Here is a 57671-nt window from a genome sequence, read left to right as displayed (position 1 = left end):
AGCGCGGGCGGGAACTGTTCGCCGAGGTCGCGCTGGACGACGAACAGCAGGACGGCGCCCGCTCGTTCGGCCTGCATCCCGCCCTGCTGGACGCCGCGCTGCACGCCCTGGGCCTCGGCACGCTCCCGGACGTGGCCGGCACCGCGGCCCTGCCGTTCTCCTGGCACGGCGTGTCCCTGTTCGCGGCCGGTGCCGCCGCCGCCCGCGTCCGGCTCGCCCCGAACGCACCCGGCACCGTCGCCATCGACGTGACCGACCCGACGGGACGGCCGGTCCTCGCGGTCGACGCGCTGGCCCTGCGCCCGGCCGGCCGGATCACCGCGGGCGCCGGCACCCGCGAGCCGCTGCTCCACCTCACCTGGACACCGCCGCGGACACCGGCCGTACCGGCGCCGTACGGTGCCACGGCCGCCCTCGCCGACGCGCTGGACTCCGCCGAACCGCCGCCCGGCATACTGCTGCTGCCCCTGACCGGCACCCCGCGCGACGCCCGGCCGGACCGGGCTGCGGGGGAGTGCGCCGCCGACGCCTTGGAACAGGTGCGGGCCTGGCTCGCCGACGACCGGTTCGCCGCCACGCGCCTGGTCGCCGTGACGAGCGGGGCCGTGGCCGCCGGACCCGAGGAGGACGTCACCGACCTGGCGGGCGCCGCCGCCCTGGGGCTGCTGAGGTCGGCGCAGTCGGAGCACCCGGGACGGATCGTCCTAGTGGACACCGACGCCCCCGAGGATCTGACCCGGGACCTGCCCGCCGTGCTCGGCACGGACGAGCCGGCCCTCGCCTTGCGGGCCGGCCAGCCGCTCCTGCCCCGGCTCGTGCCGGCCGGCGCCCCGCCCGGCCGGCCCCCGGCGTTCGACCCGGACGGCACCGTCCTGATCACCGGCGGCACCGGCGCCCTCGGCGGCCTCCTGGCCCGGCACCTCGTCGCCGAGCACGGAGTGCGCCACCTGCTGCTGACCAGCCGCAGCGGCCCGGCCGCCGACGGTGCCCCGGAACTCGCCGACGCGCTGCGCGCGCTGGGCGCGCGGGTCACCGTCACCGCGTGCGACGCCGCCGACCGGGAGTCCCTGGCCGGGCTGCTGGCCTCGATACCGCAGGACCGGCCGCTGACCGCCGTCGTCCACGCGGCCGGCGTCCTCGACGACGGTACCGTGCAGACGCTGACCCCGGACCGGGTCCGCCGCGTCATGGCCCCGAAGGCCGGTGCCGCCTGGCACCTGCACGACCTGACCAAGGACGCCGGCCTGACCGCCTTCGTCCTGTTCTCCTCGGCGGCCGGCCTGCTCGGCGCCCCCGGACAGGCCAACTACGCCGCGGCCAACGGCTTCCTCGACGCCCTGGCCCTGCACCGCCGCTCGCTCGGACTGCCCGCCCTGTCCCTGGCCTGGGGCCTGTGGGAAGGCACCACGGGCATGGTCGGCGGACTCGACGGCCCGGCGCGGCACCGGCTGGCCGGGCTCGGCATGCGGCCGATCCCCGCGGCGGACGGCCTGGCCCTGTTCGACGCCGCCCTCGCCGGGACCGAGCCGCTGGTGGCACCGCTCCACCTGGACCCGCGCCGGCTCGACGCCGGCACCGCGCCCGCGCTGCTGCGCGCCCTGGTGCGGCCCGCGCCGCAGCGGAGCGCCGCCGCGGCCCCCGCGCGCCCGGACGGCACCGGCCTCGCCCAGCGCCTGGCCGCCCTGCCCGAGGCCGAGTGGCTGCGCGAGCTGACCGAACTGGTACGGGCCGAGGCCGCGGCGATCCTGGGCCACGACAGTCCGCGCGAGGTGCCCGAGGACCGCACGTTCGCGGAGGCCGGCTTCGACTCGCTCGCCGCGATCGGACTGCGCAACCGGCTCGGCACCCACACCGGGCTGCGGCTGCCGACGACCCTGGTCTTCGACCACCCGACCCCCGCCCACCTCGCCGGGCACCTGCGCGGACTGCTGCTCGGCAGCACGGCGGCCACCGCCGCGCCCGCGCGCGGCCCGGCGGCGCCCGCCGACGAGCCGATCGCCATCATCGGCATGGCCTGCCGCTACCCCGGCGGCGTGACCTCCCCGGAAGACCTGTGGGACCTCGTGCTGTCCGGCCGCGACGCCGTCCGTGAGATGCCCCGCGACCGGGGCTGGGACATCGACGGCCGCTACGACCCCGGACCGGGACCCGGCCGGCGCGGCACCTTCGCCACCCGCCACGGCGGATTCCTGGACGGCGCCGCCGACTTCGACCCCGGCTTCTTCGGCATCAGCCCGCGCGAGGCCCTCGCCATGGACCCGCAGCAGCGGCTGCTGCTGGAAGTGTCGTGGGAAGCGTTCGAACGGGCGGGCCTGGACCCGCAGTCGGCGCGCGGCAGCGACACGGGCGTCTTCGCCGGTGTCATGTACCACGACTACGGATCGTGGGCCGCGGACACCCCCGACGACGTGGAGGGTTATCTCGGCTCGGGCACCGCGGGCAGTGTCGCCTCCGGCCGGATCGCCTACGCGCTCGGGCTGGAGGGCCCGGCCGTCACCGTGGACACCGCCTGCTCGTCCTCGCTGGTGGCCCTGCACCTCGCCGCCCAGGCGCTGCGCGTCGGCGAGTGCTCCCTCGCCCTCGCCGGAGGCGCCACCGTCATGGCGACGCCGGGGCCGTTCATCGAGTTCAGCCGTCAGCGGGGCCTCGCCCCGGACGGCCGGTGCAAGTCGTTCGCGGCCGGCGCGGACGGCACCGGCTGGGGCGAGGGCGTCGCCGTCCTCCTCGTGGAACGGCTCTCGGACGCCCGCCGCAACGGGCACCGCGTCCTCGCGGTGCTGCGCGGCAGCGCGGTCAACCAGGACGGGGCCAGCAACGGGCTGACCGCGCCCAGCGGACCGGCGCAGCAGCGGGTCATCCGGCAGGCGCTGGCCGCCGCCGGACTGACGGCCCGCCAGGTGGACGGCGTCGAGGCCCACGGCACCGGCACGGTGCTGGGCGACCCCATCGAGGCGCAGGCCCTGCTGGAGACGTACGGCGGTGAGCACGGCCCGGACCGGCCCCTGTGGCTCGGCTCGCTCAAGTCGAACATCGGCCACACCCAGGCCGCGGCCGGCGTCGGCGGCGTGATCAAGATGGTGCAGGCGATCCGCCACGGCACACTGCCGCGCACCCTGCACGTCGACCGGCCCACGCCCCACGTCGACTGGTCGGCCGGCGGGATGCGGCTGCTGACCGACGCCGTCGCCTGGCCCGCCACCGGAGAGCCGCGCCGGGCGGGGATCTCGTCCTTCGGGATCAGCGGCACCAACGCCCACGCCATCATCGAACAGGCCCCCGACGACCTGGCCGCTCCCGCCCCGGACGCCGGGCCGGCGGACCCCGCCCGGCAGCCCGCGGACGACGGCGCGCCCTGGCTGCTGTCCGCCGCGGACCCGGCGGCCCTGCGCGACCAGGCGCGGCGCCTGCTGACGCGGCTGCGCGCCCGGCCGGACACCCCCGCCGCCGACCTCGCCTTCAGCCTCGCCACCACGCGCTCCGCGCTCCGCCACCGCGCCGCCGTCGTCGCGGTCGGCGGTGAGGACCGTACGGCCGCCCTGGAACGTCTCGCCGGCACCGGGCTGCCCGGGCCCGGCGCCCTGACCGGGCGCGCCGCCGACGGCACGGTCGCCTTCCTCTTCAGCGGCCAGGGCAGCCAGCGGCCCGGCACGGGACGCGAACTGGCCGCCGCCGACCCCGTCTTCGCCAAGGCCCTGGACGAGGTCTGCGGGTATCTCGACCCGTTCCTCGACCGGCCCCTGCGCGAGGTCCTGTTCGCCGAGCCGGGCACCGCGGACGCCGCGCTGCTGGACCGGACCGACTACACCCAGCCGGCCCTGTTCGCCCTGGAGACCGCGCTGGCGTACCGGCTCCGCTCCTGGGGCGTACGCCCCGACGTGGTCGCCGGGCACTCCCTCGGCGAGCTGACCGCCGCGCACATCGCGGGCGTCCTCGGCCTCCAGGACGCGGCCACGCTGGTCGCGGCGCGCGGCCGGCTGATGCAGGCCCTGCCGGTCCACGGCGCGATGGCGGCCGTCCAGGCCCCGGAAGAGGAGGTCGTGGCGCTGCTGACGGACCGGGTCACGCTCGCCGCCGTCAACGGCGCCGGCTCCGTGGTGGTGTCCGGCGACGCCGACGCGGTGGACGCGCTGACCGCCCGGCTCGCCGCGGCCGGCCGCCGGACCCGGCGGCTGCGCGTCAGCCACGCCTTCCACTCCGCCCACATGGACGGCATGCTCGACGAATTCCGGCGGATCACGCGGGAGGTGTCCTTCCGGGAGCCGGCACTGCCGGTCGTCTCCGCGACCACCGGCCGGCCCGCCCCGGCCGCCGAGCTGTGCGCGCCGGAGTACTGGGTGCGCCAGTTGCGGGAGCCGGTGCGGTTCCGGGACGCCGTGGCGCGGCTGGAGGCCGACGGCGCGGCCGTCTTCGTCGAGATCGGCCCCGGCACCACGCTCACCGCGGCGGCCCGGGACAGCCTCGCCGACCGCGCCCGCCCCGTGGTGCCCCTGCTGCGCCCCGGCCTCCCCGAGACCCGCGCGCTGACCACCGCGCTCGCCGAGGCGCACGTCCACGGCGTGGACGTGGACTGGGCCGCGTACTTCGCGGACACCGGCGCGCACCGCGTCGACCTGCCGACCTACCCCTTCCAGCGCCGCCGGTACTGGCTGGCGGCCGGCCCCCGGCGGACGGCGAGGGAGCACCCGGTGCTGGGCCCGGCCGTGTCCGCGCCGGACATCCAGGGCTCCGTGTTCGCGGGCGACCTGGACACGCGGGCCCGGCCCTGGCTGGCCGGGCACCGCGTCGCCGGTACGGCCGTCCTGCCCGGCGCGGCCCTCGCGGAGCTGGCCCTGCGCGCGGGCGCCGAACTGGGCTGCCCGACCGTCGAGGACCTGGTCCTCCAGGCCCCGCTGCCCGTCCCCGACGACACGGTCCTGCCCCTGCGGCTGTCCGTGCAGGAACCGGACGCCGACGGACGGCGGTCCTTCGGCGTCTACGCGCGGGCCGGGGACACCTGGAACCGGCACGCCGTCGGCACCCTGTCCGCCGCCCGCCAGGACCCGCCGGCCACCACCGGGCCGTGGCCGCCCGCGGGGGCCGTGGCCGTCGACCTCACCGGCGTCTACGACCGGATGGCCGAGGCGGGCCTGTCGTACGGCGAGACGTTCCGGGGCCTGCGGGCCGTGTGGCGCGACGGCGACGCGCTCCTCGCCGAGGTCGCCCTCCCGGACGGCACGGACCCGGACGCCTTCGGCGTGCACCCCGCCCTGCTGGACGCGGCCCTGCACCCCCTGGCCCTCGGCGAGGACGACCGGCCCGCACCGCCCGTCCTGCCGTTCTCCTGGCGCGGCGTACGGCTCCACGGCACCGGGGCGCGGACCCTGCGGGTACGCCTCACACCGGCCGGCGACCCCGGCACCGTGAGCCTGGAACTGACCGACCCCGACGGCGCCCCGGTCGCCTCCGTCGCGGCCCTGGCCCTGCGCCCGGTGTCCGCGCCACCCGACACCGCCCGGCCGCTGCTGCGCGTCGAGTGGACACCCGCGGACCACCCGGCGCCCGCCGCCGACCCCGGCACCCGCTCGTGGGCCGTCCTCGGCCCCACCCCGATCGGCTCCCTGCCCCGCGCCGACACCCTGGCACTGCTCCCGGACGGCACCGACACCGTCCTCGCACCGTTCCTCACACCGCACGACCCGCTCGACCCCCGGCCCGCCCACCGGGCGCTGGAGCTGATCCGGACCTGGCTGTCCGACGCCCGGTGGACGCGGTCCCGGCTCGTGGCCGTCACCCGCCGCGCGGTGGCGGCCGCACCGGACGACGACGTGCCCGACCTCGCCCACGCCCCGCTGTGGGGACTGCTGCGCTCCGCGGCCTCCGAACACCCCGGCCGGTTCGCCGTGGTGGACGTGGACGGCGAGCAGGCGTCCTGGGACGCCCTGCCGGCCGCCGTGGCCTCGGGCCTGGCCCAGGTGGCGCTGCGCGGCGGCACACCGCGCACGCTCCGGCTCGTTCCCTCGGCGCTCACTCCCGGCGCGTCCGTCTTCGGACCCGACGGCACGGTCCTGGTCACCGGCGCCGCGGGCGCGCTGGGCGGGGCGACGGCCCGCCATCTGGTCGCCGCGCACGGGGTACGGCACGTCCTGCTCGTCGGCCGGCGCGCCGACGACCCCCGGCTGGCCGCGCTGGCCACCGAGATCGAACGGCTCGGCGGCGCGGCCACGGCCGCCGGCTGCGACGTCGGCGACCGCGACGCCCTGGCCGCGGTGCTGGCCGGCGTCCCGGCGGACCGTCCGCTCACCGCGGTCGTCCACTGCGCCGGCGTCCTGGACGACACGGTCGTGGCCTCCCTGACCCCGCACCGGCTGGAGCGCGTGCTGCGCGCCAAGGCGGCCTCGGCCTGGCACCTGCACGACCTGACCAAGGACGCCGGCCTGACCGCCTTCGTGCTGTTCTCCTCCGCCGCCGGTCTGCTCGGCGCCCCCGGACAGGCCAACTACGCCGCCGCCAACACCTTCCTGGACGCCCTGGCCCAGCACCGCAGGGCACACGGCCTGGCCGCGCTGAGCCTGGCCTGGGGACCGTGGGACCAAGGCGGCGACGGCATGGCGGGCGCCCCGGAACTGCGCCGCACGGCCCGCGCCGGCATCGAGGCGCTGACACCCGGGCGAGGGCTCGCGCTGTTCGACGCCGCCGTCGGCGCCGTCGCGCCCGACCCGGTCCTGGCCCCGCTCGCCACCGACCAGGAGCGGCTGCGCGCCCTGGCCGGCGACCCGGCACTGCCCGAACCGCTGCGGCTCCTGGCCCGGCACCCCGCCCGGCCGGCACGGCCCGCACACCCGGCTGCGGTAGGGCACCCCGCCGCCGAACCGCCCCCGGCACACCTGGCCGCGCTGCGCGGGGCCGAACTGGAGGCCGCGCTGCGCTCCGCCGTCCGGACCGCGGCGGCGGCCGTCCTCGGCTTCACCTCGCCCGGCGACGTGGACGACGACCGGTCCCTGCCCGAGCTGGGCATGGACTCGCTCATCGCGGTGGAACTGCGCAACCGGCTGGAGCGGGCCACCGGCCTGCGCCTGGCGGCGACCGTGGTCTTCGACCACCCCACCGTCCCCGTCCTCGTCCGCCACCTGCGGACCGAACTCGCGGCCGGCACCGCCGCGGCGGCCGTGCCGCCCGAGGACGACGGCGTCGGGGCGCTGTTCCGGCGGGCCCGCGCCGCCGGCCGCACCCTGGACGGCATCGAGTTGCTCCGCACGGCCTCGCGGCTCCTGCCGTCCTTCAGCGGCGCCGCCGAACTGGGCGAGCGGCCCGAGCCCGTCCGGCTGGCGGGCGGCGACGGCACGGCACCCGCGCTGGTCTGCTTCCCCGCGGTGGTCGCCCTGTCCGGCCCGCACCAGTTCGCCCGGCTCGCGGGCGCGCTGCGCGGCCGGCGGGAGGTGGTCGCCGTGCCGCAGCCCGGATTCCTGCCCGGCGAACCCCTCCCCGCCGACTGGCGGGCCGTGGTCGAGGCACAGACCGCGACGGTACGGCGGTACGCGGCCGGCGCGCCCGTCGCGCTGCTCGGCTACTCGTCGGGCGGCTGGATCGCCCACGCGGTGGCCGCGTCCCTCGCCGCGGCGGGGGAGGCCCCGCAGGCCCTGGTCCTGCTCGACACCTATCTCCAGAGCGAGACGAGCGACACCCTGGCCACCGCCTTCACCGACGGACTGTTCGACCGGCACCAGGCCGCGGCGCCCGTCGACTCCCGTTCACTGACCGCGATGGGCGCCTACTTCCGCGTGTTCGAGGAATGGACCCCCACCCGGACCGGTGTGCCCACCCTCTTCGTGCGGGCCGCCGACGCGCTGCCCGGCACCGAGGCCGGACCGCATCCGGCCTGGGCCGCGGACGCCACCGCGCACGAGACCCCCGGCGACCACTTCTCCCTTCTTGAGGAGCACGCCGGTGCCACCGCACAAGCCGTCCACGCCTGGCTCACGGGCCGGACGGACCGACACCCGACGTACAGGAGCGCATGACATGACCGAGGTAACCCCCGAACTGGTCGAGAAGGCGTACGTCGCTCTCGTCGCCCTGGACCGGGAGGAGGCCGCCCAGTACTGGTCGGAGGACGTCCGTTTCTCGGTCCCCGGCCGCCACGCGCAGGCGGGCTGGCACGTGGGCCTCGACGCCCTCCTCGCCTTCCGGCGCGCGCTCGCGGAAACGGCGGGCGGCAACTTCGAGGTCGAGCTGGTCACCTCCATGATCAGCGGGAACGAGAACATGGACGTGGTGAAGGTCCACGCCGTCCGCCCCGGCGCCCCGGCGGGCAGCACCTCGCCCTTCGACGTCCTGGACGCCCACGGCGTGCAGGTGTTCCGCTGGGAGGACGGCCGGATCGTCGAGGGCCGCGCCGGCTTCTTCGGCGACGGCGCGACCAACTACGACCAGTGGTGGTCCCCGCTGGGAGCCGACGGCGAACGCCGCTACGGCTGAGCAACCCCCGGGTCACCCCCCGCCCCGGCCCGAGCGGCACGCCGGCTCCCGGCCGGACCGCTCCCGGGCCGGGGCGGCGGGCGACCCGGCGACGCTGCCCGCACCGCGCACACCCCTACCGAAAGGAATGCCCCATGGCGGCACTTGGCGTGCCCCGCACGGAGTTGCCCGACGCGAGCGACGAGACCATCGAGGACGCCGTCCGGTACGCCGACCCGATGGTGCTGCGGGGCCTGCTCTACCAGCTGACCGCGGACGAGGAGGTCGCCGCGACCCGGGTGAAGACCGTGCGGGCCGGCGCCCTCGACATGTGCGTGCCGTCCCGGGACGAGGACACCGCGCTGCTCCAGGACAAGGCGGCCCGGTTCCTGAAGGACTACCGCGCCGCGGGGGCCGCCGGCCTCGGGCCCGGCCCGGCCGGCCGGCTGCCCGTCAGCCTGGCGCTGGCCGCCGGCCAGGACATACCCGCAGAGGACCTGGGACTCTGGCTGGAGGACCTCGCCCTGGACCCGTGGGCCCGCGCCCTGCGGTGGCAGGCCCCGCCGCCCCGCGAGCGGCTGGACGGCTTCCACGTCACGGTCGTCGGCGCCGGCCTGGGCGGCCTCAACGCCGCCGTCCAGCTCAAGCGGGCCGGCATCCCGTACACGGTGATCGAGAAGAACTCCGGCGCCGGCGGCACCTGGTGGGAGAACCGGTACCCGGGCTGCCGCGTCGACTCCCCGAGCCGCGCCTACACACACCTGTACGGCGCCGGCTTCAGCCTTCCGTACCCGTTCTGCCCGGCGGAGAAGAACGCCGAGTACCTGGACTGGGTCGCCGACGAGTTCGGTGTCCGCGCCGACATCGTGTTCGACACCGAAGTGCGCGCCATGGACTGGGACGAGGACTCCGGGACCTGGGCGGTCCACGTCAATGGCCCGCGGGGCGCGTACACGGTCCGCTCGAACGCGGTCATCTCCGCCGTGGGTTTCCTGAACCGCCCGCACGTTCCGCCGATCGAGGGGGCCGAGGAGTTCGCCGGCCCGTCCTGGCACACGGCCCGGTGGCCGGACGGGGCCGACCTGAAGGGCCGGCGGGTGGCGGTCGTCGGAACGGGCTGCACCGGCTACCAGCTCATCCCCGAACTCGCCCTGGAAGCCGGGCACGTCACCGTCTTCCAGCGCACACCGCAATGGCTGTTCCCGGTGCCCGGCTACCGTTCGCCCTTCCCCGAGCAGGTCACCTGGCTCGACCGGAACCTGCCGTACCACACCAACTTCACCCGCTTCAGGGCGACCTACGCGACCAACGGCCTGGCCACGGCGACCGAGATCGACCCCGGCTTCCACGACCCGCACTCCCTGAGCGCCGCCAACAAGGCGGCCCGGGACGCCGCCCTGGCCTTCCTCGCACACAAACTCGACGACCCGGAACTCGTGCGGAAGATGACCCCGCCGCACCCGGTGCTCTCGGCGCGGCCGGTCCTGGTGGACCCCGAGTACAGCGTCCTCGACGCCCTTCAGCGGGACGACGTCACACTCGTCACCGACGGCATCCGCCGCATCAACCGGACCGGGATCGAGACCAGCGAGGGCATACAGCACGACCTGGACGCGATCGTCTACGCGACCGGTTTCCGCGCCGGGGACTACCTGTTCCCCATGAAGATCACCGGTCGCGGCGGACTGACGCTGGACGAGCTGTGGAGCGAGGGCGGGGCGCGGGCCTACAAGGGCTGCATGATGCCGGGCTTCCCGAACCTGTGGACCATCTACGGCCCGAACACCAGCAGCATGCTCAACATCCCCACCTACCACGAGCTGATCACCGTCCACGCCCTCGAATGCGTCGAGCGGCTGATCCTCGACGGCAAGAAGGCGGTCACCGTGCGGGAGGAACCGTACCGGCGGTACAACGAAGAGGTCGACCGGCGCAACCTCGGCAAGACCTGGAGCGATCCCCGGGCCCGCAACTACTACTGGACGGAACAGGACCGCACCGCGACCCAGTGCCCCCTCTCCGCCGCCGAGGTGTGGCGCTCCCTGCGCCACCCGGACTTCGCGGACCTCGAGATCCGCTGAACCACCGGCACGTACGGCGCAGGGTGCCACCCGGAGCCGTCGCCGGACGCCTCAGCGGGCCTCGCCCGGCGCCGTCGTGGCGAACGCCTGGGCGACGGCAAGGCTGTCCTCGTAGACATGGTGCCGGGTGACGAGGCCGTCTTCGACGGTGAGGTGCAGAGCGAACCGGGCACGGTAGGCACGTCCGGTGGAGCGGGCGGTCTGCCGGATCTCACCGAGCACGACCGCGTCGTGGCCGTCGACGAGGATGCGCTCGATCCCGGTCGCCGCCTGCCCGGGTACGTGGTGCTCGGCGAGTGCGCGGTAGTGGGCGGCGGCATCGGCGCGGGTGGAACGGTGACGGATCCACGGAGTGGCGGCCCGGCCGTGCTCGGCCGCCGGCCAGTCCAGTTTCCAGTCGGCCCGCGCGGCGTACATCTCGGCGATCCGCTCCGGATCGCCCTCGCCGATCCGGCGCAGCAGCTCCTCCACGACGGCGCGGGTGCCAGCGGGTGCGGCTGGGGACATGACGCATCACTCCGATCCGGTCTCCGCGTCACGACTGACGCGGTGCGTCGCATTCTCACCGCCGCCGGCGGACCGGCGCCATTACCTCCGGGGTAACGGCGCGACGCCCCGAGACCGAAGCCCCGAGACCGCTAGGCCGTTTCCTTTGGATCACCTCGCCGACCGGATGAAGATGGCGGCGATGTGGAGTCCGGCCAGGAAGATGGTGGCGGTCTTGTCGTAGCGGGTGGCCGGGCCGCGCCACTGAGCTGATGCTCGAAGTCGCGCCGGCCTACCTCTCCGACATCGAGGCCGCCGACGTCCTGGCGCTACTGTGCGACCAGATCGGCGAGCCCCTCGAACACGGCCTCGCCGCCCGCCGCTACGCCATGTCCGACGACCGCCGCGCCCTGCACGGCACCGTCCTGTAGACCTCCCATCCCGGCCGTTCCTGTGAGACTCACAGCCCGTTTCCCCAGGCGGGCGCGGTGCCGGTGAGGCTGTGGGTATTGAGGCGCGGGCCTGCGGCCGTGAGTGTCCTCTGACAGGTGATCTTGACCGATTGCCAGGTGAAATTGACCGGCACCGGCCGGACGCCTGTCGGTACGGTCGACTCATGGAAAACCTGCCCGAGAGCGCGGACCGTCACATCCTGGGCCATCGGATCGTCCTCGCGCTCAAGGCGATCATGGCCGCCTCCGGCTGCACGCTCCAGGAGGCGATCGACATGTTCGAGGTGCGATACGAGGAACTCCGCCGCGACCGGCCGGACGACTTCCAGGTAAGCCGCGAGGAGTACGGACGGAACGTCTACACCTGATCTGAGGTCTTTCCGTCGGTCAGACTCGCTTGGCAATCGGTCAAGATCACCTGCCAGAGGGCAGTGAGATGCCGCTGCTCCTGGTCGTCGCAGCATTTGCACGGGCCGGGCGGCACACGGGCGCTGCACGGGTAGCAGGCCGGCCCCGGCCGGTGTTCGGGCCCCGCTGCTACCCAGCCAACGTCTGCTGCTCCCGGGACAGGCAGCAGGACCATGGGCCCGTCCCGGCGGCCCGCACACGGCCGCCGGGGGCCGGGCAGATCGCGTCTTGCTGGGCGCGGCTTAGGACCGCGATGGCGCGGGCTAGCTTGCTGTCGTCGGACAGACAGCAGGCGGTGCATGGGCACGTCGGTGCTGTGCGCGAGGACCACGACGTTGCGCACAGCGAGCCCAGGCAGTGTCCGGGACACGACGCTGACCAGGTCGGACAAGCAACGACTGTCCGGGACAGTCACGAACTATTCCTCCAACTGGGCCAGTGTCGGCAAGCTCGATGCCGCAAGGAACGACGGCGTCGCCAGGCGGACCAGCGGAGCCTGTGGGCCGCATCACGCATGGGCCGGATGGCGAGCGTCGTGAACAGCCGCCGGAACAGCGTGGCCGTTTCGCGCTCGTATGGCAGAAGCGACAAGGCAAGACACGAACTCTGTGTTCCTACTGAGGGAGAGATGCATGCGTAATCGCCGTGCTATCGCAACCGCGGCCGTCGGCGCCGCACTTGTGCTGGGCGTCTCGGTCGGGCCGGCGCTTGCCGCCTCGTCCGACGCGACCACCGCCGCAACGGTCGGGTCCATCCGTGTGGCGCAGGGGAAGGAAGAGGCCGGCATCGCGGCGGGGACCGCGCACTATTGGGCCACTTACAACACTCTCACCGACTGCACCGTGGCTGGCATCATGGTCGTGCAGTCCAACCCCGACCGCTACTACCGCGCTGAGTGCACGCCTTCGGGCACCCAGTACAAACTCTGGATCTGGTTCTGACAGCTCCCGTGAGGCGAGTGGCTGTCTCATCGAGGGCACTGGCCTAGGGAGACAGCCACTGACATTCAGTGCCTGTGCTCGAACCTCGGATGCGGGTCTGGCCAGTTCAGGAACCGAACAAGGCCATGCCGGACGGAGGTGGCGTTCAACCAGGTGGCTGCCGGGGACGCACGGGTGGCTACTGGAGAGTTGAAGGACGACGGCCGCTGTCTCGTACGGGTGGAATGTTCCACATACGAGACAGCGGCCGTTGTCCTTCAACCTATGTCGCTGTCGGGTTCATGAGGATGACGCCACTGCTGTCACACCCAGACGCTTTGCGGGGATCCCCAACCCCAACTACCGAAGTTGGTTCCGCCCCAGGCGCCTGCCTGGAGGTACACACGGCCGTCCTCGCCCAGGAGGCCCGTCACCGTGACCTTCTCCCGCGCATACGGGACGCTGTCGCTGGAGGGCCCCGACAGGTACCGCCAGTTCTCAATACTCGACCCGAAAGCCATACCCCATTCCTGAGAGGAGCCCTGGTCCCGGACACAATGGGACTCCACGACGGCTGTCAGTTCGTACTGGTAATCGTCGCGGGTGACGGTGCCGTGAATGTCCACCCAGTACGAGTTGCGAGTGTAGGTACCCACGCCGCTGTCGTAGGTGACGTGGAAGTCCTGGGACGCGGCCGCGGCGGGGTTGGTCCCGCCCAGCGTGGCCACGATCGCTGTTACCGCGCAGAGCATGAACCGGACTGCGGCCCGGTGTGCCCTGACCGCCCATTGCCCGTACCTCACGGTCCCTCCGGGTTGGTTGGAGAAGATCGCCTTCCCGGATAACTGATTCGGTGGCCGGAGGACACGCCGTGGCCCGTTCGGCGCAGCCGTCCTCACCAAATCGTCCCTGTTGTCCTTGCCTGGCGCGAGCTCGGCAGTCGCAGCAGACGGACACGCCGCAGCCGGCGTGTACTGCGGTCCCCAGGAGCACCTCTACGGCGCCGGCCGCTACACCTTCGCCGACATCCAGGTGTGTCTCCAGGTCGACGAGCAGAATGTCATGGATGTGAACCTGAAGATGGACCGGGTCACCTACTGGTGGGGAGGTGCCTGGTACAACGCCGCGCCAGCCTACGAAGCCTCGTTCCGGACCGACGTGTCGATGAGCGAGTCGGGCCAGAAAGTCTTCGAAACCTACGGAGGCAGTCGGATCGATTCCCGCTCTTCCGAGGGCATCATCGCGAGCAGATCCCGGGCTGCGGCTTCTACAGCGTCACTCTGACCTACGACCAGACCGGTCTGGGGAGAGGACCGGAAGATCAGCTTCGGCCCGGAGTCCTACGACATCACGGTTCCCTGTTCCTGACGTGGGCGATGGGGTCAGGGTGTCCCATGCGCACGGTCCGCGTGTCGTGGTCATAGCCGTACGGCGGGTCGTGCGCGGGCTTCTTCGGCATTGGTCCTCGCTCGCGTTGCTGTGGCGGTCAGCGCCCCGCCACAGGGCCACGGCGTGCGGCCGGCGGCTCGACGACGTCGTGGTCGCTTCCGGCTGCCCAACGACCCGGACCCGCCGGAGCCACGCTGACCGCCGCCGTTCGTGTTGCCGGCCGAACCGCCTCGGGCCTCGCGGCTCAGGCTTGCGGCGGCGTCGCGCCGGGCAGCTCGCCGGAGAAGGCCCCGCCACTGCTCGATGGTCCGCACGGCGACACTGGAGCGGTCGGTGGACATCCGCAGCCACACCTCCTCGCCGCCGGGCATGAGCGCCACCTCCAGGTGCGCCTCGTCCCACGTGCCCACCGGGTACATCCACTCAATACCGTCGGGCCAGGTCCGCATCGCCACCATGCGCACGCTCAGCGCCGCGGCGAAGGCGTCCAGCGCCGCCTTGGGGACCCGCACCTCCGCCGGCTCCCGCTCGATCCCCGCCACCTGGCCTCCTCGCGTCGTGTGGCGGGCCCGCGCCCGCCGTCCGGATCAGCGTGACAGACCCGCGCACCGCACGGTGTCACGCTGTGAGGCTGGCAGACTCACAGGCCGTTCCCCCAGGTGGACGAGGTGAACTATGAGGCTGTGAGGTTGCGAGGCGGAGCCCGCGCCCTTGCTTCCACACACCCTGGACCCGCCCGCCGGCGCGGAGGACGATGGAGTCGTGGGCGAGCACGACGAGGACTAGGTCGTTTCCTTCGGATCATCTGATCGTTGGTTGATGTGTGTCGTTGACTGATGCCCACTGGGCACGCATCGAGCCGTTGCTGCCGGACCGGACACCGAAGCGGCGAGGACGGTGGCTGATCACCGGCAGGTGATCGACGCGATCGCGTTCGAGTACCGCACCGGCACGCCGTGATGGACCTGCCCGAGCACTTGGGTTCCTGGAAGGGCGCCCACAACCGCCTGCGGAAGTGGGCCGCCGACGGCACCTGGGAGAAGGTCTTCACCGCCCTGCTCGCCCAGGCCGACACCGAAGGTGACCTCGACTGGACCGTCGCGGTCGACTCCACGATCGTCCGGGCTCGTCAGCATGCGGCCGGGGCCCGTCAAAAGGGGCCCCGGCCGGCGAGCCGGACGGCCATGCCCTCGGACGGTCCCGGGGCGGTCCGACCACCAAGATCCACCTCGCCGCGGACAGCCGCTGCCGACCGCTCACCTTCGACCGTGAGGCATATGAAGCAGCGCAACACCGTCGAGCGGTGCATCAACAAGCTCAAGCAGTGGCGCGGCCTGGCCACCCGCTACGACAAGACCGCCACCATCTTCCTGGCCGGACTCCACATCGCGGCCATCTTCATCCGGTCGGCGAGGTGATCCAAAGGAAACGGCCTAGCCCGGAGGGATCGCGGCCTCGATGCGGGCGAGTTGGGCGGCGAGGATCTCCTCGAACGCGGCGCGGCGGTCCGCTCCGAGGGGGCGGACCTCGCGGGCGAAGTGCGCCAGGGCGGGGAAGCGGTCGGGGTCGGCGCCGAGCACCGCGACACGGAACAGCTCCATGCCCTGTTCGTACGCCTCGGAAGTGAGGGCGGTGACCCCGGCCTCGGAGGCGGTCAACGCGGCGATGAGGACCGCGATGCGGTGGTAGCGCTCCGGGATCTCCTCGTCGGGCAGTCCCGAGGCGAGCAGGGCCTGGAGCACCTCTTCCATGACGAGCCGGGAACCGGTGCCGCTCGACGCGTAGCGCCCCCAGACCGCGGCGAGCTGGGGCTGCTGCCCGAAGGCCTCGCGCACGCGCAGGGCGACGGCGGTGATGCGCTGCTTCCAGTCGCCCTCGGGCCGGTAGCCGTCCATGGCGGCCAGGAGGATCCGGTCGGCGACCGCGCGCAGCAGTTCGGTCTTGCTGCGGAAGTGCCGGTAGAGGCTGGAGGAATCGGTCCCCAGCGTCGCGGCCAGCTTGCGCACGCTGAACGACTCGGTGTCGCCCGTGCGCAGCAGCTCCGCCGCCGCGTCCAGGATCTCCTCGGTCGACCAGCGCCTTCGCCCTGCCATCTCGCTCCTCTCGACGGGTCCCAGTCTATCTGTGCACTTGGTGTTGCACGCACCGCGTGCATAATGAGGACATGCATGTGCCGGACGGTCCCGCGAGGAGCCGGCCGGCGTGTCCCCTCGTGCCGCCCTGCCCAAGGCGGGCGCGCCGACGTGGAGTTCCTCCCGTGGAAGACGAAAGGACGCCTGTCGTGCGGAAATTACCGGACCCCGCGGAGCTGAGCACCGCCCTCGAAAACGTCCACCGCGCCGGGATGCCGGGCGTGTTCGCCGAGGTGCGGGACGGCGACCGGACCTGGCGCGGCGCCGCCGGGGTCGCCGACGTCGCCACCCGCCGCCCCGTCACCGCCGGGATGCGCCACCGCGTCGGCAGCATCACCAAGACCTTCACCGCCGCCGCGGTGCTCCAGCAGGTCGAAAGCGGCCGCATCGGTCTCGACACGCCGATCGGCCGGTACCTCCCGAGGCTGGTTCCCGGAGCACGCGGCCAGGCCGTCACGGTCCGGATGCTGCTCAACCACACCAGCGGCCTCGCCGAGTACCTCCCCTACGCCTACCCCTCCCTCAAGGGGTTCCCCGTCTTCGCGGACACCGGACCCGAGAGCCTGGACGACAACCGGTTCACCCGGTTCCACCCCACCGAACTGATCGGGATGGGGGTCGCCGCGCCCCCCGCCGGCGCCCCGGGCGGCACTCCGGGTGTGTACTCCAACACCAACTACCTCCTCCTCGGCGCGCTATTGGAGGAGGTGACCGGCGCCACGGCCGAGGAGTGCATCACCCGGAACGTCATCGAACGCGCCGGGCTCCAGGACACCGCACTGCCCACCGGACCGTACGTCGACGGACCGCACTCGCGGCTCTACGAGGAGTGGTTCGGCATGATCGACCCACCGCGCGACTACAGCGTCTTCGACATGTCATGGGTGGGACCGGCCGCCTCGCTGATATCGACCGTCGCTGACCTCAACCGCTTCTACCGCCTGCTGCTCGCCGGGGAGGTCGTCAGTCCGTGGTCGCTGGCGCAGATGCGGCACACCGTGCCGGTCGTCTCCCAGGAGGGACGGACGATCGACTACGGCCTCGGCCTGCACCCCATGGAGATCCCCGGCCAGGGCACCTACTGGGGCCACGGCGGCACGGTGTGGGGTGGCGGGGCGCTGGCCATGACCCGGGCCGACGGCGAGCGGCAGCTGTGCGTCGCGGTGAACGCGCAGAGGTGGAACAGGCTGGACGCCTCGGGCACACCGCGGCCCCATCCCATCGACGCCGCCCTCGCGGCCTTCTACCGCCTGGCGACGGGTGGCTGACCGGCGTGGTGACGGGTGGCTGAGCTGACCGGGGACCCGCCCACCGCACAGCGCCGGCCGCGTCCGGCGGACGGCGCGGGAGCCTCCCGGGCCGACGGGTGAGGACGGTCCGGCGGGTCCCCGGGAGCCGACCGGTGCGGTAGAGGAGCCCGGCGCCGCCCGGCGGCTCAGGCGTGGCCGGGCAGGAGTTCGGCCACGAGGGCCTGGACGCGCCGGCCGATCTCGTCGCGGATCGGCCGGACGGCGTCCAGGCCCTGCCCGGCCGGGTCGTCCAGCGCCCAGTCGAGGTAGCGCTTGCCGGGGAAGACGGGGCAGGTGTCGCCGCAGCCCATCGTGATCACCACGTCGGACGCCCGTACGGCGTCGGCGGTGAGGATCTTCGGGACCTCGGCGGAGATGTCGATGCCGGCTTCGGCCATGGCCGCGACGGCGGCCGGGTTCACCGTGCCGGCCGGCGCGGAGCCGGCGGAGCGGACCTCGACCCGGTCCCCGGCGAGGTGGGCGAGCCAGGCGGCGGCCATCTGCGAGCGGCCGGCGTTGTGGACGCAGACGAACAGCACCGACGGCTTGGCGGCGGGGGAGTCAGACACGGAACGACCCTTCCGGTACGGCGGCCTTCCCGGCCGGGGCGTGCTGGTGACCGGGGAAGAAGCGCCGGGCGGCGAGCGCGACGTAGACGAGGCCGATGAGGACCGGGACCTCGATGAGCGGACCCACCACGCCGGCGAGGGCCTGGCCGGAGGTGGCGCCGAAGGTGGCGACGGCGACCGCGATCGCCAGCTCGAAGTTGTTGCCCGCCGCGGTGAACGCCAGTGTGGCGGCGCGCGCGTACCCCAGGCCGACGGCCCGGCCGAGCGCCAGGGAGCCCGCCCACATCAGCGCGAAGTAGGCCAGCAGGGGCAGCGCGATCCGGGCGACGTCGAGCGGGCGGGAGGTGATGGCGTCGCCCTGGAGGGCGAAGAGGACCACGATGGTGAACAGCAGTCCGTACAGGGCGAACGGGCCGACGCGGGGGAGGAGTCGAGTCTCGTACCAGACGCGGCCCCTGGCCCGCTCGCCCAGGCGCCGGGTGAGGAAGCCGGCCAGCAGGGGGATGCCCAGGAAGACGAGCACCGAGCGGGTGATCTCCCACACCGACACGTCCAGTGCGGTCTGCTCCAGACCGAGCCGGCCGGGCAGGACGGTCAGGTAGAACCAGCCGAGCAGGCTGAACGCGAGGACCTGGAAGACGCTGTTGAGGGCGACGAGGACGGCGGCGGCCTCGCGGTCGCCGCAGGCCAGGTCGTTCCAGATGACGACCATGGCGATGCAGCGGGCCAGCCCGACGATGATCAGTCCGGTGCGGTAGGCGGGCAGGTCGGGCAGGAGGAGCCAGGCCAGGGCGAACATCAGTGCCGGGCCCAGCACCCAGTTGAGCAGGAGCGAGGGCAGCAGCAGCCGCCGGTCCCGGGTGACGGTGCCGAGCCGGTCGTAGCGCACCTTGGCCAGCACCGGATACATCATCACGAGCAGGCCGAGCGCGATCGGCAGCGAGACGCCGGTGACCGTGACCTCGGCGAGCGCGGTCCCGAGCCCGGGCACCAGGCGGCCCAGGCCGAGGCCGGCCGCCATCGCGGCCAGGATCCACACCGCCAGAAAGCGGTCGACGAACGACAGCCGGCCCGCGACCGGACCTGTCTCCGGGGCGGTCACAGCGGTCACGACGCGGCCTCCGCGGTCTCGGCGGGGCGGGTCAGCAGGGCGGCGAGACGGTCGGTGGTCTCCGGGACGAGCCGGTAGTACACCCAGGTGCCGCGGCGCTCGGAGTCGATGAGCCCGGCCTGCTTCAGCAGCTTCAGATGGTGGGAGATCGTCGGCTGGGACAGCGCGAAGGCCGGGGTCAGGTCGCAGACGCACACCTCACCGCCCGCGCGCGAGGCGATCATCGACAGCAGTCTGATCCGCACCGGATCGCCCAGCGCCTTGAACACCCGGGCCAGCTCGACGGCCCGGTCCTCGTCCACGGGCACGGCCAGCAGGGTCGGGCAGCACCCGCCGTCCTGGCCCAGCACGGCCAGCTCTTGATTCGACATTCTTCTATCTTGACGAACTTCGATCCAGGGTACAAGGCGACCTCGAACGCCTCCCGGTGCCGCTCACCCGCCCGCGCACCGGCGCTCCCGCCGCGACGCGCCGCGACACGCGCCGCACCGTGCGGAGTTGCCCTCTTGAGCCCGTGTGGCTGCGGTCCGCGCGCAATCCGTCGTGTCCGGACCGTTGACGAAGGGTCATGACCGCGGCAAGCATGGCCGGCGTCCGCATGTTGGGAGCGCTCCCACGCACCTGGCGCACCCGCACGTCCCGAGGAGCCCAGACGTGAAACGACGCACAACCGCCTTGTTGACCCTCACCGCCCTGCTGGGCACGGCGCTCACCGCGCTGCCCGTCCAGCAGGCCGGTGCCGAGGAGGTCGAGCAGGTCAGGAACGGCACCTTCGACACCGCCACCGACCCCTGGTGGTCCAGCAACGTCACCGCGGGCCTGAGCGACGGCCGGCTGTGCGCGGACGTGCCCGGCGGCACCACCAACCGCTGGGACTCCGCGATCGGCCAGAACGACATCACGCTGGTCAAGGGGGAGACGTACCGCTTCTCCTTCGACGCCTCCGGCGTCCCCGAGGGGCATGCCGTGCGGGCGATCGTGGGCCTGCCGTGTCGCCGTACGACACCTGGCAGGAGGCGAGCCCTATCCTCACCGAGGCCGGCGGTTCGTACTCCTACACCTTCACCGCGCCCGTCGACACCACCCAGGGCCAGGTCGCCTTCCAGGTCGGCGGCAGCGCCGACGCCTGGCGCTTCTGCGTGGACGACGTGTCGTTGCTCGGCGGGGTGCCCCCGGAGGTCTACGAGCCGGACACCGGGCCCCGGGTGCGCGTCAACCAGGTCGCCTACCTGCCCGCCGGGCCGAAGAACGCCACCCTCGTCACCGACGCCACCGCCCGGCTGCCCTGGCAGCTGAGGAACGCCGAGGGCGCGACGGTCGCCCGGGGCCTGACCGTGCCGCGGGGCGTCGACGCCTCCGCCGGGCAGAACGTCCACTCGATCGACTTCGGCTCCTACGGCGGGCACGGAACCGGCTACACCCTCGTCGCCGACGGCGAGACCAGCCACCCGTTCGACATCGACACGGCGGCCTACCGCCGGCTGCGGCTGGACTCCGTGAAGTACTACTACACGCAGCGCAGCGGCATCGCGATCCGCGACGACCTGCGGCCCGGCTACGGCCGTGCGGCCGGACACCTGAACGTCGCCCCCAACCAGGGCGACGCGAACGTCCCCTGCCAGCCGGGCGTGTGCGACTACACCGCCGACGTCACCGGAGGCTGGTACGACGCCGGCGACCACGGCAAGTACGTCGTGAACGGCGGCATCGCCACCTGGGAGCTGCTGAGCACCTACGAGCGGTCGCTGCTGACCCGCACCGGACACCCCGCCGCGCTCGGCGACGGCAGCCTCGCGCTGCCCGAGAGCGGCAACAAGGTGCCGGACATCCTCGACGAGGCCCGCTGGGAGCTGGAGTTCCTGCTGAAGATGCAGGTGCCCGCCGGGCAGCCGCTGGCCGGGATGGCCCACCACAAGGTCCACGACGAGCAGTGGACCGGACTGCCCCTGCTGCCCGGCCAGGACCCGCAGAAGCGGGAACTGCACCCGCCGACCACCGCGGCGACCCTCAACCTGGCCGCGACGGCCGCGCAGGCCGCCCGTCTGTACCGCCCCTACGACAAGGCGTTCGCCGCGAGGGCGCTGACGGCCGCCCGCACGGCGTGGAACGCCGCCCTCGCCCACCCCGACCGCTACGCCGACCCCGCTGACGGCACCGGCGGCGGCGCCTACGGCGACGACGACGTCACCGACGAGTTCTACTGGGCCGCGGCCGAGCTGTACCTGACCACGGGGGAGCGGCAGTTCGCCGGCCACGTCCTCGGCTCCCCGGAGCACACCGCCGACATCTTCGGCCCGACCGGCTTCGACTGGGGCCGTACGGCCGCCGCCGGCCGGCTCGACCTCGCCCTCGTCCCCAGCCGGCTGCCCGGCCGCGACCAGGTGCGCCGCTCGGTGATCCAGGGCGCCGACACCTACCTCGCCACGCTGACCGCCCACCCGTACGGCATGCCGTACGCCCCTGCCGGCAACGGCTACGACTGGGGCTCCAGCCACCAGGTCCTCAACAACGCCGTGGTCCTCGCCACCGCCTACGACCTCACCGGCGCCCGCAAGTACCGCGACGGGGCACTGCAGGCCATGGACTACATCCTCGGGCGCAACGCCCTGAACATCTCCTACGTCACCGGCTACGGCGAGGTCAGCTCCCACAACCAGCACAGCCGCTGGTACGCCCACGAGCTCGACCCGAGCCTGCCGAACCCGCCGTCCGGCACCCTCGCCGGCGGCCCCAACTCGAGCATCCAGGACCCGTACGCCCAGTCCAAGCTCACGGGCTGCGTCGGCCAGTTCTGCTACATCGACGACATCCAGTCCTGGTCGACCAACGAGACCGCGATCAACTGGAACGCGGCCCTGGCCCGCATGGCCTCCTTCGCGGCGGACCAGGGATAACCCGGGAAAGCCCCACCGTGAGCAACACCCCGGCACCGCCGTCGGCGGTGCCGGGAAGGCAGGCGGCGCCTCCTCGGCGGTTCGGACGCTACGCGGCGTTGACATGTTCAACACCCCTCGCAATCCTGAGGACACAGGTTCTGTCGAGGCAAGTCGATGTGAAGAGGGCCGGCACGAAGGCCGGTGCCGGGCGGTCAGGAGTGCCACGCGTCCTCACCGAGGCGGTCGCGACCGGACGCCGTCCGCACACCGCCGTCATGCCGTCGGCCCGGTGCCGAAGCGCGGACGACCAGGACACGACCAGGAAACGGGACGATGAAGCCACCTCGCTGTCTGACGGGCGCCGCCGCCCTCCTGCTGTCCGGCCTGCTGACCGCCGTGCTGGCCCTCGTGTCCGCCGCGCCCGCCCGGGCCGGCCAGACGAGTCTGCGGGCCGCCGACCCGAGCGTGCTCAGGGTCGGCGGCACCTACATCGCGGTGCAGTCCGCCGGTGACGGCATCCTCGTGCGGCAGGCCCCCTCGACGGACGCGCTCGCCTCGGCGACCGCCCGGCGGGTCTGGTCGGACACCCGCGGCCTCGGTGAGGTCTGGGCTCCTGAGATCGTGCGCGACACGGGCCGCTACTACATCTATTTCTCGGCCGGCCGCGGATCGGCCCACCGCATGTACGTCATCAGCTCCGCCACCCCGGACAGCGGCTACACCGGCGAGACGAAACTGGCCCTCCCGGACGACAAGTGGGCCATCGACGGCACCCTGTTCACCTTCAACGGGCAGCGATGGTTCGTCTGGTCCGGCTGGGCCGGTGACACCAACGTCGAACAGAACCTGTACATCGCCCGGATGAGCGGCCCCACCACGCCGACCGGCGCGCGCAGCGTCATCTCGCAGCCCCGGGAGAGCTGGGAGCGGGTGGTCGGCAGCCCGTTCGTCAACGAGGGCCCCGAGCCCATCAGGGATCCGAACGGGCAGCTGCACATCGTCTACTCCGCGAACGGCAGTTGGAGCGACCAGTACTGTCTGGGCGAGCTGCGGCTGCGGGCCGGCGGCGACCCGGCGTACGTCTGGGACTGGTACAAGTCCAACGGCTGCCTGTTCGGCTCCAACCGGGCCACGATGATGGCCGGCTGGGACCCCACTCTGTACGTCGACGGACCCGGTCACCACAGCTTCGTGCTCCTCGACGGCGACATCGGCACGAGCCCACCCGCCGGTCCGAGGTTCCCGCTGATGTACCACGCGGTTCCCAAGGGCACGCCGTACACCTGGGAGAACCGCTACTGGTACACCGGCACCTTCTGCTGGTGGGGTGACACGACCTACAGCCGCGCCAACGTTCCGGGAGCGAACACGAACACCGGCTGGAGTCTGAAGTTCTTCGAGTAGGAACCGCCGTCTCAGAACTTGACCGGGAGGACGACGACCAGGATCTGGTAGCCGAGTCCGTCGGCGACCGTGGGGTCCGGCAGCGAGATGCGTTCGATGACGACCCCGCCGAGCCGCTGCACGATCTGCTCCATCGTCGGCAGCGTGAACGAGTTCGTGGCGATGGTGAGGCGGGCGCCGGACGCCGCGATCCGGCGGATCTCGCCCTCCCCGCGCGTGGTGATGGGCGAGGAGCGCAGCGCGATGTCCGTGGCCGTGTCGCTCGCGATGGTGTCGGTCAGCGGGCGAGGCGGCCCGCCGACGACGCCGGTGTTCGTGACGAAGTCCTCGAAGCCCTGGTACCGGGCCTCTCCTTCGCCGCCGATGTTCACTTTCCGTCCGGGGCCCGGGTTGACCGGCGTGGCCATGTGGTCGACCAGGCGTCCGCTGCGGTCCAGCGGGCATGTGCCGTGGTCGTGCGGGGCTCCTTCGTGGGTCAGCGAGACGAACAGGCTGTCCACGGCGGGCGGCGGCCGGTTCTCGAACGCCACGATCTCGTGGTCGAGCGCGGCGATCGTCTTCTTCCCGACGATGTCGTCGGGCGTCGTCTGGCCGGGACCCAGGATGTCGCGTGGCGGTCCCTTGAAGGCCAGGACGGATTGCGCCGTCGTCGGGCCGTAGCGGCTGCTCTCGACCTCGTCGGGGGCGATCACGCCGGCACCCAGCGTGACGAGCGCCGCCTGGATCCTGGTGACGTGCTCGCCCTGGGCGCCGGGCGTGACATGACCGGCGTCGGACACCAGGCACCGCTGCAGCGCCGGGTCGTCGCGGAACAGCTTCGACGTGAGAGGCATCTCTCCAGCCTGCCCCATGCCGCGCCGGCCGGCATCCGCAGTACGGGCACCGCTTCGGGACGTACGGGCCCCGGAGCCCTACGGCGCCCGTGCGCTCGGTCCCCGGACGCGGACACCGGCCCGCGCGTGCGGAGCACTTGGGTTGAGGGAGACTGTTCACCGACGTGATGATCGAGTCCAGTCCTACCCGCACCCGAGTCCAGTCCTGCCCGCACCTGTAAGTACCCGCACGGCCCGGCCTCCGTGGCCGGCCGCCCCGTAGAAAGCAGACCGCACCGTGTTCCAGGAAACCCCCATCTTCAGCCGTCTCGTCGCCGAGCGCGGTGACATCCCCGCCCAGGTACGCGGCGAAGCCGACCGCATACACCGCGAGTTGGCGCGCGTGATGCCCTGGACCGCCTCGTCCGGGCTGCCCGCCCTGCCCACCCGGGACTGGACGAGGCGGTGACGGACGGGCGTCACCCGTCCCTCCGGCACAGGCGCTCCCGCCGCACCGCCCGCGGTCCGTGCCCGCCGTCCGCGTGTCCGCGTACCGGGCAGGCCGCGGCGCCGGGGCCCGCCCCGGCCGCCGCCGGTCAGCCGGACACCGCGCCGGCTCCGGCGCCGGCCGGCAGGAAGTCCGGTATCCAGGTGCCCAGTCCCAGGGATCCGGCCCGGCGGCGGACGAGGTCGGCGAGGGCGAGGTCGAGGGTGCCCAGGCCGAACGGGGAGAAGACGGTGACGCGGTCCCCGGGGCGCCGGAAGGGTGTTCCGGAGTCCAGGACGGAGCCGATCGAGGCGGAGATGAAGTCCCGGTTCCCGCTGAGCTGTTCGGCCAGGTGCAGGGAGGTCGACTCGCGGCACACGTGGTCCGCGTCGTCGACCACGTTGACGGCGGCCAGGATGCTCCGCGGTGCCAGGTCGCGCAGGGACACGTGCAGGACCAGCGTGCCGGGCCGGCAGGCGTCGGTGGTCAGGTGCGGGGCGGCGGCGGTGGTCGCCAGGCAGACCAGCCGGTGGGCGGCGAGCGCCTCCTCGGCGCTCCCGGCGACCTCGGTCCTCAGCCCCGGCCAGCGGTCCCGGCAGCGGGCGGCGAAGACTTCCGCCCGGGAGCGGTCCAGGTCGGACACGGTGACGGCGGCGAGGCCGGGCAGGACGGCCCGGAGGCAGGCCAGGATCTCGAAACCGATCACGCCGCAGCCGACCAGGGAGACCCCGGTGTCGGGGACGGACGAGCCCAGCACCGCCGCCGCGAGGGCGGCGCTCGCCGCGGTACGCCGGGCCGAGATCACCGAGCCCTCCAGCAGGGCTTCCGGCTGCCCGGTGGCCATCGAGTTGAGGATCACCGCGGCGGAGGCGCGCTCCAGGCCGGACGCGGTGTTGCCGGGGAACGAGGCGATCCACTTGATGCCCGCCACCGGCTCGTCCTCGCCGAGGTAGGCCGGCAGGCCGATGATGCGGTTGCGCGGGTCGTCGGGGAAGCGGAGGAACACCGAGTGCGGCAGGGCCGTCCGGCCCCGCTCGTGCAGCAGGTACGCGCGGCGCACCGCTGCGAGGACCTCGTCCTCGGCGCCGTCGAGGACCTGACGGACCTCCCCGGACCCCAGGATCAGCATGGTGCCCCCTTCATCGCCGGCTTCTTCTCCTTCCACAGGTGGGACACGTCGCCGAAGTGGCGGGCGACCCACGCGTCGTCGTAGATCGTGTCGAGGTACCGCTCCCCGCGGTCGGGCAGGACCAGCGCGCACCGCGCGCCCGCCGGGATGCGGTCGGCCAGCTGGTCCACCGCCGCCACCAGCGCCCCGGAGGAGCCGCCCGCGAGGACGGCCTCCCGTGCGGCGAGCCGCCGGCAGCCGACCACGCAGTCGAGGTCGGTCACGTGGACCACCTCGTCGGCGAGCCCGTCGCGGTAGAGCGCCGGGCGGACGGCCGCGCCGTGGCCCGGGATCAGCCGGGACGCCGGCACGCCGCCGAAGATGGCGCTGCCCAGGGCGTCCACCGCGACCACGGTCACCGGCAGCCCCCGGTCGCGGACGTACTCCGCGCAGCCGCGCAGCGTGCCGCACGAACTCGTCGCGCAGAACAGGTAGTCGATCCCGCCCGGCGCCGCCTGGAGGATCTCGCGCATCGTCTGCCGGTGCGCCTGGGGGTTGAGCGGGTTGGCGTACTGGTTGGGCCAGTAGGCGCCCGGGATGCGGGCGACCAGGGCGCTGACCCGGCGGATCCGGGCGGGCAGGTACTCGCCGGTGCCCGGGTCGCACTCGCTCACCACCTCGACCTCCGCGCCCAGGGCCCGCATGACGGCGATGTTCTGCCGGTTGGTGCGGGGGTCCACCACACAGATGAACCGGAGCCCGTAGTACGCGCAGACCTGGGCCAGCCCGATGCCGAGGTTGCCGGAACTCGATTCGACGACCACCGAGCGGCCGGGCACGACGGTGCCGCACCGGATCGGCTCGCGCAGCATCTCCAGGGCCGAGCGGTCCTTCATGCTGCCGCCGGGGTTGAAGGCCTCCAGCTTGGCGTAGGTGGTGAAGTGCCGCCCCGGGGCCAGCTTGGCGAGTTCGACCAGCGGGGTGCCGCCGATCGTGCCGAGCACACCGGCCGGCCCGTCGTCAGGTTCCGGCATGGTGGCCTCGCCCCGTCGGATCGGGGCACGGCCCGAACATGGTGCGGAACACGCTAGTTCCTCCTGTCAGCACTGGATCGAGGGGTGGTGCGGCCGCCGCCGCGCACAGGGCGTGCGGCCGGTCCGGCGGGTCACCGCGCCGGTGCGCCGGGCGTGGTGCGTACGGAGCGTGCGGCCGAGGCGGCGACGGCGACCAGCACCATCCAGCCCGCCAGGGCCAGCGCGGCGGTCCGCGCGCCGCCCGAGTCGAGCAGCAGGCCGCCGAGCAGCGAGCCGATCGGCAGCACCCCGTTGGACAGCGTGCTCATCGCCGCGAGCACCCGGCCGCGCAACCGGTCCGGGGTGATGCTCAGCTGGTAGCTGCCGAGCGCCACGTTCCACAGCGGTCCGACGAACCACATCGCGGCGTAGGCGGCGGCGAGCGTGAAGGGATCGCGGCTGAGGGCGATCACGGCCATCAGCGCCGCCCACGCCCAGTTCGCCCCGATCACCAGGGCGCCCAGTGCGACCCGGCGGGCGCACCACGGCGCCACCAGCGAGCCCAGGACGCCCCCGGCCCCCGCGAAGCCGACCATCAGGCCCACCCCCGCCGAGGACGCGCCGACATCGGTGGCCAGCACGATGGCGACCAGGAACAGCGCCCGGAACATCAGGTTGCTGCCGGCCACCAGCAGGGTGGAGGTGCGCAGGAAGGGCTGTCGCCACAGCCACCGCAGGCCCTCGCGGACCTGCTCGCCCATGCTGCCGGTGCGGGCGGACCGCTCGGCCTCGAACTCCTTGCGGATGAGCAGCAGTCCGGTCAGCGAGACGAGGTAGGTCAGCGCGTCGGCGAGGAACGGCACGGCCCGGCCGAGACCGAACAGAGCGCCGCCGAGCGGTGTCCCGAGCATGACCGCGGCCCGGCCTCGCGCCTCGTTGCGGGACAGCGCCAGCGAGAGCTGCGCCGGCGGTACGACGTTCGGGACGGCCGCGTGCGCGGCGAGCCCGTGGAACACCGTGAGCGCGCCCTCGGTGAACCCCACGGCCAGTACGAGCGGCAGGCCGAGAACGCCGAGGGCGGCCGCGACCGCGATGGCCGCCGCGCCGAGCGCGCGCAGCGCGTCGCACCAGATCATCAGCCGCCGGCGCGGCCAGCGGTCCACCAGGGCGCCGGCCGGCAGCGGCAGGAGCAGCGCGGGCAGCAGCGCCACGAAGCCGGCCAGTCCGGCCGCGAACGGCGAGCCGGTGAGGGCCAGGACCAGCAGCGGGTAGGCGATGGTGGTCGCCGTCGACCCGAGCAGGGAGACCGCCGAGCCGCCCCACAGCAGCAGGAAGTCGCGGTTGCGGTGCAGCGGGACCAGTGGACCGGCGTCCGCCGCGCCCGGCGGCGGCGCACCCGCCGGCGTCCTCGTGTCGGGGCTCGTCATCCGTCACCCTCCTCGTCCGGCCGGGCCGGACGCTAGCCGCGCTCCGCCCGCTCCATCTGCCGGCGCAGACTGAGCGGGCGCATGTCGGTCCAGACGGTGCCGATGTGGGCCAGGCACTCGGCCCGGGTGCCCTCGGTGCCCTCGGCGTGCCAGCCGAGCGGCAGCTCGCGGTCGGCGAGCCAGACGGAGTACTGCTCCTCGTCGTTGCGGACGACGCGGTACGTACGCTCGTCGGTGTCTTCCTCGGCCACGGCGGGCCCTCCCTCGGGTCGACTGCCGCGTCACGAACCTCACGTGACCGGTGGCGGCGCCGAAGAGCCTGCCGCAGCCGCCCGGCCCGGCCGCAGAGAAGGAGGCGCAGACACCGTGACGTCAACGCTGCCGGTGTGACTGCCGGTTGTTCTCTGCGAGCCGCGACGGCCCGGCGGCGACGCTGAGGCGCATGACTGCGACCCCCTCCCTCCGGCCCGCGCCGGCCGACCGCGCCCGGGAGCGCGACGCGACCCCCGCCCTCCCGCTGACGGTGCCGGCCGAGTCCCCCGGTACGCCCCTGTCCGAGTACCTGTCGGCCGCCCGGCCGCTCGTCCGCGCCCGGCTGCTCGAACACGGCGCGGTGCTGCTGCGCGGGTTCGACGTCGGCGGCGTGGACGGCTTCGAGGCCGCGGTGCGGGCGGTGTCCGGCGCGCCGCTGCCCTACGCGGAGCGGTCCTCGCCGCGCAGCACGATCAAGGGCCAGGTGTACACCTCGACCGACTATCCGCCGGACGAGGAGATCTTCCTCCACAACGAGAACTCGTACCAGGCGGACTGGCCGCTGAACCTGTTCTTCCACTGCGTGCGGCCACCGGACACCCTGGGCGCCACCCCGCTCGCCGACACCCGGCGCGTGTACCAGGCGATCGACCCGGCCGTCCGGGAGGAGTTCGCCGCCCGGGGCTGGATGGTGGTGCGCAACTTCTCCGACGGCTTCGGCGTGCCGTGGCAGCAGGCCTTCAACACCGCCGACCGCGGCCAGGTGGAGGCGTACTGCGCCCGCAACGGCGTCGAGACCGAGTGGACCGCGGACGGCCTGCGGACCCGTGCGCGCCGCCGGGCGGTCCACCGCCACCCGGTGACCGGGGAGACGGTCTGGTTCAACCACCTCACCTTCTTCCACGTGACCACGCTGGCCGAGGAGGTGTGCGGCGCGCTGCGGGAGATGTACGACGACGCGCGGCTGCCGACCAACACCTACTACGGCGACGGCCGGCCGATCCCGGACGAGGTCGTCGCGCACCTGCGGTCCTGCTACCGCGCCGAGCAGCGGCGCTTCGACTGGCAGCGGGACGACGTGCTGATCGTCGACAACATGCTGGCGGCGCACGCCCGCGAGCCCTTCACCGGGCCGCGCCGGATCGCCGTGGCGATGGCCGAGACCTACTCGGCGGCCGTACGTTCCGACTCGTCCGCGGAGGTGCCCGATGTCCGCCGGTGACAGCGGCCACCCGCTCTCCTTCGCCCAGGAACAGCTGTGGTTCCTGGACCAGTTGCGCTCCGGCGCCGCCACCGAGTACCTGATGTGCGAGGTGTTCCGCATCCGCGGCCCGCTCGACCCGCGGCTGCTGGAGGCGGCGTTCACCGAGATCGCGGCACGGCACGAGGTGCTGCGCACCCGCTACGGCACCGCCGACGGCGCCGGGGTCCAGTTCGTGGACGAGCCCGGCCCCGTACCACTGGTGCGGGTGGACCTGACCGGCACGGCGCCGGCGGACCGCGAGGCGCGGCTGCGCGAGCTGCACGCCGCCGAGCTGCGCACGCCGGTCGACCTGCGCGAGCACGCACCCTGGCGGCTCACCCTGGTCCGGTTCGCCGAGGAGGACGCCGCCCTGCTGGTAACCGTCCACCACATCGCCTTCGACGGGTGGTCCTGGGGCGTTCTCGCCCGGGAACTGCACGAACTGTGCACCGCGTTCGCCGCCGGCCGGCCCTCGCCGCTGGAACCGGTGCCCGTGCAGTACGCGGACTTCGCCCAGTGGCAGCGCGACACCCGGGCCGCCGCCCCCGAGCGGGCCGAACGGCGGCGCGGCTACTGGCGGGAGCGGCTGGCGGGCCTGGAGCCGCTGGAACTGCCCGCCGACCGCCGCCGCCCGGCGCACTGGGACCCGGCCGGCGACAGCGTCGCCTTCACGGTGCCCGCGCCGCTGGCCCGGCGGCTGGCCGCGCTCGGCCGGGACGCGGGCGCCACCCCGTTCATGGTGCACCTGGCCGCGTTCCAGCTCCTGCTCGCCCGCTGGTCCGGCCGGACCGACGTGGCGGTCGGCGTGTCGGTCTCGGACCGCACCGAGGCCGAACTGGAACCGCTTATCGGCCTGTTCCTCAACACCGTGGTCCTGCGGACCGACCTGTCCGGCCGGCCCTCGTTCCCCGGCCTGCTGGCCCGGGTCCGGGAGACCACCGTGGACGCCTACGAGCACCAGGACGTGCCGTTCGGCTCGGTGGTGGCCGACCTCGCGCCCGAGCGCGACCCGTCCCGCAACCCGGTCTTCCAGGTCGGCTTCGCCCTGCACAACGCCGAGCGCCGCCCGCTGCGACTGCCCGGACTCGACGTCGCGAAGGTCGAGACGGCCACCGAACACGCCGCCTTCGACCTGTCGCTGCACCTGTCCGAACGCACCGACGGCTCGCTGGCGGCCCGGCTGATCTACCCCACCGCGCTGTTCGACCGCGCGCGGATCGAGCGGATGGCGGCGAGCCTGCTGCGGCTGCTCACGGACATCGCCGAGCGCCCGGACACCGCCGCCCACGCGCTGGAGACCGTCCCCGACACGGAACTGGCGGCCTTCCGGCGCTGGAACCGCACCGAGACCGAGCGCCCCCGGCGCTCGCTCGCCGAACTGTTCTTCGCCCAGGCCCTGGCCACCCCGGACGCGGTGGCCGTGGTGTCCGGCGGGCAGGAGACCGGCTACGCCGACCTCGCCGGCCGGGTGCGGCGGCTGGCCGGACTGCTGCGCTCGCGCGGCGTCGGCCCGGAGAGCGCGGTGGGCGTCGCGCTGCACCGCGGCACCGACCTGGTCGTCACCCTCCTCGCCGTGCTCACCGCGGGCGGGGTGTACGTGCCGCTGGCCCCCGAACACCCGGCGGACCGGCTGGCCCACCTGGCAGCCGACGCCCGCGTCACCCTCCTGGTCACCGAGGAGGCGCTGCGCGGACGGCTCCCGGACCATCCGAACACCCTGGTGCTCGACGCCGCCCGGCCCGCCGGGGAAGCGGAGGCGCCGCCCCTGGAACCGGCGGGCGTGACCGGCACGGAGGCCGCGTACGTGATGTACACCTCCGGTTCCACGGGCCGGCCCAAGGGGGTCGTCGTACCGGAAGCCGCGATCCGCAACCGCGTGCTCTGGACGGTCGAGCGCTTCGGCCTGGGCCCCGGCGACCGGGTGCTGCAGAAGACCACCATCGGTTTCGACGCCGCCCTGTGGGAGTTCCTCTCCCCGCTGGTGTGCGGCGCCGCGGTGGTGACGGGCCCGCGCGACGCCCACCGCGACCCGCGGGTGATCGTCCGGGCCATGGCCGACCACCGCGTCACCGTGCTCCAGGGCGTGCCCTCCATGCTGCGCCTGCTGCTGGACGAACCGGACCTGGCCGGCTGCGCCGCGCTGCGCCTGGTCTGCTCGGCGGGCGAGCCGCTGCCCGCCGGCCTGGCCGCCCGGCTGCACCGCACGCTCGGCGCCGAGGTGGTCAACACCTACGGCCCCACCGAGTGCGCCGTGGACTCCACCGCCTGGCCGTTCGACCCGGACGAGCCCGGCGACCTGGTGCCGATCGGCCTGCCGCTGCCCAACGTGCGCACCTACGTGGTGGACGACGAGGGCCGGCAGGTGCCCGTCGGGGTGACCGGCGAACTGCACGTCGGCGGCCTCGGGCTCGCCCGCGGGTACGCGGGCCGCGGCGACCTCACCGCCGACCGGTTCGTCCCCGACCCGGACGCGACCGTGCCCGGCGCGCGCCGGTACCGCACCGGCGACCTGGTACGGCGCCGCGCGGACGGCGCGCTGGAGTACGTCGGACGCGTCGACGACCAGGTCAAGATCGGCGGCGTGCGCATCGAGCCCGGCGAGATCGAGGTGCTGCTGGCCGCCCACCCGTCGGTGGCCGCCGCCGTGGTGGCCGTCCACCGGTCCGACGCCGGCGACGCGCGGCTGACCGCGTACGCGGTGCCCGTCGCGGGGGAGCGGATCGACCCGGAGGCGCTGCGCGCCCACCTGGCCGCCGCGCTGCCCGAGGCGATGCTGCCCGCCGCCTACGTCCCGCTCGCCGAGCTGCCGCTCACCCCGAACGGCAAGGCGGACCGCCGCCGGCTGCCGCCCCCCGCCGCACCCGACGGGCCCGCCGCCGCGGCCTGGCAGGCCCCGCGCACCGCCGCCGAGGACACCGTCGCCGGTCTGATGGCCGAGGTCCTCGGCGTCGAACGGGTCGGCGCCGAGGACGACTTCTTCCTGCTCGGCGGCCACTCCCTGCTCGCGATCAAGCTGGTGCTGCGGCTGCGCCGCGCCTTCGGCGCCGAACTGACCGTGGGCGAGCTGTTCCAGGCGCGGACGGTCGCCGCGCTGGCCGCCCGGATCACCGAGGCAGGCGCCGCCCCGGACTCCGACCCGGACGCCGTCCGGCCGGCCGGCCGGGACCGCCCGCTGCCCCTCTCGTTCGGCCAGCAGCGGATGTGGTTCCTCGACCAGCTGGAGCCCGGCAGCCACGAGTACGTCGTCCCGCTGGCGCTGCGGCTGACCGGACCGCTCGACACCGTGGCGCTGCGCCACGCGCTGGACGCGCTGTCCGAACGGCACGAGATCCTGCGGACCAGATACCGGTCCGAGGGCGGCGAGCCCGTCCAGATCACCGACCCCGCCGGGCCGGTCGACTTCACCCTCACCGACCTGACGGACGCACCCGACCCCGGGACCCGGGCCCGGGACCTGGTCGACGAGCTGGCCCGCCGGCCCTTCGACCTCGCGCACGGCCACCCGCTGCGGGCCACCCTGATCCGCACCGCCCCCGAGGACCACCTCCTCGTCCTGGCCCTGCACCACATCGCCTTCGACGCCTGGTCGACCCACGTCTACCTGCGCGACCTGGACACCGCCTACCGGGCCTGCACCGCGGGCGAGCCGTCGCCGCACGCCCCGCAGCCGGTCCGCTACGCGGACTTCGCCCTCTGGCAGCGCGAGCAGCAGCGGGCCGGCCGGCTGGACGGCCAGCTCGCCTACTGGCGCGACCGCCTCGACGGCCTCACGCCCGTCGAACTGCCCGCCGACCGGGTCCGCTCGGCGGTCCGCGACGCCCGGGGCGGCAACGTCGTCGTCGAGGTGGCCCCGGAGACCGCCCGGGCCGTCGCCGAACTGGCCGGCCGGCACGGCGCGACCCCGTTCATGGTGATGCTCGCCGCGTTCCAGGTGCTGCTGCGGCGCTGGACCGGCCGCGACGACCTCGCGGTGGGCACCCCGGTCGCCGGGCGGACCCGCCAGGAGACGGAGGACCTGGTCGGGTTCTTCACCAACAACCTGGTGATCCGCAGCGACCTCGGCGGCAACCCGGCCTTCACCGAACTGCTGGAGCAGGTACGCTCCACGGTGCTCGACGCCTTCGCCCACCAGGACCTGCCGTTCGAGCACCTCGTCGACGCGCTGCGCCCGGAACGGGACCTCTCCCGCAACCCGCTGTTCCAGATCATGTTCGAACACCAGCACCTGGCGGGCGTCCCCGACCGGCTCGGCACGGTCGCCGTGGAGCCGGTCCGCGCCGGACTGGAGACCGCCAAGTTCGACCTCACCGTGACCGTCAAGGAACGCGGCGGGCGCATGTACTGCTGGTTCGAGTACGCGACCGCGCTCTTCGACCGGGAGACCGTCGAGCGGCTGGCGGGCCACTACCTGACCCTGGTCGGCAGCGTCACGGCCGGCCCCGGCACGCGGATCGACGACCTCGGCATGCTCACCGAGGACGAGCGGCACCGCGCTCTCACCGCCTGGGCCGACCCGGAGGCCGGCCGGGCCGCCCTGCTCGACCCGGCCGCCGAACACGGAGTGTGCGTACCGGAACTCTTCGCCCGGCAGGTCCGCCGGGCCCCCGACGCCCTCGCCGTCGTCTTCGGCGACCAGCGGCTCAGCTACGCCGAACTCGACGCGCGCGCCGACCGGTTCGCCGCCCGGCTGCGCTCCCTCGGGGTCACCGCGGAGACCGTCGTCGGCTCCTGCCTGGAACGCGGCGTCGAAGCGGTGGTGGTGCTGCTCGCCGTACTCAAGGCCGGCGGCGTGTACGTGCCGTTCGACCCGCGGCACCCCGCCGAGCGGCTGGACCTCATGCTCGCCGACGCCGGCCCGGCACTCGTGGTCACCACCCGCGCGTTCGCCGGCCGGCTGACCGCCGCCCACCGGGTGGTCCTGGCCGACGCCGACGCCGACGCCCAGGACGCATCCGGCACCGCCCCCGCGGACCCGGTGCCCGCCCCGGTCCGGCCGGAGAACCTCGCCTACGTCATCTACACCTCCGGCTCCACCGGCCGCCCCAAGGGCGTGATGATCGAGCACCGCAGTTACGCCCACCACTGCCGGGTGATCGCCGACGCGTACGGCATCGCCCCCGGCGAACGGGTGGCGCTGCTGTCCGCGCTCACCTTCGACGTGGCGATGGACCAGATCGCGGCGACCCTGGTGGCCGGCGCCACGATCGTGGTCGCCGACCCGGTGTTCTGGACCCCGGCCGAACTGCCCGCCCGGCTCGCCGAGCACGGCGTCACCGTCCTGGAGATCACGCCGTCCTACTACCGGGCCGTCCTGGAGTCGCCCGACCTGGCCCTGCTGGGCTCGCTGAAGCTGATGAACGTCGGCAGCGACGTGGTCACCGGCCTGGACGCGCGGCGCTGGGCGCAGACCGGCCTGCCCGCCCGCTTCCTGTGCAACTACGGCCCGACCGAGGCCACCGTCACCTGCCTGCTGCACCCCGTCCCGCAGGCGCCCGAGGCGGAGGACGCGGCCGGCGCCCTGCCGCTCGGCCGGCCCGTCCCCGGCACCCGCGCTTACATCCTGGACGCGGACCTGCAACCCGTCCCGGTCGGCGTGCCCGGCGAGCTGTACCTCGGCGGCGTCCGGCTGGCCCGCGGCTACCACCGGCGGCCGGACCTCACCGCCGACCGGTTCGTGCCCGACCCCTTCGCCACCGAGCCCGGCCGGCGCCTCTACCGCACCGGCGACCTGACCCGCCACCGGCCGGACGGCACCATCGAGTTCCTCGGCCGGATCGACCACCAGGTCAAGGTCCGCGGCCTGCGCATCGAACTCGGCGAGATCGAGGCGGCACTCGCCCGGCACCCCGCCCTTCAGGAGGCGGTGGTCACCGCCCCGCAGACGGCCCCGGGCGAACGGCGGCTCGTCGCCTACCTGGTGGCGCGTCCCGGCAGCCCGCTGCCCGACGTGGCCGAACTGCGCGGACACCTGGGCGCGCTGCTGCCCGAGTACATGATCCCCTCGGCGTGGGTGCCGCTCGACGCGTTCCCGCTGACGGCCAGCAAGAAGATCGACCGCAAGGCCCTGCCGGACGCCTCGGCCGCCCTGGCCGGCGGCGCCCGCGAGCACCTCGCCCCGCGCGACCCCGCCGAGGAGGCCGTCGCCGCGATCTGGTCCGAGGTCCTGGGCGTGGCGCGGATCGGCGTCCACGACGACTTCTTCGCCCTGGGCGGGCACTCGCTGCTGGCCACCCGGGTGCTGGCCCGGCTCCGCGAGACGTTCGCCGTCGAGCTGCCGCTGCGCCTGCTGTTCGAGGCCACCACCGTGGCCCGGCTCTCCGCGGCGGTGTCCGAGGCCGTGGAGGCCGACATCGCCGCGCTCACCGACCACGAGGTGGCGGGCCTGCTCGCCGAGGAAGGCCTCCGATGACCGACACCAAAGACCGCGAGCGACTGAGGCAGGAACTGCTGCGCCGGCGCCTCGCCGGCCGGGTGGCCCCCGCCCCGCAGGACGGCATCGCCCGCGCGCCGCGCGGCGGCCCGCTCCCCCTCTCCTTCGCCCAGCGCCGCCTGTGGATCCTCGACCGGCTCCGGCCCGGCGGCACCGAATACCTGATGACCGTGGCGCTGCGGCTGCGCGGCCCCCTCGACCGGGCCGCGCTGCGCACCGCGCTGGACGCGCTCCCGCGCCGGCACGAGGTGCTGCGGACCCGCTACCCGGTCGTCGACGGCGAGCCCGTACAGGTCGTCGACGCGCCCGGCAGCGTCCCCCTGGCCGAGGAGGACCTCGGCGCGCTTGACCGGGCGGCCGCGGACGCCCGGATCGCCGCCCTGGCCACCGGCGCGCGCCGGCCGGTCGACCTCGCCGAAGGACCGGTGTTCTCCGCCGTGCTGGCCCGGCTGGCACCCGAGGAGCACGCCCTCCTGCTGACCGTCCACCACATCGCCTGCGACGGCCGGTCCGAGGACATCCTGGTCCGCGAACTCACCGAACGCTACGCGGACGCGGTCGCCGGCCGGCCCGACCGCTCGCCCGAACCACCTGTCCAGTACGCCGACTTCGCCCTGTGGCAGCGCGAACGGCTCTCCGGCGCGGCCCTGCGCCGCCCGCTCGACCACGGGCGCGAGCGGCTGGCCGGGCTGCCGCCCCTGGAACTGCCCACCGACCGGCCCCGTCCCGCCGTACGCGACACGGCGGGCGGGCTGGCGCCGCTCACCGTGCCGGCCGGCACCGCCCGGCGGCTCACCGCGCTCGCCCGGGAGCACGGCGCCACCCCGTTCATGGCCCTGCTCGCCGCGCACGCCGTCCTGCTCGGCCGCTGGAGCGGGCAGCGCGACGTCGCCGTGGGCTTCCCGGTCGCCGGGCGGGACCGCGCGCAGCTCCAGGACCTGGTCGGCCTCTTCCTCAACACGCTGGTGGTACGGGTCGACCTGTCCGGGACGCCGTCGTTCGCGGACCTGCTGCGGCAGGTCCGCGAGAGCGCGCTCGACGCCTACGCCCACCAGGAACTGCCCTTCGAGCGGCTGGTCGAGGAACTGGCACCGGAGCGGGACCCGTCCCGCACGCCGCTGTTCTCCTCCATGCTGCTGTGGCAGGACGCGGCCGGCACGCCGGCGCCCGCCGCGATGGGCGCCCTGACCGCCGAACGGCTGCCGGTCGGTGAGAGCACCGCCAAGTTCGACCTCACCGTGGGCCTCGCCGAGCGGCCGGACGGCTCGCTGTCCGGCGCCGTCAACTACGCCTCGGCCCTGTTCGACCAGGCGACGGCCGAGCGGTTCGCCGCGCAGTTCGCCCGCCTGCTGGACAGCGCGGTCGCCTCGCCCGGCACCCCGGTGGACGAACTGGAGATCCTGCCCGCCGCGGAGCGCGACCGCCAGCTCCACGACTGGAACGCCACCGGCCGGAGCTACCCGGCCGGCACCCTCCCGTCCCTGTTCGAAGCCCAGGCCGCCCGCACCCCCGACGCCGAGGCGGTGCGCTTCGAGGGCACCGGCCTCGACTACCGGGAGCTGGCCGACCGGGCCGGCCGGCTCGCCCGCCACCTGCGCACCCTCGGCGTCGGACCCGAATCCGTCGTCGGCGTCTGCCTGCACCGGGGCCCCGACCTCGTGGTGGCGCTGCTCGCGGTGCTCAAGGCCGGCGGCGCCTACCTGCCGCTCGACCCGGACTATCCGGCCGAGCGGCTCGCCTTCATGCTGGAGGACTCCGGCGCCCGCGCCGTGGTCACCGACCCCGCACTCGCCCCCCTGGTGCGCGACCGCGCGCCGCACCTGGTCGACATCACCGGCGACCTCCCCGGCACCCCGGACCACGCCCCGGCCGTGGTGGCGGCCCCGGAACACCCGGCGTACCTGATCTACACCTCGGGCTCCACCGGCCGCCCCAAGGGCGTGCTGATCGAGCACCGGGCGATCGTCAACCGGCTGCACTGGATGCAGGAGACATACGGACTCACCGCCGACGACCGGGTGCTGCAGAAGACGCCGTACAGCTTCGACGTCTCGGTGTGGGAGTTCTTCTGGCCGCTGATCACCGGTGCCACCCTGGTGCTCGCCCGTCCCGGCGGCCACCGCGACCCCGCCTACCTGGCCGCGCTGATCGGCACCGAGTCGATCACCACCGTCCACTTCGTGCCGTCGATGCTGCGCGCCTTCCTCGCCGAGCCGCTGCCCCGCCTGCCCTCGCTGCGCCGCATGATGTGCAGCGGCGAGGCACTGCCCGCCGACCTGGTCACCGCCGTGCACGAGCGGATCGGCTGCGAGCTGCACAACCTGTACGGGCCGACCGAGGCCGCGGTCGACGTCACCGCCGTCCGGTGCGAGCCGGGCCTGCCCGTCACCATCGGCCGCCCGGTCGCCAACACCCGCACCTACATCCTGGACGCCGCCCGGCGGCCGGTCCCGATCGGCGTGCCTGGCGAACTCCTGCTCGGCGGCGTCCAGCTCGCCCGCGGCTACCTCAACCGCCCCGGGCTCACCGCCGACCGCTTCGTGCCCGACCCCTTCGCCACCGAGCCCGGCGGACGGCTCTACCGCACCGGCGACCTGGCCCGCTACCGCGCGGACGGCGCCATCGAGTACCTCGGCCGGCTCGACCACCAGGTGAAGATCCGCGGCCAGCGGGTCGAACTCGGCGAGATCGAGGCGGTGCTGGCCCAGGCCCCCGGCGTCGCCGCCGCGGCCGTCGCCGTCCACGACGAACAGCTCGTGGGCTACCTCGTGCCGCCCTCGGCCGACGTCGAAGCGGCCCGCGAGCACTTGCGCGCACGGCTGCCGGAACACATGCGGCCCGTGCACTGGACCCTGCTCCAGGCGCTGCCCCTGACACCCAGCGGCAAGACCGACCGCAAGGCGCTGCCCGCGCCCGACCGGGCCCGCTCCGCCCTGACCGGCGCCTTCACCGCCCCGCGCACCCCGGTCGAGCAGACCCTCGCGGACGCCTTCGCCACGGCCCTCGGCGTCGACAAGGTCGGGGTGCACGACGGCTTCTTCCAGCTCGGCGGGGACTCCATGCGCGCCATCCGGGCCGTCGGCACCCTGCGCGACCAGGGGCTCGCCCTCTCCGTGCAGGACGTCTTCGCCCGGCAGACCGTCGCCGAGCTGGCCCCGGTGGCGGCCGCCCGGCCCGCGGCCGAGCCGCAGGAGACCGCCCTGACCCGCCCCTTCGAACTGCTGGCCCCCGACGACCGGGACCGGCTCCCCGAAGGACTGGTCGACGCCTACCCCATGGGCCAGGTCCAGGTGGGCATGGTCTACGAGATGCTCGCCGACCCCGCGCGCAACACCTACCAGAACGTCAGCACCTTCCAGATCGTGGACGACGGCCCGTTCTCCGCCGAGGCGTTCACCGGCGCGGTCCGGCTGCTGATCGACCGGCACGAGATCCTGCGCACCTCCTTCGACCTGTCCGGGTACTCCGAACCGCTCCAGCTCGTGCACGCCGCGGACCACCTGGAGGCGGACGTCGGCGTCACCGACCTGCGCGGTCTGCCCGCCGCCGAACAGCGGGAGCGGGTAAGGGAGTTCCGCGCCGAGGCCCAGCGCACCCCGTTCGACATCGGCCGCGCCCCGCTGCTGCGCTACCACGCCCACCTGGTCGGCGACCGGGAATGGCTGCTGACCCACGTCGAGTGCCACGCCATCCTGGACGGCTGGAGCCACCACTCGGTCATCGGCGAGCTGCGCGCCGCCTATCGCGACCTGTCCCGGGGCACCCCGGCCCCGCCCGCCGCGCCGCCCCGGGTCCGCTACGCCGACTTCGTCCGGCTGGAGAAGCAGGCCCTGGTCTCCGCGGCGGACCGGGAGTTCTGGGAAGGACGGATCACCGGCCACGACCGGCTCCGGCTGCCCGCCGACAGCGCCCCCGCCGAGGCGGACCTGCCCGCCCCCGAGGTACGGCTGCCCTGGGCGGACCTGGAACCCCGGCTGCGCCGGCTGGCCGCCGACACCCAGACCTCGCTCAAGAGCGTCCTGTACACCGCCCACCTCAAGGTGCTCGGCCTGATCAGCGGCCAGCACCGGTTCCTGGCCGGCGCCGTCACCAACGGCCGCCCCGAACTGCCGGGCGGCGACCGGGTGCGCGGTATGTACCTCAACACGGTGCCGTTCGCCGTCGACCTGCGGGCGCCGAGCTGGCGCGAGCTGGTGCGGTCGGTGTTCGCGGAGGAACTGGCCCTGTGGCCGCACCGGCGCTACCCGCTGCCCGCCATGCAGCGCGCGTGGGGCGGCGGCGCACCCCTCGTCGAGGTGGTCTTCGCCTACCTGGACTTCCACGTCCTGGACGGGCAGCGCGCCGACATCGGCACGGTCGACGACCACAGCCCGAACGAGTTCACCCTCGACGTGTGGACCTTCCCCGGCGAACTGCGGATGACCTGCCGGCCCGGCTGGGCCGGCCGGGAGCGGCTGGCGGCGATCGGCGAAGCCTTCCTGGGCGTCCTCACCGCGATGGCCGACGACGCCGACGCCGACCCGCGCGCCTTCCGCGCACCCGGCCTGGAACAGACGGACGGGACACCGGCCGGCACCCGGCCGCTGCCCGAGGTCTGCGTGCCCGAACTGCTCGCCGCCCGCGCCCGCCCCGGCGCGACCGCGCTGGACGACGGGCGGCGCCGCGTGACCTACCGGGAACTCGACGCCCGTTCCAACCAGTTGGCCCACCTGCTGCGCGGACTCGGCGTCGGCCCGGAGAAACCGGTCGCGCTCTGCCTGGACCGCGGCATCGAAGCGGTGCTGGCCATGCTCGCCGTCCTCAAGGCCGGCGGGTACTACGTGCCGCTCGACCCCGCCTACCCGGACGCGCGCATCGGCTACGTCCTGGACGACGTCCGGGCCGACGTGGTCCTGTGCCACCCGCGGGACACCACCCGCCTGGCCGCGTTCCCCGGCGTCCGCGGCGTCGCCCTGGACGCCGGGTGGGCCGTCCTGGACGGGCTGCCCGAGACACCCGTCGAGGCGGGCACCGCCCCCGACAACCTGGCCTACGTCACCTACACCTCCGGCTCCACCGGCCGGCCCAAGGGCGTACAGATCACACACCGCGCGATCGTCCGGCTGGTGCACGACGCGAACTACGCCGACCTCGGCCCGGACCAGGTGCTGCTGCTGCACGCCCCGCTCGCCTTCGACGCCTCCACCCTGGAGGTCTGGGGGGCGCTGGCCAACGGCGCCCGGCTCGCCGTCTGCCCGCCCGGCGCGACCACCGCCGACGAACTGGCCGAGGTGGTACGCCGGCACGGCGTGACGGTGCTCTGGCTCACCGCCGGCCTGTTCCAGCACATGGTCGAGACCCGCCCGGACTGCCTGGCCGGCGTACGGCAGGTGCTCGCCGGCGGCGACGCGCTCTCGCCCGCGCACGTACGCACCGCGCTGGCCCACGGCGTGGCGCTGACCAACGGCTACGGCCCCACGGAGTGCACCACCTTCAGCACCGCGCTGCGCGGGGTGACCGAGGCCGATGCCGACCGCGGCGTGCCGATCGGCACGCCGATCACCGACACCCGGGTCCTCGTCGTCGACGACGACCTCGACCCGGTGCCGTGCGCGGTGCCCGGCGAACTCCTCGTCGGCGGCCCCGGACTCGCCCGCGGCTACCTCGGCCGCCCCGACCTGACCGCGGACCGCTTCGTGCCGGACCCCTCCGGAACCGTCCCCGGCGCCCGCCTGTACCGCACCGGGGACATCACCCGCCGCGACGCCGACGGCACGCTGCACTTCATGGGCCGGCGCGACGGCCAGGTGAAGATCCGCGGCCACCGGATCGAACTGGCCGAGGTGGAGGCCGCGCTCGGCGGCCTGCCGTCCGTCCGGGCGGCGGCCGCCGCCGTGCACCCCGGACCGGACGGTCACAAGCGGCTGACCGGCTACGTCGTCCTCGAACCCGGACACGGTCCGCTGGACGTCACGGCGCTGCGCGAGCGGCTGCGCCGCCGGGTGCCCGACTACCTGGTGCCCGGGGCGTGGGTGGAGCTGCCCGCCCTCCCGCTCACCGCCCACGGCAAGATCGACCGGGCCGCGCTGCCCGAGCCCGCCGGGCCCGCCGTGACGTCCGCCTTCACCGCCCCGCGCACGCCCGCCGAGCGGGCCGTGGCCGAGGTGTGGGCCGAGGTGCTCGGCGTGGAGCGGGTCGGCGTCGACGACGACTTCCACGCCCTCGGCGGGCACTCGCTGGCCGTCCTGCGCATCGCCGCCCTGCTGCGCGAGCGGCACGGCATCGAGCTGACCGTCCGCTCGTTCCTGGAGCACCCCACCGTGGCCGGGCTCGCCGCGGCCGCCGAGGCGGGCACGACGACGGCCAGGGCACTGGTCTGGCTGCGGCGCGAGGGCACCCGGCCGCCGCTGTTCTGCGTGCACCCCGGCGGCGGCAGCGCCCACTGGTACCGCCCGTTGGTGCCCTACCTCCACCCCGACCAGCCGGTCGCGGCCTTCGCCTGGCCCGGCCTCCAGGGGGAGGACGGTCCCGTCCCCTCCACGGAGCAGATGGCGGAGCGCTACCTGGCCGAACTGCGGGCGGCGGCACCGCACGGCCCGTACCGGCTGTTCGGCTGGTGCGGCGGCAGCGGCATCGCGAGCGAGCTGGCGCACCGGCTCACCGCCGAGGGAGAGGACGTCACCTTCGTCCTGCTCGACCCGGGGCTGGACAACCACGAGCGGCTCCAGCTGTGGCGGGAGTACTGGCTGATCGAGAGCTGCGTGGCGAAACTGACCGAGCTGGCCGCCGCGCCGCCCGGGCAGGACACCTCGGTGCTGCGGGCGGAGGCCCTGGCGCTCCTCGAACACCTCGTGGACGACGTCGACCCGGAGGTGGGGATCACGCTGCCGGAGCACGGCGCCGGCGACGTCTGGCTGCCCTCCGCGAAGATGTGGCGGGAGGTCATGGAGATGTGCCTGTCCTACCGGCACCGCCCCTACCCGGGCCGGCTGCACCTGATCGCCAGTGACGAACTCGCGGACGGCGAGCACGAGGTGGCCTCCGGGCAGTCCTTCGCCGACTACCTCGCCCGCTGGCGCGAGCTGACCGGGGACGTGACGCTGCACCGGATCCCCGGCGACCACTTCGGTGTGATGAAGCCGCCGCACCTCGCCCGGCTCGCCGAGGCCCTCACCGGCATCCTCGCCGACGCGAGCACCGAGGACGCCGGCTGACACCGGCACCCGGGACGGCCAGGAAGGGCGGGGACGCGCGCAGCGCCCCCGCCCTTCCGGCTGTGCATCAGGTGATCCAACTTCCGCAGCCGACGGCTTGGTTAATCGGGTGCGGTCGGCCGAGCCGGGGTGATAGGCAGGCGAGGTGACAGAGAGTCTGGCGTTTCCCGCCCTGCTGCAACTGATCGACGAGCGGTCGGCCGCGTTCCGCAGTGCGGTCGCCGCCGCGCCCGGCCCGGACGCGCCGGTGCCCTCCTGCCCCGGGTGGACGGTGTCCGATCTGGTGCGGCACCTGGGCACGGGCCAACGCTGGTGGGCCGCGATCGTCGCCGCGGGCCCGGCCGAGGCTCCGCCGGCCAGGGACGCCGCGGAGGTGCCGCGCGAGCCCGAGGCGCTGCTGGCCTGGTACGCCGAGTCCGACGAGCTGCTGCTGAGTGCGCTGCGCGAGGCGGGTCCGGAGCGCGCGTGCTGGACGTGGTGGAGCGCCGGCGTGTCGCCGGCGAACGCCTGGGGCGTGGCCCGGCGCCGGGTGCACGAGGTGCTCGTGCACACCTACGACGCCCAGCTCGCCGCAGGCGCCGTGCGGCCGATGCCGGCGGACCTCGCGCTCGACGGCGTGGCCGAGTTCCTCGACACCTGCAACTCCACCCCGGCGCCCTGGCCGCACGAGCCCGCCACCCTCCACTACCACGCCACCGAGGGCCGCTCCTGGCTCCTCGCGCTGGACGGCACCGGCGCCTGGCCCGCACCCCTCACGGACGACGCCCCGCCCGCCACCGCTTCGGCCACGGGCACGGCCGAGCAACTGCTCCTCTTCGTCTGGGGCCGCCTCACACTGAGCGACCTGAAGATCGAGGGCGACCCGCAGGTGTTCGAGGAGCTGATCGCCTGGGAGCCCGAGGAGTAGCCCGTCGCCACCGCCGGCGGACGGCCTGGACGACGTCCGCGTCGGTGAACATCGCGAACAGCGCCGCACGCGGCCGGGCCGGGCTCCCGAGGGAGCCCGGCCCGGTGCGCCGGCGCGGGGTGGCCCTGGCCCGCGAGCGCGGGTCCGGGCCGGGAGGGGTCAGTCGGTGACGGCGACGAGGCGGATCTCCGAGCTGTAGCGGTGGCCTTGGTCGTCGGTGAGCCAGGCTTGTTCGGGGGTGGGGAGCATTTCGGTGACGGTGAGGCGGGCGTCGGGGTCTTTGCGGGCGAGGCGGCGGGCGGCTTTGGCGAGGATGTTGACGTAGACGGGGCTGTCGAAGTCGACGAAGAAGGGGCGTGGTTCGGTGGGGGAGACGACGAAGACGAAGCGGGGCAGTTCGTGGGTGTCGCGCCAGTGCCGGGCCCGTACGAACCGGCGGGCCTCGCTCTTGTCGTCGGCGAAGTCCAGCGCGGACCCGGTGAACCGCCACGTCTCCCGGGCCACCGTCATCCGGTCGATCGTGATCCGGGGGGAGTGGTCGGCTTCCGGCAGCAGCCGGAACCGGTCCGTCACCAGCGTGGTCAGCACGTGCGCGAAGACCTCGACGGCCGGGAACACCGCCCCGTCGGGCAGCACCACGCAGAGCCGGCCGTCGCGGTGCTCCACCACCGCGTCGGCGCTCGGCACCGTCCGGTCGCGGTGCGGGTCGGCCGTGTTGTCGAGCAGGGCGACCTGGTAGTCCTGCGGCCGGACCAGCGCGTGCCGGATCCGGGCGGAGAGGCGGGACTTGTGCTCCTTCGGCAGCAGCGGCATGAGCCGTGGCGCCGGGTGGTCGTGGTCGGTCCGCTCGAAGAGCCGGCCGGGATCGGGGTGCTGGTTGACGAAGAGTTCGTTGCCGAGCGTGTTGGCGGCCAGGTGGAGTTCGCCGAGGACGAGGTGGAACTCGCCGCGCTCGACGTCGGCGGCGTCCGCCGCGGCGATCATCACGTCCGGGCTGACGTACCGGGCCGCGGTCCAGCCCGGTGCGGCGGCCGGCCCGAAGACCTCCGCCACCCGGCCGGCGATGTCCGCGCCGGCCACCGTGACCCGCCGCACCCCCTGCGACGCCGGGAGGATCCGCTGCCAGCGGCGCTCGAACTCCGCCTGGAGGCCGGCGGCGTCGGCGACCGCGGCCCCGTGCAGGACCGGCATGCAGGCGAACCAGAAGGCGGCGAGGTCCACCGGCCGGCCCGGCCCGGTGCCGGCGCGCAGCCGCTCGTAGACCTCGGTGACGCGCTCGGTCACGCGGGCGGCCAGGGCCGAGGTGAGCCAGGCGGTCCCGGACATCAGCAGGTCCAGCGGGGCGAGCGCGGCCAGCACGGGGCCGCCGAGCGTCACCCGGGCGGCACGCCGGCTGTCCGAGTACACCACGGCGCGGCCGGGCGCCGTGGTGGCGCTCTTCTCCCGTTTGGCGGCCGCGTCGGTCACCCGCTGGAACGTCTCCTCGACGAGGGTGAGGGCCGCGACCAGCCGCTCCGGGTCCTCGCCCGCCGCCCGGACGGCCTCGACCGCGCCGTGCAGTGCGTCCAGCCGGGCGAGGGCGGTGGCGCGCGGCCCCGGCTCGCCGATCCGCTCCAGACAGGCGCGCAGCCCGCGGTCGGGCCGGATGCCGGCGGGCACGTCGAGCCGCCAGGTGATCCAGCGCCGCCGGACCAGTTCGGCGAGCAGGGCCGGCACGTCCGTGTCCGGTCCGGCTTCCCGCTGGAGGTCCGGCACGGAACGGGTGCCGTCGCACAGGCGCAGCAGCCGCAGCGTCTGCGGCGGCACCGGCTGCGGGGGCCTGGCGGGCAGCCGTACGGCGTCCTCCTCCAGCCGCACGAACGGCACCCGGCGGGGCGCCGTCCAGGCGTGCGCCTCCGGGTCGGCGTCGATCTCCCGGGCCAGGGCGTCGACCGACCAGCTGGACCAGAAGACCTCCGAGGACGCGGTCAGCCCGGTGCCCGGCTCGACCGACACGCCGGGCCGGCCGGTGTCGAGGACGCCCCAGCCGACCGGTCCGAAGAAGCCGATGGTGTCGTTCTTGACGCAGAACCGCTGCCAGTAGTGCGCGACCAGCTCCTCGCGCTGGCGCTGCTTGAAGGTCCGGCCCCCGGTCGCCGGCGACCAGTTGAGGAACGGCCGGATCGCCGAGTCGAGCACCCCCCGGTTCTGCCAGGCGACCGCCGCCCGGAACCGTCCGGAGGCGGCGATCTCCTGCGCGCTCTGCGCCGCCCGCACGGCGGCCCCGGTGAACTCTGCCTCGAAGTCCTGCCAGGCCGCGCCGGACAGGGCGTCCCCGGGCCCGAACTTGTCCGCGGCCGCGGCCAGGCCCGCCGGAGCCAGCCGGAGCACCCCGTCCGCCGGGAACCCCGTGCCGCGCACCGCGACCTGGTCCCACAGCCGCCAGCGGCCGCTCAGAGAGACGGATCCCTCCTGCATCCCGGTGCCCCCTAAGCCGACGCGGCGGCGAGGGACAGGTCGTCGACGACGACCTGAGCCAGCTCGGCCGGGGACGGGTAGGTGAAGACCAGGGCGACGGCGATCTCGGCGTCGAGCAGTTCCTGGAGCCGGTCGACGATCTGGAAGGCGGCGAGCGAGTCGCCGCCCGCCTCGAAGAAGTCGCTCGTGGCGTCGAGGGTGTCGTCGCCGAGCGTCTCGCGGTAGTAGCCGGTGATCAGCCCGGTGAGTCCGGCGGTGTCGATGGTCATGACCTGTCCTTCGGTGAGTGGTGGGATGCGGGCGCACAAGGCGTACGGGGCGGCGCGGGCCGCGCGGCGGCCAGGGCCGCGGCGCCGTTGCCGCCGGAGACGACGACGGCGCTGCGGCCGGGAAGCCCCAGCCGGAGGGCGCCGGCCAGGGCGGCGGCGCCGCTCGGCTCGGCCGGGATGCCGGCCCGGTGCAGCAGGTCCATCGCGCGGAGCACGGCCCGGTCGCCGACCCCGATCAGTTCGTCGACCCGGTGCCGGACGATCGGCAGGATCACCTCGCCAGGCCGCTGGCCGCGCAGTCCGTCCGCCACCGAGTCGCAGGGCGGCAGTTCGACCGGGCGGCCGGCGGCGACCGAGCGGGCGTAACGCCGGGCCAGGTCGGGTTCCACGCCGACGATCCGGACCGTGCTGCGCAGGTGGGCGGCGGCGAGGCAGACGCCGGCCAGCAGGCCGCCGCCGCCCACCGGTACGAAGATCGCGTCGAGGTCGGGCGCGTCCCGGAGCACCTCCAGACCGACGGTGCCCTGCCCGGCCACCACGAGTTCGTGGTCGGAGGAGGGCACCAGCGCGGCCCCGGTGCGGGCGGCCAGGTCCTTGGCGTACCGGTCGCGTTCGGTGACCCCGCCGGGCACCCGGACGACCCGGCCGCCGAGCGCCCGGATGGCCCGTTCCTTGGCCTCGGCGGCGCCGGCCGCCATCACCACGGTGACCCGGACGCCGAGGGTGCGGCCGAGCGTGGCCACCGCGATGCCGTGGTTGCCGGACGAGCCGGCGACCACCTCCCCGGCGCCGAGCGCGAGCATCGCGTTGGCCGCGCCGCGCAGCTTGAACGACCCGCTGTGCTGGAGGTGTTCGGCCTTGACCAGCAGTCCGGGCAGCAGGTCGCGGCGCAGCAGCGGGGTGTGCCGGACGTGCGGGGCGATGCGGTCGGCGGCGGCCGGCACGGCGGCCGGTCCGACCCGGGTGCCGGTGGCCGTCATGACACCGGCTCCGGCGCGGCGGCGCGCAGTGCCCGCCGGTCGGCCTTGCCGCTGTGCGTGACGGGCAGCCGCGCCAGCCGGGTGAACCGCCGGGGCATCATGTGCGGCGGCAGGGTACGGGCCAGGTGGGCGCGCAGCTCGGCGTCGGTGGTGCCGTCCAGCGGGCCGGTGACATGGGCGCCGAGCCAGGTCCGGCCCCGGCCGTCGGTCCCGGCGGTCACCACGGCGCCGGTGACGTGGGGGTGGGCGAGCAGGGCGCCCTCGATCTCGGCCGGGTCCACCCGGTGGCCGCGGATCTTGATCTGGCGGTCGGCGCGGCCGAGGTACTCCAGGGTGCCGTCGGCGGTGCGCCGGGCGAGGTCGCCGGTCCGGTACAGCCGGGCGCCGGGCGGCCCGTACGGGTCGGGCGGGAACCGGTCGGCGGTCAGGGCGGGCTGTCCGCCGTAACCGCGGGCCACGCCCGCGCCGCCGATGTGCACCTCGCCGGCCGACCCGTCCGGGACCTCCCGCCCCCGCGGGTCCAGCAGGCGTACCACGGTGCCGTCGATGGCGGTCCCGACCAGGTCGGCGGAGGTGTCCGGGGCGGCCGGCACGTCGTACCGGGTGGAGGTCATGGTGCACTCGGTGGGCCCGTACTGGTTGACCAGCCGGCCGCCGAGCAGGTCGCGGCCGCCGGCCGCGAGGAAGGGGCGCAGCGACTCGCCGCTGGAGCAGACCAGGCGCAGGGCGCGCAGCCGTCCGGCCGCGCCGGGGGACTGGGCGAGGAAGCTCAGGAAGGAGGGCGTGGTGCTCAGGACGGTGTCGACGCCGTACGCGGCGACCGTGTCGGCGAACGCCTCGGCGCCCAGCAGGCGCGCGCGGTCGGCCAGGACGACGCAGCCGCCCGCGACCAGCGGGGCGAAGGTGTCCCGGATGGACGCGTCGTAGCCGGGCGGCGCGAGCTGGAGGGCGACGGTGCCGGGGCCGAGGGCGTTGTCGCGGACCATCGCGCGCAGGTACCTGTCCAGGCCGCCGTGCTCGATCAGGACGGGGTTGGGGGCGCCGGTGGAGCCCGAGGTGTGGCTGACGTAGGCGAGCGAGCGCGGATGGGGGACGGGGAAGGCGGCCGGCGGCGGGCCGGCGGCGGGCAGCCGGTCGAGCAGGACGGCGGGCGCGTCCACCAGCGGCCCCAGGCGCTCGGCGAGGTCGGCGCGGGTGAGCAGGCAGGCCGCGCCGCCGCCGGCGGCGAGCGCGGCGAGCCGCCGGTCGGGCAGGCCGGTGTCCAGGGCGAGGAACGCCCCGCCGGCCCGGACGACCGCGGCGATCGCCACCACGGCGTCGACGCCGGGAGGCAGCGCCACCGCGCAGACCCGCTCCGGGCCCACGCCGTGGGCGGCGAGCTGCGCGGCGAGCCGGTCGATCCGGGCGGCGAGTTCGCCGTAGCCGGTCGGGCCGTCGGCGGTCAGCAGGGCGGGGGAGTGCGGGGCGCGCTCGGCGTGCCCACGGATGTCGTCGACGAAGACTGTGCGTACGGGGTCGGTCATTCCGGCTCCCCGGGGGCGGTGCTCCGGTCGACGGCGACGAGGCGGAGTTCGGAGGTGTAGCGGTGGCCTTGGTCGTCGGTGAGCCAGGCTTGTTCGGGGGTGGGGAGCATTTCGGTGACGGTGAGGCGGGCGTCGGGGTCTTTGCGGGCGAGGCGGCGGGCGGCTTTGGCGAGGATGTTGACGTAGACGGGGCTGTCGAAGTCGACGAAGAAGGGGCGTGGTTCGGTGGGGGAGACGACGAAGACGAAGCGGGGCAGTTCGTGGGTGTCGCGCCAGTGCCGGGCCCGTACGAACCGGCGGGCCTCGCTCTTGTCGTCGGCGAAGTCCAGCGCGGACCCGGTGAACCGCCACGTCTCCCGGGCAACCACGGTGGAGTCGATGGTGATCCGGGGCGAGTGGTCGCCGTCCGCGCGCAGAGTGAAACGGTCCATCACGCGGTTGGTGAGCGCGTGGCAGAACACGTCGAGCAGGTCGAAGACCGAGCCGTCGGGCAGCACCGCCGACAGCCCGCCCTCGCGCTCCTCCACCCGTACGTCGGCGGAGCGGACGGTACGCGGGCGGTGCGGGTCGACGCTGTGGTCGGCGAGCGCGACGTAGTGGTCCTCCGGGCGGTCCAGGGACTGCCGGCTGCGCGCGGACCACTTCAGCGGAAGCTCCTTGGGCAGCATGGGGAGCAGCCGCGGGCCGGGGAAGTCACGGGTGGTCTCGTCGATCAGCTGCCCGCGGTCGGGGTGCTGGTGGACGAAGAGCGACTGGGCGAGGGTGTTCATCGCGACGTGCAGCTCGCCGATGACGAGCTGGAACTCGCCGCGCTCGACGCCGTCCAGGTCCTCGGCGACGATCATCAGATCGGGGCTGACGTACCGGCTGAGCGACCAGCCGGCCCCGCCCTCGGGAAACGCCTCGCGCACCCGGCCGGCGATGTCGGCACTGGAGAGCGACACCCGCCGGGCACCGGCCGGGGCGTCGATGATCCGCCCCCAGCGCTCGCGCAGCTCGGCCTGGACGCGCTCGGCGTCGGCGAAGGACTGCGGGTGCGGGGCGGGCAGGCAGGCGAACCAGAGCGAGCCGAGGTCGACCTGCCCGTGCCGCTCCCGCAGCGCGCGGTAGGCCTCGTGGATGCGGGCGCCGACGGCCTCCGCGTACCGGCGGGTCATCCAGCGGGCGGCGGTCAGGCACAGCTCCAGCGGCGCGAGCTGTTCCAGGACGGCGGCGCCCACGGTCGCCGTCGCTGACCGGCGGCAGTCGGCGTACACCAGGGCGCGGTTGGGCGCGGTCCGGGCCCCCTTCTCGCGGACCGCCGCCACCTCGGTGATCCCGGCGAAGTCGCTCTCCAGGGCGGCGAGCGCGGCGGTCAGCTCCTCGGGGTCGGTGCCGGCCCGCTCGACCCGGTCGCGGCCGGCTTCCAGCACCGCCAGCGCGGCCAGAGCGGGCTCCCGTACGGCCGGGTCGCCGATGCGCTCCAGCAGGGTGCGCAGCTCCCGCTCGGGGTAGGTGCCGGCGGGCACGTCCAGCTTCCAGCCGATCAGACGGCGGGACACCAGCCACTCCAGGGCCCCGGTCACCTCCTGGTCCGGCAGGTCCCGGCCCAGCTCCCGGGCGGCCGACGCGGCGATCTCGGCGGGCGTCCGGCGTCCGTCGCACAGCCGCAGCACGGTGAGCGCCGGCTCGGCGACCGGCTGCGGCGGGCGGCCGGGGAGGTGCACCGCGGCGTCGGCCACCCGGACGAACGGGACCTGGCGCGGCGGGGTCCACCAGCGCACCCGCGGGTCCCGGTCGATCGCCTTGGCGAGGGCGTCCATCGACCAGCTGGAGAAGTAGACCCGGGACTCGGCGACCAGACCGGTGCCCGGATGCACCTCGACACCGCGCCTGTCGGTGTCGAAGCTGCCCCAGCCGACCGGTCCGAAGAAGCCGATGGTGTCGTTCTTGACGCAGAACCGCTGCCAGTAGTGCGCGACCAGCTCCTCGCGCTGACGGGGCATGCTGCTGCGGCTCCCCGCGGCCGGCGTCCAGGCCAGGAACGGCTTGATGCCGGTGCTGAGCACCGCACGGTTCTGCCAGGCGACCGCGGCCCGGAACGGCGCCGAGGCGGCGATCTCCTGGAGTTCGCGCGCGGTCCGCACCGCGGCGGCGGAGAAGGCCTCCTCGAACGCCTCCCAGTCCGCCCCCGCCCCCACCTCCCCGGCGGCGAACTTGTCGGCGGCCGCGGCCAGGCCCTCGGGGGCCAGCCGGAGCACCCCCGCCGCGGGGAAGCCGGGCCCGCGGAGCGCGAACTGCGGCCACAGGCGCCACCCGTCGCCGGGCATGCGTATGGTGTCGGACATTGCTGTGCTACCTCCCTGGGAAACGTGCGCCGGGCCGGCGGCCGGCCGGTCGTCAGGCCAGCTCTGCCGGGATGCCGCCGAGGCACCACTCCAGAACGGCGCGGGCGCTGTGGTACTTGTTCTCGGCCTGGTCGAACGCGATGCTCGCCGGGCCGTCCAGCACCTCGCCGGTCACCTCGTCGCCGCGGTGCGCGGGCAGGTCGTGCATGAAGACGGCGCCGGGACAGGCCGCCAGTACGGCCGCGTCCACCCGGAACGGGGCGAACACGCGCCGCCAGCCGGGGTCGGCCTTGGCCGTGCCGGTCGTCTCCCAGCGCGTGGTGTAGACGACGTCGGCCTCCGGCAGGCCGGCCATGTCGTGCCGTTCCTCGACCAGCGCCCCGGACTCCTTGGCGTGGCGTCGGGCCCGGTCGAGGTAGTCCGGGTCGAGGCCGTAGCCGGCCGGGGTCCGCAGATGCAGCTCGGTGCCGGGAAACCGGCTGAGGGCCAGGGCGAGTGCCGAGGCGGTGTTGTTGCCCTCGCCGGCGTACAGCACCCGCAGCCCCTCGATCCGCCCGAACCGGCCGAGCATCGTGGTGAGGTCGGTGAGCGCCTGGGTGGGGTGCTCGGCGGCGCTCATCGCGTTGACCACGGCCATCCGCCGCTGGGCGGCGTAGGCACGCAGCTCCTCGGTGCTGCCGGTGGTGCGCGCCACCAGCACGTCGAGCATGCGGGAGAGCACCTCGCCGGTGTCCTCGGCGCTCTCCCCGGTGTTCTCCTGGAGGTCGTCGGGGCCGTAGGTGATCACCCGGCCGCCGAGCCGGAGCGCGCCGGCCGAGAACGCGGTCCGGGTGCGGGTGGACGTCTTGCGGAACAGCACACCGACCACGGCGTCGGCGAGCGGCCGGGCGCCGTCGCACTCACCGGCGGCGTACTGGGCGCCGCGGTGCACGAGCCAGCGCAGCTCCCGGTCGGTCAGGTCGTCGACGGAGATCAGGTGGTGGCGGTCGGGTCGGGCCATGGGGGACGTTCCTCCTCGGGTGGCAGTCCGTCAGTTCGCGCTCAGGGCGTCGCGCAGGATGCCGAGCCCCTCGTCGAGCAGGCCGGGCGTGATGCTCAGCGGGGGCATCACCTTCAGCACCTCGTCGTAGCGGCCGCAGCGCTCGACGATCAGGCCGTGTTCGAAGGCGTGGCGCTGGACGCGCTCGGCCCGGTCGGCGCCGCCGGCCCGGGAGGTGTCGATGCCGAGGACCATGCCCCGGCCGCGCAGCACCAGGCCGGGGTCCAGCGCCGCCGCCTCGGCCCGGAACCGGGTGAGGCGCTGCGTGCCCCGCTCCAGCCCGGTCAGGAAGTCGTCCCGCTGCCAGAGTTCGCACGCCGCGGTGGCCGCGACGAAGGCGAGCTGGTTGCCGCGGAACGTGCCGGTGTGCTCGCCGGGCTGCCACAGGTCCAGCTCGCGGCGGAACAGCGTCAGCGACAGCGGCAGCCCGTAGCCGCTGAGGGACTTGGAGACGGTGACGATGTCCGGCACGATCCCGGCGTCCTCGAAACCGAAGAACGTGCCGGTGCGGCCGCAGCCGGTCTGGATCTCGTCCAGCACGAGCAGCACCCCGTACCGTTCGGTGACCTCGCGCAGCCGGCGCAGCCACTCCCGGCTCGCCGGGTAGACACCGCCCTCCATCTGCACCGGTTCGACGACGACCGCCGCGGGCGGTTCGGTGCCGGAGGACGGGTCGGCCCACAGCCGCTCCAGCAGGCCGATCGAGTCGAACGGGCCGTGCGGTCCGTCCTCGAAGGGGACGAAGGTGGTGTCCCCGCCGGTGACGGCGCCGGCGCGGCGGGCGCGGCGGCTGCCGGTGATCTCCAGCGAACCGCGCGACATGCCGTGGTAGGCGCCGGTGAAGGCGGTCAGACCGGTGCGGCCGGTCGCCCGGCGGGCCAGCTTGAGGGCGGCCTCCACCGCGTCGGTCCCGGTCGGACCGGTGAACTGCACCTTGTAGTCCAGGCCGCGGGGCCGCAGCACGACCTCGGTGAACCGGGTGAGGAAGTCGCGCTTGGCGACGGTGTGCAGGTCGAGGCCGTGCATGAGGCCGTCCTCGGCGAGGTAGTCGAGGATGCGCCGCTTGACGGCGTCGTGGTTGTGCCCGTAGTTCAGGCTGCCGGCGCCGCAGAAGAAGTCGATGAAGGCCCGGCCGTCGTCGGTGTGCAGCAGCGCGCCCTTGGCGTGCTGGAACACCACGGGGAAGGTGCGGCAGTACATGCGCACCTCCGACTCGGTCTTCTCGAAGACGGAGGTGTCGCTGGTCGCGGTGAGGGTCATGGCGGTCCTTGGGCGAGAGGGCGGACGGGGGTCAGCGGCCGACGGCCGCGCGGCCGCCGCGCGGGCGGGCGGTCAGCCGTGGCAGGGGGCCGTCGGCGGCCAGCCGCGGGTAGCCGTCCAGGGCCGCGGCGAGGGCGGCGACGGTGGGGTGGTCGAACAGGGCCCGCACGGGTACGTCCACCCCGAGGGCGGCGCGCAGCCGCACGGACACCCGGGTGGCGAGCAGCGAATGCCCGCCGAGCAGGAAGAAGTCGTCGTGGGCGCCGACCCCTTCGGTTCCGAGGACCTCCTCCCAGACCGCGGCCACGGAGCGTTCCCGCGGGGTGCGCGGGGCGGCGGCCGGGCCGGCCGCCTGCGGCACCGGCACCGGCAGCGCGTGGCGGTCGACCTTTCCGCTGACCGCGGTCGGGAGGGCGTCCAGCAGGACGAAGGCGGCCGGGACCAGATGGTGGGGCAGCGAGTCGAGCAGCCCGGCGCGCAGGGTGTCGGCCGTGGGAGGGCGCGCGGCGTCCTCCGCGACCAGGTAGGCGGTGAGCTGCCGGCCGCCGCCGGCGTCCGGCGTCGGGTGCACCACGGCCGCGCGGACACCGTCCAGGGCGAGCAGCGCGGCCTCGATCTCGCCCGGTTCGATCCGGTGGCCGCGGATCTTCACCTGGTGGTCGCTGCGGCCGAGGATCTCCAGCGAGCCGTCCGGGCGGAACCGGCCGAGATCGCCGGTGGCGTAGAGCCGGCCGCCGGGCATGGTGGCGTGCGGGTCGGGGAGGAAGACGCCGGCGGTCTGCGCGGGCCGCCCCCGGTAGCCCCAGGCGAGGCCCTCGCCGCCGATGCAGACCTGCCCGGTGACGCCCTCGGCCACCGGCTCCAGCCGGTCGTCGAGCACCCGGACGGTGGTGTTGTCCAGCGCGGTCCACCGCCGCACCCGCCCGTCGGCGCCGTGCCGGGCCGCGCTGGTCCAGATCGTGGCCTCGGTCGGCCCGTAGAGGTCCTGCACCGCGGCGCCGCCGGCCGCGAGCGCCGCGGCCAGGTCGGTGTGCAGCTTCTCGCCGCCGGACAGCACGGTGAGGCCGGGGCCGGGGGTCCAGCCGGTGTCGACCAGCATCCGCAGCGTCGACGGGGTGGCCTGGAGGAGATCCGGGCGGGCCTCGCCGATCAGCCGGATCAGGCGCTCCGGGTCGCGGGCCTGCTCGGCGTCGGCCAGCACCAGCCGGGCGCCGGTCAGCAGCGGCAGGCACAGCTCCAGCATCGAGGGGTCGAAGGAGGCGGTGGTGACCCCGAGGACGGTGGTCCGCGGCCCCGGCCGCAGCCGGTCCGCCATCGCGTGCAGGAAGTTGGCCAGGGCCCGGTGCGGGATCTGCACGCCCTTCGGCGTCCCGGTCGAGCCGGAGGTGTGGAAGACGTACGCGAGGTCGTCCGGGCCGGTGGTGCGGCCGGGCCGGTGCGCCGGGCCGGACGGCGGGGCGCCGTCGAGCAGCAGGGTCCGCGCCTGAGTGCCGGCCACCCGGTCGGCCAGCACGCCGGTGGTGACGACCACGGCGGCCCTGGTGTCCTCGATCAGGTGGCCGATCCGCCGCGCCGGGTGCAGGGGATCGAGCGGCACGTAGGCGGCGTCCGCCTTGAGGACGCCGAGCAGGGCGACGAGCAGCCCGGTGCCGCGCTCCAGCAAGACGCCCACCCGGGTGCCGCGGCCGACGCCGAGGGCGCGCAGCCGGTACGCCAGCCCGTCGGCCCGCGCGTCGAGTGCCGCGTAGCTCAGCTCGCCGTCCCCGGAGCGGACGGCTACGGCGTCCGGGGTACGGCGCGCCTGCCGTTCGAACAGGTCGGTGACGGTCTCCTCGGGCACGGGGCGGGTGGGACCGAGGCCGAGTGCGAGCCGGCGGCGGCGCTCACCGCCGGGCAGCGGTTCGAGTTCGGCGGTGACGTGGACCAGCGGCTCGTCCGGGTCGGCGAGCAGGCCGCGCAGCAGCCGGACGTAGTCCCCGGTGAGGCGGGCGGCCGTTGCCGGCGTGAACAGCGCGGTGGCGTACTGCAGCCGCAGCCGCATGCTGCCGTCGGGGCGTCCCAGCAGGTCGAGCGCCAGGTCGAACGGTGTCCCGGCGACCGGGGTGGGCACCACCTCGACCGCCAGGCCGGGCAGGTCGGGCGGTGCGGCCTCGGCGTCCAGGGTGAGGAAGGAGACCTGGAAGAGGGGATTACGGCTGAGGTCCCGGGGCGGCGCCAGCTCGCCGACCACGCGCTCGAACGGCGTGTCGGCGTGCGTGAGGTCGGCCAGGGACGCGTCCCGGACCCGGTCCACCAGCTCGCCGAAGCTGGGCCGGCCGGACAGGTCGGCGCGCAGGACCACCGTGTTGACGAACGGGCCGATGAGATCCCGGGCGGCGGCCTGGCCGCGGCCGGCGACCGGGGTACCCACGGCGAAGTCGCTCTGTCCGCTGTAGCGGCCCAACTGGGCCTGGAACGCCGCGAGCAGCACCATGAACCGGGTGGCGCGGCGGGACCGGGCCAGCCGGTCGGCGCCTGCCACCAGATCGGCCGGGAGGTCGAACCGGACCACGTCGGCGGTGCCGTCGAACGCGGCGGGGCGGGGCCGGTCGGTCGGCAGGTCCAGCGGCGGCAGGCCCGCCAGCCGCGAGCGCCAGTGGTCGAGACTGCGGGCCAGCCGGGGCCCGGTCGCCCGCTCGCGCTGCCGGGCCGCGAGGTCGGCGTACTGGAGGGGAAGCGCCGGGAGCGCGTGCGGGACACCGGTGGTCCTGGCGCGGTAGGCCGCGGCCAGGTCGCGGGTGAGGATGTTCCAGGAGGAGAAGTCGAAGGCGATGTGGTGCACCACGACGACCAGCAGGTGGTCGTCGGGCGCGAGCCGCGCCAGGGTGGCCCGCAGCGGCGGCCCGGCCGCCAGGTCGACCGGCCGGCGCAGCGCCCGGTCGAGGACCGCAGCGACGCCGTCCGCTCCGGCGGGCGCCTCCACCCTGTCCAGCGGCACCTCGGCCCGCGGCATCACGTGGGCCAGCGGCTCGCCGTCGCCGGCCGAGTACCGGGTGCGCAGCACCTCGTGCCGGTCGGTCACGTCGGCCAGGGCGGCGGCCAGGGCCTCCGTGTCGAGGGAGCCGCGCAGGCGCAGCGCCAGCGGCAGCAGATGGTCCGCCGTGCCGGGCCGCAGTTGGTCGAGGAACCACAGCCGTTGCTGCGAGAAGGACGTCGTCCGGCCGTCACCGCGGTCCACCGGCTCACCTCCAGGAAGTCGGGTAGGTCGTCGCGGGGGCCCCGGGGCCCCGGCCCCGCCCGGGCGGGGCCGGCGGGGGCGGGGGGGGGCCCGCGGACGCGCGGCGCGGCGGCGCGGGGCGGCGGGCACCGCCGGGCGGCCCGGTCCCGCGCGGCCGCCGCGGCCCGGACGGACCGA

Annotated in this window: 34 protein-coding genes and 2 pseudogenes (1 of these 36 running past the window's edge); 16 read left to right on the top strand and 20 right to left on the bottom strand. The window is 74.6% G+C overall.

Features of this window, described 5'->3' with window-relative positions; translation table 11 throughout:
- The 3 genes from ACH4OA_RS13625 to ACH4OA_RS13615 all read left to right on the top strand — a co-directional run.
- A protein-coding gene (locus ACH4OA_RS13625; RefSeq protein WP_397969071.1) for an SDR family NAD(P)-dependent oxidoreductase crosses the window boundary here: on the top strand, positions 1-7997 show its 3' portion. It extends 4147 nt beyond the left edge of the window; 7997 of the gene's 12144 nt are visible here — the last part of the coding sequence; the start codon falls outside the window, past its left edge; the stop codon is at positions 7995-7997.
- 1 nt (position 7998) lies between these two features.
- Positions 7999-8454, top strand: a complete 456-nt coding sequence (locus tag ACH4OA_RS13620; RefSeq protein WP_365941978.1) for a nuclear transport factor 2 family protein — start codon at positions 7999-8001, stop codon at positions 8452-8454.
- Between the two features lie 134 nt (positions 8455-8588).
- Positions 8589-10514: an FAD-dependent oxidoreductase gene (locus ACH4OA_RS13615; protein ID WP_397969070.1), complete on the top strand. Its 1926-nt coding sequence runs from the start codon at positions 8589-8591 to the stop codon at positions 10512-10514.
- Between the two features lie 51 nt (positions 10515-10565).
- On the opposite strand, the gene ACH4OA_RS13610 is transcribed toward ACH4OA_RS13615, so the two are convergent.
- Positions 10566-11021: a nuclear transport factor 2 family protein gene (locus ACH4OA_RS13610; protein WP_397935774.1), complete on the bottom strand. Its 456-nt coding sequence runs from the start codon at positions 11019-11021 to the stop codon at positions 10566-10568.
- Between the two features lie 251 nt (positions 11022-11272).
- Between ACH4OA_RS13610 and ACH4OA_RS13605 the strand changes: the two genes are divergently transcribed.
- From ACH4OA_RS13605 to ACH4OA_RS13595, 3 genes are all read left to right on the top strand, one after another.
- Complete coding sequence (locus tag ACH4OA_RS13605) at positions 11273-11431, top strand: hypothetical protein (RefSeq protein ID WP_397935773.1); 159 nt, start codon at positions 11273-11275, stop codon at positions 11429-11431.
- 185 nt (positions 11432-11616) lie between these two features.
- Positions 11617-11820 carry a hypothetical protein gene (locus ACH4OA_RS13600; protein ID WP_397935771.1) on the top strand — a complete coding sequence of 68 codons (204 nt, stop codon included), beginning with the start codon at positions 11617-11619 and terminating at the stop codon, positions 11818-11820.
- A gap of 672 nt (positions 11821-12492) precedes the next feature.
- Positions 12493-12801, top strand: a complete 309-nt coding sequence (locus ACH4OA_RS13595) for a hypothetical protein (protein ID WP_397935770.1) — start codon at positions 12493-12495, stop codon at positions 12799-12801.
- Between the two features lie 302 nt (positions 12802-13103).
- Here the strand turns inward: ACH4OA_RS13595 and ACH4OA_RS13590 are convergent, their stop codons facing one another.
- Complete coding sequence (locus ACH4OA_RS13590; protein WP_397969069.1) at positions 13104-13508, bottom strand: hypothetical protein; 405 nt, start codon at positions 13506-13508, stop codon at positions 13104-13106.
- Between the two features lie 190 nt (positions 13509-13698).
- On the opposite strand from ACH4OA_RS13590, the gene ACH4OA_RS13585 reads away from it, so the two are divergent.
- A complete protein-coding gene (locus ACH4OA_RS13585; protein WP_397969067.1) occupies positions 13699-14064 on the top strand; it encodes a hypothetical protein in 366 nt (121 codons plus the stop codon).
- A 134-nt stretch (positions 14065-14198) separates the two neighbouring features.
- On the opposite strand, the gene ACH4OA_RS13580 is transcribed toward ACH4OA_RS13585, so the two are convergent.
- Positions 14199-14711, bottom strand: a complete 513-nt coding sequence (locus ACH4OA_RS13580) for a hypothetical protein (protein WP_397969066.1) — start codon at positions 14709-14711, stop codon at positions 14199-14201.
- 281 nt (positions 14712-14992) lie between these two features.
- Here ACH4OA_RS13580 and ACH4OA_RS13575 point away from each other — a divergent pair.
- Positions 14993-15587 (top strand): annotated as a pseudogene (locus tag ACH4OA_RS13575) (IS5 family transposase).
- A gap of 15 nt (positions 15588-15602) precedes the next feature.
- Here the strand turns inward: ACH4OA_RS13575 and ACH4OA_RS13570 are convergent.
- Positions 15603-16262, bottom strand: a complete 660-nt coding sequence (locus ACH4OA_RS13570) for a TetR/AcrR family transcriptional regulator (protein ID WP_397969064.1) — start codon at positions 16260-16262, stop codon at positions 15603-15605.
- 251 nt (positions 16263-16513) lie between these two features.
- On the opposite strand from ACH4OA_RS13570, the gene ACH4OA_RS13565 reads away from it, so the two are divergent.
- Entirely contained in the window at positions 16514-17569 is a 1056-nt protein-coding gene (locus tag ACH4OA_RS13565; protein ID WP_397969362.1) for a serine hydrolase domain-containing protein, read from the top strand.
- A gap of 167 nt (positions 17570-17736) precedes the next feature.
- On the opposite strand, the gene ACH4OA_RS13560 is transcribed toward ACH4OA_RS13565, so the two are convergent.
- The 3 genes from ACH4OA_RS13560 to ACH4OA_RS13550 are packed head-to-tail and all read right to left on the bottom strand — an operon-like array spanning position 17737 to position 19641.
- A complete protein-coding gene (locus ACH4OA_RS13560) occupies positions 17737-18159 on the bottom strand; it encodes an arsenate reductase ArsC (RefSeq protein ID WP_397969063.1) in 423 nt (140 codons plus the stop codon).
- Positions 18152-19270 (bottom strand): ACR3 family arsenite efflux transporter, encoded by a 1119-nt coding sequence (gene arsB / locus ACH4OA_RS13555; protein WP_397935762.1) that lies wholly within the window; start codon positions 19268-19270, stop codon positions 18152-18154. The genes ACH4OA_RS13560 and arsB overlap by 8 nt, the downstream gene beginning before the upstream one ends.
- Positions 19267-19641 carry a metalloregulator ArsR/SmtB family transcription factor gene (locus ACH4OA_RS13550; RefSeq protein WP_365877923.1) on the bottom strand — a complete coding sequence of 125 codons (375 nt, stop codon included), beginning with the start codon at positions 19639-19641 and terminating at the stop codon, positions 19267-19269. Before ACH4OA_RS13550 ends, arsB begins: the two co-directional genes overlap by 4 nt.
- Before the next feature lie 283 nt (positions 19642-19924).
- Between ACH4OA_RS13550 and ACH4OA_RS13545 the strand changes: the two are divergent.
- Positions 19925-22164 (top strand): annotated as a pseudogene (locus tag ACH4OA_RS13545) (glycoside hydrolase family 9 protein).
- A 315-nt stretch (positions 22165-22479) separates the two neighbouring features.
- Positions 22480-23550 (top strand): glycoside hydrolase family 43 protein, encoded by a 1071-nt coding sequence (locus tag ACH4OA_RS13540; protein WP_397935760.1) that lies wholly within the window; start codon positions 22480-22482, stop codon positions 23548-23550.
- A gap of 11 nt (positions 23551-23561) precedes the next feature.
- Here ACH4OA_RS13540 and ACH4OA_RS13535 read toward each other — a convergent pair whose 3' ends face one another.
- A complete protein-coding gene (locus tag ACH4OA_RS13535; protein ID WP_397946388.1) occupies positions 23562-24383 on the bottom strand; it encodes a hypothetical protein in 822 nt (273 codons plus the stop codon).
- 277 nt (positions 24384-24660) lie between these two features.
- On the opposite strand from ACH4OA_RS13535, the gene ACH4OA_RS13530 reads away from it, so the two are divergent.
- On the top strand, positions 24661-24831 hold the full coding sequence (locus tag ACH4OA_RS13530) for a hypothetical protein (RefSeq protein WP_365877915.1): 171 nt from the start codon (positions 24661-24663) through the stop codon (positions 24829-24831).
- A 127-nt stretch (positions 24832-24958) separates the two neighbouring features.
- Here ACH4OA_RS13530 and sbnB read toward each other — a convergent pair whose 3' ends face one another.
- The 4 genes from sbnB to ACH4OA_RS13510 all read right to left on the bottom strand — a co-directional run bounded on the left by sbnB (position 24959) and on the right by ACH4OA_RS13510 (position 28648).
- Positions 24959-25978 (bottom strand): 2,3-diaminopropionate biosynthesis protein SbnB, encoded by a 1020-nt coding sequence (sbnB, locus tag ACH4OA_RS13525; protein WP_397969062.1) that lies wholly within the window; start codon positions 25976-25978, stop codon positions 24959-24961.
- The gene (gene sbnA / locus ACH4OA_RS13520; RefSeq protein ID WP_365877911.1) at positions 25972-26991 is read right to left on the bottom strand and encodes a 2,3-diaminopropionate biosynthesis protein SbnA; all 1020 of its coding nucleotides are present in this window, start codon (positions 26989-26991) and stop codon (positions 25972-25974) included. The genes sbnB and sbnA overlap by 7 nt, the downstream gene beginning before the upstream one ends.
- Positions 26992-27122: 131 nt before the next feature.
- Complete coding sequence (locus tag ACH4OA_RS13515) at positions 27123-28397, bottom strand: MFS transporter (RefSeq protein WP_397969061.1); 1275 nt, start codon at positions 28395-28397, stop codon at positions 27123-27125.
- Positions 28398-28429: 32 nt separating this feature from the next.
- The gene (locus ACH4OA_RS13510) at positions 28430-28648 is read right to left on the bottom strand and encodes an MbtH family protein (RefSeq protein WP_365877907.1); all 219 of its coding nucleotides are present in this window, start codon (positions 28646-28648) and stop codon (positions 28430-28432) included.
- Between the two features lie 191 nt (positions 28649-28839).
- Here ACH4OA_RS13510 and ACH4OA_RS13505 point away from each other — a divergent pair, with 191 nt between their 5' ends.
- From ACH4OA_RS13505 to ACH4OA_RS13490, 4 genes are all read left to right on the top strand, one after another.
- Positions 28840-29871 carry a TauD/TfdA family dioxygenase gene (locus ACH4OA_RS13505; RefSeq protein WP_397969059.1) on the top strand — a complete coding sequence of 344 codons (1032 nt, stop codon included), beginning with the start codon at positions 28840-28842 and terminating at the stop codon, positions 29869-29871.
- A complete protein-coding gene (locus ACH4OA_RS13500; RefSeq protein ID WP_397969058.1) occupies positions 29858-36301 on the top strand; it encodes an amino acid adenylation domain-containing protein in 6444 nt (2147 codons plus the stop codon). The genes ACH4OA_RS13505 and ACH4OA_RS13500 overlap by 14 nt, the downstream gene beginning before the upstream one ends.
- Positions 36298-43515 carry an amino acid adenylation domain-containing protein gene (locus ACH4OA_RS13495; RefSeq protein ID WP_397969057.1) on the top strand — a complete coding sequence of 2406 codons (7218 nt, stop codon included), beginning with the start codon at positions 36298-36300 and terminating at the stop codon, positions 43513-43515. The genes ACH4OA_RS13500 and ACH4OA_RS13495 overlap by 4 nt, the downstream gene beginning before the upstream one ends.
- A gap of 145 nt (positions 43516-43660) precedes the next feature.
- A complete protein-coding gene (locus ACH4OA_RS13490) occupies positions 43661-44422 on the top strand; it encodes a maleylpyruvate isomerase family mycothiol-dependent enzyme (RefSeq protein WP_397969056.1) in 762 nt (253 codons plus the stop codon).
- Positions 44423-44581: 159 nt separating this feature from the next.
- Here ACH4OA_RS13490 and ACH4OA_RS13485 read toward each other — a convergent pair whose 3' ends face one another.
- The 8 genes from ACH4OA_RS13485 to ACH4OA_RS13450 are packed head-to-tail and all read right to left on the bottom strand — an operon-like array spanning position 44582 to position 57494.
- Positions 44582-46879 carry a lantibiotic dehydratase gene (locus tag ACH4OA_RS13485; RefSeq protein WP_397969055.1) on the bottom strand — a complete coding sequence of 766 codons (2298 nt, stop codon included), beginning with the start codon at positions 46877-46879 and terminating at the stop codon, positions 44582-44584.
- An 11-nt stretch (positions 46880-46890) separates the two neighbouring features.
- Positions 46891-47148 (bottom strand): acyl carrier protein, encoded by a 258-nt coding sequence (locus ACH4OA_RS13480; RefSeq protein ID WP_397946382.1) that lies wholly within the window; start codon positions 47146-47148, stop codon positions 46891-46893.
- Positions 47145-48128, bottom strand: a complete 984-nt coding sequence (locus ACH4OA_RS13475; RefSeq protein ID WP_397969053.1) for a threonine/serine dehydratase — start codon at positions 48126-48128, stop codon at positions 47145-47147. Before ACH4OA_RS13475 ends, ACH4OA_RS13480 begins: the two co-directional genes overlap by 4 nt.
- Positions 48125-49651 carry an amino acid adenylation domain-containing protein gene (locus tag ACH4OA_RS13470; protein ID WP_397969052.1) on the bottom strand — a complete coding sequence of 509 codons (1527 nt, stop codon included), beginning with the start codon at positions 49649-49651 and terminating at the stop codon, positions 48125-48127. Before ACH4OA_RS13470 ends, ACH4OA_RS13475 begins: the two co-directional genes overlap by 4 nt.
- Positions 49648-51978 (bottom strand): lantibiotic dehydratase, encoded by a 2331-nt coding sequence (locus tag ACH4OA_RS13465; protein WP_397969050.1) that lies wholly within the window; start codon positions 51976-51978, stop codon positions 49648-49650. The genes ACH4OA_RS13470 and ACH4OA_RS13465 overlap by 4 nt, the downstream gene beginning before the upstream one ends.
- Positions 51979-52030: 52 nt before the next feature.
- On the bottom strand, positions 52031-52978 hold the full coding sequence (locus ACH4OA_RS13460) for an ornithine carbamoyltransferase (RefSeq protein ID WP_397935738.1): 948 nt from the start codon (positions 52976-52978) through the stop codon (positions 52031-52033).
- A gap of 30 nt (positions 52979-53008) precedes the next feature.
- The gene (locus ACH4OA_RS13455; protein ID WP_397969048.1) at positions 53009-54277 is read right to left on the bottom strand and encodes an aspartate aminotransferase family protein; all 1269 of its coding nucleotides are present in this window, start codon (positions 54275-54277) and stop codon (positions 53009-53011) included.
- A 31-nt stretch (positions 54278-54308) separates the two neighbouring features.
- The gene (locus ACH4OA_RS13450) at positions 54309-57494 is read right to left on the bottom strand and encodes an amino acid adenylation domain-containing protein (RefSeq protein WP_397969047.1); all 3186 of its coding nucleotides are present in this window, start codon (positions 57492-57494) and stop codon (positions 54309-54311) included.
- Positions 57495-57671: the final 177 nt, after the last annotated feature.

It is taken from the genome of Streptomyces sp. NPDC017095, assembly GCF_044332325.1.
Classification (GTDB): domain Bacteria; phylum Actinomycetota; class Actinomycetes; order Streptomycetales; family Streptomycetaceae; genus Streptomyces.
Note: the sequence above shows the minus strand (reverse complement) of the source record. Positions and strands in the feature narration are given on the sequence as shown.

Coding starts and splice junctions, on each gene's coding strand:
- ACH4OA_RS13605 (WP_397935773.1), top strand. CDS start 11,273: ATGCTCGAAGTCGCGCCGGCCTACCTCTCCGACATCGAGGCCGCCGAC.
- ACH4OA_RS13595 (WP_397935770.1), top strand. CDS start 12,493: ATGCGTAATCGCCGTGCTATCGCAACCGCGGCCGTCGGCGCCGCACTT.
- sbnB (WP_397969062.1), bottom strand. CDS start 25,978: ATGCTGATCCTGGGGTCCGGGGAGGTCCGTCAGGTCCTCGACGGCGCC.
- ACH4OA_RS13455 (WP_397969048.1), bottom strand. CDS start 54,277: ATGACCCTCACCGCGACCAGCGACACCTCCGTCTTCGAGAAGACCGAG.
- ACH4OA_RS13470 (WP_397969052.1), bottom strand. CDS start 49,651: ATGACCGACCCCGTACGCACAGTCTTCGTCGACGACATCCGTGGGCAC.
- ACH4OA_RS13535 (WP_397946388.1), bottom strand. CDS start 24,383: ATGCCTCTCACGTCGAAGCTGTTCCGCGACGACCCGGCGCTGCAGCGG.
- ACH4OA_RS13475 (WP_397969053.1), bottom strand. CDS start 48,128: ATGACGGCCACCGGCACCCGGGTCGGACCGGCCGCCGTGCCGGCCGCC.
- ACH4OA_RS13495 (WP_397969057.1), top strand. CDS start 36,298: ATGACCGACACCAAAGACCGCGAGCGACTGAGGCAGGAACTGCTGCGC.
- ACH4OA_RS13550 (WP_365877923.1), bottom strand. CDS start 19,641: ATGTCGAATCAAGAGCTGGCCGTGCTGGGCCAGGACGGCGGGTGCTGC.
- ACH4OA_RS13570 (WP_397969064.1), bottom strand. CDS start 16,262: ATGGCAGGGCGAAGGCGCTGGTCGACCGAGGAGATCCTGGACGCGGCG.
- ACH4OA_RS13600 (WP_397935771.1), top strand. CDS start 11,617: ATGGAAAACCTGCCCGAGAGCGCGGACCGTCACATCCTGGGCCATCGG.
- ACH4OA_RS13540 (WP_397935760.1), top strand. CDS start 22,480: ATGAAGCCACCTCGCTGTCTGACGGGCGCCGCCGCCCTCCTGCTGTCC.
- ACH4OA_RS13505 (WP_397969059.1), top strand. CDS start 28,840: ATGACTGCGACCCCCTCCCTCCGGCCCGCGCCGGCCGACCGCGCCCGG.
- ACH4OA_RS13480 (WP_397946382.1), bottom strand. CDS start 47,148: ATGACCATCGACACCGCCGGACTCACCGGGCTGATCACCGGCTACTAC.
- ACH4OA_RS13460 (WP_397935738.1), bottom strand. CDS start 52,978: ATGGCCCGACCCGACCGCCACCACCTGATCTCCGTCGACGACCTGACC.
- sbnA (WP_365877911.1), bottom strand. CDS start 26,991: ATGCCGGAACCTGACGACGGGCCGGCCGGTGTGCTCGGCACGATCGGC.
- ACH4OA_RS13465 (WP_397969050.1), bottom strand. CDS start 51,978: ATGTCCGACACCATACGCATGCCCGGCGACGGGTGGCGCCTGTGGCCG.
- ACH4OA_RS13515 (WP_397969061.1), bottom strand. CDS start 28,397: ATGACGAGCCCCGACACGAGGACGCCGGCGGGTGCGCCGCCGCCGGGC.
- ACH4OA_RS13500 (WP_397969058.1), top strand. CDS start 29,858: ATGTCCGCCGGTGACAGCGGCCACCCGCTCTCCTTCGCCCAGGAACAG.
- ACH4OA_RS13485 (WP_397969055.1), bottom strand. CDS start 46,879: ATGCAGGAGGGATCCGTCTCTCTGAGCGGCCGCTGGCGGCTGTGGGAC.
- ACH4OA_RS13565 (WP_397969362.1), top strand. CDS start 16,514: ATGCCGGGCGTGTTCGCCGAGGTGCGGGACGGCGACCGGACCTGGCGC.
- ACH4OA_RS13615 (WP_397969070.1), top strand. CDS start 8,589: ATGGCGGCACTTGGCGTGCCCCGCACGGAGTTGCCCGACGCGAGCGAC.
- ACH4OA_RS13620 (WP_365941978.1), top strand. CDS start 7,999: ATGACCGAGGTAACCCCCGAACTGGTCGAGAAGGCGTACGTCGCTCTC.
- ACH4OA_RS13610 (WP_397935774.1), bottom strand. CDS start 11,021: ATGTCCCCAGCCGCACCCGCTGGCACCCGCGCCGTCGTGGAGGAGCTG.